The sequence below is a fragment of the Paenibacillus woosongensis genome, assembly GCF_030122845.1.
GTDB classification, from domain to species: Bacteria; Bacillota; Bacilli; order Paenibacillales; family Paenibacillaceae; genus Fontibacillus; species Fontibacillus woosongensis_A.
In genome coordinates this window covers 920,747-978,417 of the sequence record NZ_CP126084.1, presented here as the reverse complement: position 1 = coordinate 978,417, position 57,671 = coordinate 920,747, and the positions used below count along the sequence as shown (strand labels likewise).

The following is a 57,671-nucleotide window of genomic DNA, read 5'->3' as shown; positions in this document are numbered from 1 at the left end:
TTCTGCGTTATTCGTTTTTTCGTTCTACGTTATTCGTTTTTTCGTTCTACGTTTTTCTTTCTGCGTCCTTCGTTCCGCTTTCTACGTTCTACGTTTTTTTCTACGTCTTCATCTACATCTACATCTTCATCTTCGTTCTTCTGTAATTAACTTTCAGTTTACATTCAGTTTACATTAAGTGAGAAATCAGGAACGGCTGCTAGGCTTATTTTAAGCACCGCGAGTATGGACTGGCTATGAATGATATAGCAAATTCTTCAAGAAAAGAGGTGTACAAGCATTCATGAGCACGAAACTCAACTTTCGGCACGAACTCAAATTTTTAGTTAACCGGCAGCAGTATTTCCTAATGCGGCAGCGTCTGGTCAACCTGATGGATCATGATCAGCACACAGGCTCTAACGGGGAGTACCATATCCGCAGTCTCTATTTCGATGATATGGATAACACAGCTCTGCATGAGAAGCTGGGAGGAATCCGCCAGCGCTGCAAATACCGCATCCGCATCTACAATATGCAGGACGACGTGATCCACTTTGAGAAAAAAATCAAGCTGAACGATTACATCGCCAAGGTGAAAGAGCCAATTACCCGCGGTATGTACCATTCCATTCTTAACGGCGACTTCCAAGTCCTTCACGTACCGGAGAAGCCACTTCTAATGGAGCTCTACCAGCAGATGAACCATCGGCTGCTCAGACCGAAGGTTATCGTAGATTACGTGCGCGAGCCGTTCGTATTTGCAAATGGCAACGTCCGGATTACGTTTGACAAGGATTTAAGAACCGGGCTGCATGCGGTCGATATTTTCGATCACCAATTGCAGTCGGTATCCGCGATCGACGATAAGCTCATCATTCTGGAGGTCAAATACGATGAGTTCATCCCCGAGACAATCCGGGCCGCTATACAGCTTGAAGGGCTTAGCCGCCAATCTGCATCGAAATACGTCATCTGCTGCAAATATCTTAAAGAAAACTCATGGGAGGATTATTAATCACTATGGAAACGACCACAAATGCATCATCCACCACCTTTAGCGACATGATCAAGAAGTCGGTACTAAACAACTTTACATCCGATATCAGCCTGTCCAAAATTCTTATCACACTGGGCATCGCATTTATCATTGGCTTATTTATTTTTATTCTGTACAAAAGGGTATTCAGCGGCGTGCTGTACTCGAAAAGCTTCAACGTCTCCTTGATCGGCATGACCTTGGTAACAGCGATGGTCATCATCGCCATTAATTCCAACCTGATCCTGTCCCTCGGTATGGTCGGCGCTCTATCGATCGTCCGCTTCAGAACGCCAATCAAAGATCCTACCGATTTGATCTTCCTGTTCTGGGCTGCTGCCGCAGGCATCGTCACTGGAGCGGGCTTCTACACTCTGGCGGCCATCGGCTCCGTCATTATCGGGCTGGTACTGTTTCTGTTCATTAAGAACTCCACATTGGAGACGCCTTATCTGCTTGTCATCAACTGCAGCGGCGATGAAAGCGAGCAGGCGATTCACCGGGCCATTTCTGGACTCGTCAAACGTTATAATGTGAAGCAAAAAACCGTATCTCCCGGCAACATCGAGATAACGCTGGAGGTTCGCCTCCGCGACAGCGAAGGCGTGTTCGTCAACCGGATCTCCGAGCTGGACGGAGTGAGAAATGCGGTGCTGATCAGCTACAACGGGGATTATGTATCATGACCTTTAGGCTGAAGAGCGCTCTAAAGGGCCTGCCCCTTGGACTGATGTGCTTGGGGCTCGCCGCGTGCTCCGCTGCCCATGCGCCGGCCTCCTTGTCTTCCAGCAATCATGGCACGGCTGCCGCCAGCGCTTATAACCCTGCCTCCGGATCGGCTGCAAGCCAATTTCTCGACGAAATTGTTTTCCCCAAAGATAAAGTCGTCGACGTCAAAATTACGATTGATCCGGATGATTTTCAGGACATGCTGGACAATGCCAGCGCCGAGGAATATAAACCAGCCTCCGTGAATTACAACGGACAGCAGATCGACAATATCGGCATCCGCACGAAAGGCAACTTAACTCTGCGCAGCGTGGTGCAAATGAGCGATTCGGACAGGTACAGCTTCAAATTGTCTTTTAACGAATACGTCAATCAAACCTTGGGCGGACTGGAAAAAATCAATCTGAACAACAATTACAGCGATGCCTCTTATATGCGGGAATATCTCGCTTACGAGCTGGCGGAAACGATGGGGCTGCCGACGCCGAAATATTCATTCGTCAACATTTATATTAACGGCGAGCTATGGGGCTTCTACCTGGCCGTCGAGCAGATCGGGACCGCGTACTTGGAGCGCCATTTCGATCATGCTTATGGGGCCTTGTATAAAGGCGTAATGACAGGGAGCGGCAGCGATTTGATGTGGCTGGGCGATGATCCCGATTTATACACCGGTTTAGAATTGAAGTCCAAGTCCCATAATGGCAATGTGCTGACCGATATGCTGGACGAGCTCAATCATGGCACCGATTATGAAAGTGTGATCTTTGTCGAGGAGGCCTTGAAGTATATCGCCTTGAACGTGGTCACGAACAATACCGACAGCTACATCGGCGGAAATAAGCAGAATTACTATTTGTACGAGGAAGACGGCGTATTCTCGATTCTGCCTTGGGACTATAACATGGCCTTCGGCGGTATGGGCGGCGGCATGGGCATGGGACGCGGCGGTATGGCTGGAGGCCGTGGAGATACAGACGATGGCCGTGAAGGCTTGGCTGGAGGCGGCGGAGACACGGGTGAAGACCGTGGAGGCACGGCTGGAGCCTTCGCTGGGGGCATTGAACAGGGCAGCCAGTGGCGCAACCCTTCAGCGGAGAACGCTGCGGCCGATGCAAGTACTGATGTGAGCGATAGAACAGATGGCATTACGGGCAATGATGTAAACAACAAAACAGGCAACAGCACTGACAATAACCAAGACAAAAATACAGGCGAAAACCCCGCTGCTCCGCTGCGATTGCCAACCGGCGAGGCCGGAGAACCGTCTGCTATCAACGGGAATCCAGCGGCAAATGCATTGCCCGGACAATCCGGCACCGCGCTGCTGATCGACGAACCTACACAGGGGGCATTGGCCGAGCGGCCTCTCGTCGCCAAGCTTCTTGCTGTGGATGCTTATAAAGAGATGTACCACAACATTATAAAAGAGGCGATCGAAGGTTATTTGTCGGAAGACAGCTTCTCCGCTCGCGTGGAACAATTGAAGCAAATGATCTCCGAATACGTTGAGCGGGACCCGACTGCATTCTACACGTATGAGGAATATGAGCAAGGCGTGACGGAGTTATTAGCGACCAATGCGAAGCAGGTCGACAGCATTGCCCAGCAGCTCGCCGGAACGATCCCTTCCTCTGGGGACGGATCGGGCAACGGCGGCATGGGTGGCGGCATGGGCGGCAGATTCGGAGCTGGCGCAGTTCCTGGCATCCGCAATCATGTCGATGCTCCCGCTTCCGCAGGAGAACAAGGCGCTAACCCAGTACAGTCAGAGCAGGGTGCAGCAGCTCAGCAAGACGTTAGCCCAACACAATCGGAGCAGGAAGCACCGGCTCAACAAGGCTCAGACCCGCCCTTCGGCAATCCAGGAGCTGCTCCGGATGGGCAAGCGCCCCTGGAGAGGGACCAAGGCGGAAGGCGCGCCCAGGACGGCATGGGTCTTACTCCCCCTGAAGGCTTTGGCAATCGGGGCGAATTTTGGGGGGCTGACCAGCAAGGCCGCCAACAGCAGGACAATACGACAGAGGCCATCACGGCTGGGATATCGCTAACGGTCCTGCTCGCCGCCTGTGCATTCGTATTGTATTTCCGGCGAAAACGGCTATAGCATATTAGTAACTTCGCTCAACTCCATAGCTCCCATACAACAGAATGCCCCGGCATCATAAGATGCCCGGGGCATTCCTCTATTTTAATTTTCTATTAATAATTGCCTGCTTATTTAAGCTGCCTCCGCACCTTCCTGCGAAGCTTCTTCCGGTAAGGGCTCCTCCTCTGTCAATGAAGAATTCTCTGCCCCTGGCGCAAGATACATTACATTCGCAGACCTTGCAGCTGCCGGAGCCCCCGCTGTAATTTGTCCGTTTCCGCTATACGTCCACGTTCCCGCTGCAAAGAAATAGTTATTCATATTGTTGCTGTCCCAGCTGCCTTTGCCATCCGTGAAGCAGGCCTCAAGGCGGGATGCGGTTCCAATATCTACGGTGTATTTGCTATAGCCCGCCACCTCGGAGGCTTCCATCGCTAAGCCCGGAACTGCCGTCCAAGTTCCTCCTTCAGGGCGATAATGAATATACGGCGCGGTGAAGCCATGTTTATAGTAGATCGTGACCTTGTTTCCCCCCGTTCCCGGATTACCCGTCCCGTCCGGATTTGAGTCATGCCACTGCTGACCGTCATACCAGCCGTCTGAAGTGCGGATGAATCCCGGCTGGTTCTGGCCCGGGTTCTGTTTGCCCGAACTATCTTTGAAAATGACTGTTGCGCTATCCACGCCTGCGATTCTATAGGAATACCAATCACCCGAAACCCTTGTCATTGCCGGGGATGTAGCCCATGTCGGCTCGCTTGCCTTAGGCGACGTGTTATAGTAGTACAGGGAAGGCGCGCCCCAATCCGCCGGCTTCTTGAAATAAACCGTCAGTCCGGCGTCGGGATTTTTCTTCGTAAAGCTGTATTCCTGTACGGAAGACCCTTCCCCGTTCACGGCATACAGCCGCAATTTGACGGATTCGTCGAACTCCATACCGTTCCCGATTGTAATTACCGTACCATCTGTATATGGAATGCCCTGTGAAGGGTTACTGCCATCCAGCGTATATTTTCCGGACTCCGCTTTTTTGACATGGAGCGTAACCGTTAAGCTATCTGTTTTGAAGCTTCCTCCCGCAGGCGATGCGGACACCGCAGGCAGACCCGACTCCGCCGCCTGCTCAATCAGAATCAGGCCGCCTGCATGTGCAGTAAATGTAGCGAACCCGCCGGATACGACGGCTTCATTCCCCGTGTAGACATCCCGCACCGTGCTGCCGTCGGCGAACGCCGACGATACATTTACCTTCGTCGTTCCTGAAGCGCCCATCACGACAACGACTTGATCCTCGATGCCGTTCTTCGAATACGATCGTTTGAACGTATAGGGAGCATCTGCGATTTTGGCATGGCTGCCAGCTCCGATCGCAAGGTGGCGGTTTCGGAATTGCCCGACCTTCTGCCAATGCGACAGGACGTCCTGATTCAGGCTGTTCCAATTCATGGAGGAACGGGTTCCTTGCTGCGGGTCCGAACCGGTATCGCCAAACGCTCTGGCCGCCTCATCCCCGTAGAACGTTTGGACTCCGCCCGGCAGCAGCAGCAGAGCGCTGCCCGCCTGAATCAGCCTGCTGCGGTCATATAAACGGGTATCATGCGATGAAATGTAGCTCAGCACATTGAAATTCGGGTCGCTGTTGATCTTGGAGGCATATTCGGCATAAGTGCCCTCCAAGGCGCTCAGATTGCTGTCCTGGAAGCTGAAATTAATGACTGAATCGAAGCCGTAGCTAAAGTATTCACTTTTGCCGACGCCATGCCCCCATACCTCTCCAGTCATCCAGAAGCTGTCCTTCCAATCCGCTCCCGGCTTGTCCGGGTTGTTCAGCCTCCATCTCTGCAGCGCTGCGCTGCTCTCGTTCTTCAATTGCTGCCAGCGGCTGAGCTCCACATGCTTGGCCGTATCCGCCCGGAAGCCGTCAATCCCAAACTCCTCCACCCAGGCGGCAAGCATTTTCACGATATGATCGGCTGGTGCTATACCAAGATCCTTTCGCAAACCTGAGGCCGCCGGCACAATCCAAGCATCATGCCCGGTTGTTTCCTTGGCCCATTTCGTCCTCAAAATAGGAGCAAGCCCTACGCTGCTATTCACATTTGTTCGGAAATCAGGCAGGTTCCCTACGCACTGGGTTAAATCGCTGCCGCCGCAATTCTCATACCCTGCGATGCCGGCCCGGACCCAGCTGCCCCACCAGCCCGCCCAAGCGGAAGCGTTATTATAATCGATCTGATCATGAAAGCTATGCCAGGTTTGGCCGCTGCCTGGCGTCCAGCCGGCACCGATGCCGTTTCTTGCCCCGAAGCCGTATTCCTCCATATCCTTCAGAGTAGAATAACCAGGATGATTCAGAACGACGTCCAATACGACGCGAATGCCCTGCGAATGCGCCAAATCCACAAACTCCCGCATATCGCTGACCGTCCCCATATTGCGATCCATCATCGTATAATCAAGCGCATAGTAACCATGGTAGCCGTAATGGGCAAAATCCCCGCCGTTGCCTCCCCCGACCCATCCGTGCATTTGCTCATAAGGTGCAGAAATCCAAAGCACATTCGTGCCTAAATCGGTAAAATAGCCCTCCTGGAGCTTTTGGGTCAAGCCCTTCAAATCCCCTCCGTGAAACGTGCCGATATTTTTCCCGGTAGCGTCCCGCTGCGGACGTCCATAGGAATTATTATTGCTTGAATCCCCATCCAGGAACCGATCCGTCAGTACAAAGTAAACGTTTGCATTATCCCAGCTAAAACTCCCGCTCTGCAGCTCTGCAGCATCTGCCTTCGCGGCGGCGCTTGCAGCAGCCAGCGGCACGATCGATTCATTGGCAGCTTGGAGCTGCGGCAGCTCCGGGACATATTCGGCCTTTACCGCCGCTAAAGGATTCATAAAAAGCGAAGTTGCCACAAAAATAATGCTCAACCATAAGGCAATAAACTTTCGGGCTTGTCTATACACGACTTCTCCTCCTAATCTCATAAACTAAACTTTCAGCACCAGCCTGCAGTAGTTTCTTTCACCTTCTTTTCGTGCAAATGTTTGCACAAAAGACAAAACTTCCCCATTTCAACTCTGACAACCATTACTCTCGATCAGTGCAAACGTTTGTATTTTGCGCCAAAAAGCATTACCTCCTTTTGCCTAACATCAACTCCATTACAATCTTCATGATGTAAGTGCTTTCAATAAAAACAATGCTAGTTTTACTTGTTTTTGGTAGTTGTTGTGTTGGATTTTACCAGATCAGCTGCCTGTTTAACAACCCTTTTTAACAAAAAAATGAATATTTCAAAAATATCATTATAGGGCTACCCCAAATTCAAGCTAAAAAGAGTGTCATCATGTTTAAAATCGACGGAGGTGGTTAATAGTAGACAGACAAGCTAATCCAAACATAGAGGTGATAAGAATGGGTTTCTTATGGTCATTAATTATCGGTGGTGTGATTGGCTGGCTCGCAGGATTGATTATGGGGAGGGATGTCCCCGGGGGTGTGATCGGCAACATTATTGCCGGGTTTATCGGAGCATGGCTCGGCAGCCTGATTCTTGGCAACTGGGGGCCGGTGATTGGCAACTTCTACTTTGTCCCGGCGTTGACTGGAGCGATCCTCCTTGTTTTCATCGTCAGTCTGATTATGGGCTCCATGCAGCGGAATCGCTAGTGAAGCAGTTCTAAAAAAAGATAGCTCAATCCTACAAGGACGACCGGATTTTCCGGCCGTCCTTGTCTCAAAGCTCCCTAGTCTGCACTCATCTTAACTGGCCTCTTCCCGATATTCAGAAGGAGTTTTCCCCGTTATTTTCTTGAATACCTGGCTAAAATACCGGGGGTCCTGATAACCGACCAGCGGAGCTACTTGATATACCTTGACGTTTGTATTCTGCAAAATAAACTTAGCCTTATCGATGCGGCACTTCGTCAAATATTCCAGGAAGGTATACCCCGTCTCCTGCTTGAATAGCATGCAGAAATGACTAATGCTCAGCTCGGCCACTTCGCAGACCTCTTCAATGCTTAAATCTTTATGATAATTGTTAGTAATATACGAGGTCGCCTTGGCAATAACGGCCTGAACATCCCCACGCGAATCATTGTCCTTGCCGTGCAGGATCCACTCGCCGAAGCAGTTCTTCAAGACAGACATCATCTCGCTGAGCGTTGGTGCAGCGTGAATCTCCTGCAGCAACCCTTCCAACGACCACTCCAGCGTCAGGTTCATCGCTTCGAATTGCCGGTACAGCACGATCGTCAGCTCAACGATCATGCGCTCTGCCTGACCCTTCGTTAATGCCTGATCCTCGAATTCACCTTTCATCTCATCAAAGAGCTGCTGCATCCGCTGGCGGTCTAGCTTACGGACGCATTCCAGCAGCGATTCTTCAAGCTTCTTCGGATACTTTACTTCAGAAGCAATGGCTGTCTCGTCGCTGACCGAGTAGACGTATACCCCCTCTTCCCCGGAATAGAAGCGCTGGTACAAGGCCTTGGCCGCCATCTGGTAGGCTTCGTTCAAGTGATTAATGCCAATTAAGCTTGGACTGAAGCCCGTAGAACAGGACAGCTTCGTATTCACCTTGATTTGGCGGATCAAATCATGGCCTAAGCTTGTTTTTCGCTCACTGAGCTTGTTGGGGAATAAGATAACCCATTCGCCGCTATGAAAAGGAAATGCCGCGAGCCCTCCCTGATTCAGCGACCATTCGCTAACGATGTTGCGGATCGCGAACAGCCAAAGGGATTTCTCTTCGCTGCTCCACTGCTCATTAAGCTTCACATAATGATCCAACTGAACGACGGCCATGAAATATCCCTGTTCCAGCTCGCTGTTCTCCAGCCAGCGCATATGCTGCAGCGGACTTTGATTCCCTTCGATCAACTCGGCAAACAGCCTCTCCCTAGCAAGCAAAGATAACACCTGAACCGAATGGAGGAGCTTGTCGTTTTCCTGCTGCTTGTTAAGATGCTTCTTGGCCCGCGCAATCATTTCAATCAATTCATCATGATCGATCGGCTTCAGCAAGTAGTCAAAAGCCCCCTCGCGCAGCGCCTCTCTTGCATACTCAAATTCACCGTAACCGCTGATGAAGATGAACAATCTCTGCGGGTTCTCGGCCAATACCTCCTTCATCAGAGCGATTCCGTCTTTCCCGGGCATGCGGATGTCGCTAATAATCATATGCGGTGCTGTCTCGCGCACCAGTTGAAGAGCCTGCTCCCCGTTCCTTGCCTCCCCGGCAATTTCCAAGCGAAGTTCTTCCCAAGGTATGGCTGCCTTCAAACTGCGCAGAATAATAGGCTCATCATCAACCAGAATCACCCTGTACTTCTCTTCCGTCGACCCCATTCGTGGCACCTCCTGAATTCTTAAAGGGTAAAGAGCTTCTTCGCTGGTTCCAATAAAACGTAGAGCTATGCTGCAATTCCTCCAATGCTTCCTTCGCGTCCAACTGGCTGCCAATCATTTCCTTTACGCCCTTCAGGAAGGACCTTTTGACTTCTGGCGACAAAATATTATCATACGGTACGAAACTTTGCGTACTCTGCTCCATCAAGGTAATGACCTGTGCAAAAACCGGACCTGTCTTTTCGGGATCAAAGCTCAGCTTGATCGACGGCAGACGCAGCCCCTCATACACGATACGGCTCTGTATTTCCTTGGTATAGAAGCCCTCTAGCAAATCTAGCGCGGCCTCCTTCTTCGCATCGTCCAAATTGGACGACAGCCCGATGCCGATCGTATACCCGCCTGCGACCGATCTCATTGCTCCAAGCCGCATCCCTGGGAATGGGATGACGCCGACCTCCTCTTGAAAGCTTAATGCAGAATCGTCCATCACGCCGCTGCGGCGAAACAGATTGATATCCCAGTTCCCGTTCAAATACATGGCAGCCCGGCCTGTTGTAAACTGGGCGATCGCCTCTTCTGTGGTATAGCCGTTAGCCGAGGAAGTAAAAGCTCCTGCCTCGACCCAATCGGCCAGATGTTCATAGGCCTGCAAATATTTATCGTTCCGGAAATCATAGCCCTCTTCGCCCTGCGACAGCGCCTGAATCAGTTCAGGCCCTGCGTAGCGATCCATAAGGTAATGGGCGAATATCGCCGCTGGCCAGCGGTCTTCATTACCTAGCGCAAACGGAATATAACCGTTATCCCTCAGCACCTGGATGACATGGTCCAATTCGGCCAGCGTGCTTGGAGCCTCAAGATCAAGCGACTCGAATATTGTCTTATTATAATATAAAGGCTCCGCATTGCCTTCAATCGGCAGCCCGTAAACGCGGCCGTCGAAGGTCCACAACTGCAGGTCGCGAAACTGTCCCTGAAGTCCCCGTTCCTGTACAAACTGGCTCAAATCCATCAACCGGTTCGCCCGGACGTACGGTTCGATTTCAGCCCCTCCGAATAAGACGAACATATCCGGAGGCGTCCCCGTCACCATTTCGCTCTTCAACTGCTGTTCGCGATGCGTAGTCTGATCCATCCCTTCGAAATTCACCTTAACATTTGGGTGGTGCTTCTGATAGTCCGCCACTACGTCCTCAAAAATGCTCAGCATCGGCCGGTCATGCTCCTTCGTCCAGAAGTGGCGAAAGGTAAGCGTAATCTTATCGCTCTGATTCTCCTCAATCGGATCGCGATTGCCCGCCGTAATCAGGAGAACCGATACGCCGAGAACGAGAACATACAGCAGCATCCAGCCCCAATTTAACAGCCATTTCATCATGATCCCCCCTGTTTACCTATCATTATTTTATGAAACAATCTTAGGTATCCGGATTCGAATCGTAGATCCGAATCCCGAGGAAGAACATATCATGATGCCGTAATGTCCGCCAAACCGGATGCGCAGGCGTTCATGCACATTTTTAAGGCCTACACCGTTTTCCCGGTATTTTTTCAGCTTGCCCCAGTCCTTGCTCCACATCTTCTGCAGTGTATCCGGATTAAATCCAAGTCCGTTATCCATAACGTAGATGAAAATATCACTGCCCTGCTCCTCCGCCCGGATCGTGATCAATCCGCTGCCCTCCATCGGCTCGATTGCATGGTATAGCGCGTTTTCGACAATAGGCTGAACGATTAGCTTTTGTGTCTTATAGTATTTCAACTCATCCGATAGTTGCATGTCATAAGCAAACTTATCCTCAAAGCGGAATTTTTGAATATCCATATAATGCCGGACATGCTCCATTTCCATCTGCAGCGGAATCAGCTCCTGATTCTCGCTGATGCTGATCCGCAGCAGCTTGCCGAGAGAAACAACCATTTTGCTGATGCTTTTGTTCCCCTGCAGTACAGCCATGGAATTGATAGATTCCAGGGAGTTGTAAATGAAATGCGGGTTGATCTGCGCAACTAATGCCTGCAGCTCCGCTTCTTTCTTGCGGTTCTGCTCCGTACCGACCTGCTCGATTAACTCGTCAATTTGCGTGCTCATCCGATTAAAGCCATCCACCAGCAAATCACGCTCGTCATCCGCGGGAAGTCCAGCCGTAATCGGCACGAAAATCCCTTGCTGCACTCGCTTCATACCGTTTACGACGCTAATGATGCTGCTGACCAGCCTGCGCACAAAAAAACGGTCAAACAAAAACGCCGATACCAAAGATACCAGGACGAGAATCACGGCGATATTGCGGATCGACATAGACTCCGAGGCTATCAGTTTAAACGGTGTAATCGCTACCAAAACCCAGTCTTTATTATGAGAGGGCAGATAGGTAATCAGCGATTTCTCTCCAAGATACTTATCCACATAATAACCTTTGCTGTTAGAATAGCCATCCGAAAGGAAGGGAAATGAAGTCTGTTCCCCGATATGCTCACCAGACTTGTCAAATACGATATTCCCCTGCGTATTCACCAGCAGTATATCTCCTTGCTTCAGCGTTGCTGCTTCCCAGAACACCTGATCCAGAATGTCCGGTTTGATATATATCACGAGTGCCCCAATATCCTCTAGTGAATAATAATCTTTAATTAGCCTGGCCTGGATAAGTACCGGTTTCCCCGTTGGGACCGAACCGTTCTCCCCAGGTCCGATCCACACCGGTCTTCCTTCGGCCGATTTCATCTTCTCGTACCAGCTCTGTTGATCCAGCTCCTGAAATGCCATGGATTCATTAGAACTGTAGAGCAATTGATGTTCGGTATACAATGCGAACGAAGTAATCATCGGATGATTGAACAGTTTGCTTATCTCTTGCTTGTTCTCGTAGCTTACTCCTGTCTCCGGCACCTTCAGCGTTTGCTGAATCACATCCTGAGTAATAGCCGAATTCGAAATAGTCGTTATTTCATTCAGCGCAAATTTCAGCTTCCGGTCGCTCTCCAGCAAGGAAATCCAATAGAAATGACTGGACTTCTTCTCCATAGCGTTCGCGAAGCTGTAATACGACACACCGCCCATCAGTATAACCGGAATGAACACGAGAAGTATAATGGCCAGCAAGATTTTTCGACGGAGCTTCATGTACTTTGGTGGCCTCCTCCAACATCTTCTAACTGTATTATTCTTCATCGTATTCAATATTCCTTGCTAGCTTTTTGATCGCCTCTGAAGTAAGTCCCGCATTAACCCAACGAGTGAACAGCAAAATACGACGAGAAGCGGAAGCGGCTTCGTGGTAAAAGTCGCCGACATCATCATTCTGAAATCGACACCATACGTCCACCATTCCGAGTTGAAGGCCATGCACTTCAGCCCCATGCAGTTTAGCAGCCGTTTAACCTCCTTTGTTGTTGCCGAACATTGCGCTGAAGAAAAGCGCTACGGCGACATAGAAGTAATGACCCCTTTCTAAATGTATAGGCTTACATCGTAAGTCTATCGAATTCAGGAAACAATTTTGAGGTAGCAATATTGCGATTTATGGTTGATATTCTTCTGATTGCTTAGAATAAAGTTTCACATACTGCATACGATACACCCTGTTACAGCATTATTCAGGTAAAGACGGCGGTTAATCAAGTACAGGTTGTCTTTTTGCTGTCTCTAGTTCTGCTGATCTCTTACGGACCTTAGTTCCGCTATCTCGAATAAATGCTGCTTTTTCTGAACCTAACGGACACAAGGGAGCCTATTGATGTAAAATCCATGGCTTCGACGGCTATTTCCACTGAATAGCGCCTTCTGTGTCCGTTGGCTTGCCGATTTCACATAAAAACAGCAAATAGCGAATCTCTTGTCCGTAATTCAGGTAAAGACGGCGGTTAATCAAGTACAGGTTGTCTTTTTGCTGTCCCTAGTTCTGCTGATCTCTTACGGACCTTAGTTCCGCTATCTCGAATAAATGCTGCTTTTTCTGAACCTAACGGACACAAGGGATTCTATTGTTGTAAAATCCATGGCTTCGACGAATATTTCCACTGAATAGCGCCTTCTGTGTCCGTTGGCTTGCCGATTTCACATAAAAACAGCAAATAGCGGATCTCTTGTCCGTAATTCAGGTAAAGACGGCGGTTAATCAAGTACAGGTTGTCTTTTTGCTGTCTCTAGTTCTGCTGATCTCTTACGGACCTTAGTTCCGCTATCTCGAATAAATGCTGCTTTTTCTGAACCTAACGGACACAAGGGAGCCTATTGATGTAAAATCCATGGCTTCGACGGCTATTTCCACTGAATAGCGCCTTCTGAGTCCGTTGGCTTGCCGATTTCACATAAAAACAGCAAATAGCGGATCTCTTGTCCGTAAGAACGTGTTTTGATGCAATACAAACAGCACTTAGAAAAACAAAAAAGCACTGCTGATCTTTGGATCAACAGTGCTTTTTCAGTTGCTTGGCGACGTCCTACTCTCCCAGGACCCTGCGGTCCAAGTACCATCGGCGCTGGAGGGCTTAACGGTCGTGTTCGAGATGGGTACGTGTGGAACCCCTCCGCCATTGCCACCAAACGTGTTCAGATGACTTGATCACCTGAAAACTGGATACGAAACTTCATTTGCGTGTTAGCCCTTACTTGGTTCACCGGGGCCCCCGAAAAGTATTCGGTATACTCTTCGAAGCCTCCGCTTCACTTTTTGGGGTAAAGTTTGGATAAGCCCTCGACCGATTAGTACCTGTCAGCTCCATACATTGCTGCACTTCCACCTCAGGCCTATCAACCTCGTCGTCTTCAAGGGGTCTTACTAAATTGGGAAATCTCATCTTGAGGAGGGCTTCACGCTTAGATGCTTTCAGCGTTTATCCCATCCGCACGTAGCTACCCAGCTATGCTCCTGGCGGAACAACTGGTACACCAGCGGTGCGTCCATCCCGGTCCTCTCGTACTAAGGACAGCTCCTCTCAAATTTCCTACGCCCACGACAGATAGGGACCGAACTGTCTCACGACGTTCTGAACCCAGCTCGCGTACCGCTTTAATGGGCGAACAGCCCAACCCTTGGGACCTACTTCAGCCCCAGGATGCGATGAGCCGACATCGAGGTGCCAAACCTCCCCGTCGATGTGGACTCTTGGGGAGATAAGCCTGTTATCCCCAGGGTAGCTTTTATCCGTTGAGCGATGGCCCTTCCATGCGGTACCACCGGATCACTAAGCCCGACTTTCGTCCCTGCTCGACTTGTCAGTCTCGCAGTCAAGCTCCCTTTGCCTTTGCACTCTACGAATGATTTCCAACCATTCTGAGGGAACCTTGGGGCGCCTCCGTTACTCTTTAGGAGGCGACCGCCCCAGTCAAACTACCCACCTGACACTGTCCCCGAACCGGATCACGGTCCCAGGTTAGAACTTCGATACGATCAGGGTGGTATCCCAACGGCGCCTCCACCGAAGCTGGCGCTCCGGATTCCTAGGCTCCCACCTATCCTGTACAAATCGCATCAAAGTTCAATATCAAGCTGTAGTAAAGCTCCATGGGGTCTTTCCGTCTTGTCGCGGGTAACCTGCATCTTCACAGGTATTAAAATTTCACCGGATCTCTCGTTGAGACAGCGCCCAAGTCGTTACGCCATTCGTGCGGGTCAGAATTTACCTGACAAGGAATTTCGCTACCTTAGGACCGTTATAGTTACGGCCGCCGTTTACTGGGGCTTCGGTTCACAGCTTCGGGTTACCCCTAACCGCTCCCCTTAACCTTCCAGCACCGGGCAGGCGTCAGCCCGTATACTTCGCCTTACGGCTTCGCACAGACCTGTGTTTTTGCTAAACAGTCGCTTGGGCCTTTTCACTGCGGCCCCCTCGTGCTATTCACACTACCGGGGCACCCCTTCTCCCAAAGTTACGGGGTCATTTTGCCGAGTTCCTTAACGAGAGTTCTTCCGCGCGCCTTAGAATTCTCTTCTCGCCTACCTGTGTCGGTTTGCGGTACGGGCACCTTCTCCTGGCTAGAGGCTTTTCTTGGCAGTGTGAGATCATGACCTTCGGTACTGTAAATTTTCCCTCCCCATCACAGCCCAGCCTTAACGATGTGCGGATTTGCCTACACATCAGCCTCACTGCTTGGACGAGCATCCATCAGCTCGCGTCACTACCCTACTGCGTCACCCCATCGCTCATAACGGATTACGGTGGTACAGGAATTTCAACCTGTTGTCCTTCGACTACGCCTTTCGGCCTCGCCTTAGGTCCCGACTTACCCTGAGCGGACGAACCTTCCTCAGGAAACCTTGGGCTTTCGGCGGATCAGATTCTCACTGATCTTTTCGTTACTCATACCGGCATTCTCACTTGTATGCAGTCCACCAGTCCTTCCGGTCCAACTTCAATCCGCATACAACGCTCCCCTACCCCTGAATCGACTTCACTCCAGCTTCGAAGTGATGGGTTTAACCCCTGGAGCATTTGGCCGAAACCCATGAATGATTTCAAAGGTTGCTTTCGGCAAAAATGTCTCAGGCAACACCGCTTCAAAGAAGCAGTGAAGTCGATTCAAGCCATAGCTTCGGTGGTGTGTTTAGCCCCGTTACATTTTCGGCGCAGAGTCACTCGACCAGTGAGCTATTACGCACTCTTTAAATGGTGGCTGCTTCTAAGCCAACATCCTGGTTGTCTGTGCAACTCCACATCCTTTCCCACTTAACACACACTTGGGGACCTTAGCTGATGGTCTGGGCTGTTTCCCTCTTGACAATGGATCTTAGCACTCACTGTCTGACTCCCGGTTATAAGTCTATGGCATTCGGAGTTTGACTGAGCTTGGTAACCCTTGGCGGGCCCCGCACCCAATCAGTGCTCTACCTCCACGACTCTATTCACCGAGGCTAGCCCTAAAGCTATTTCGGGGAGAACCAGCTATCTCCGAGTTCGATTGGAATTTCTCCGCTACCCCCACCTCATCCCCGCATTTTTCAACATACGTGGGTTCGGGCCTCCAGTGCGTGTTACCGCACCTTCACCCTGGACAGGGGTAGATCACCCGGTTTCGGGTCTACGTCCACGTACTCAATCGCCCTATTCAGACTCGCTTTCGCTGCGGCTTCGGCTCTTCACCTTAACCTTGCACGGGAACGTAACTCGCCGGTTCATTCTACAAAAGGCACGCCATCACCCATAAATAGGGCTCTGACTTCTTGTAAGCACACGGTTTCAGGTTCTTTTTCACTCCCTCCCGGGGTGCTTTTCACCTTTCCCTCACGGTACTGCTTCACTATCGGTCGCTAGGGAGTATTTAGCCTTACCAGATGGTCCTGGCAGATTCATACGGGGTTTCACGTGCCCCGCACTACTCGGGATCCGTCTCGGAGGGAACAGACTTTCGATTACAGGGCTTTTACCTTCTATGGCCGGCCTTTCCAGACCTGTTCGTCTAATCGGTTCCTTTGTAACTCCATGTGAGACGTCCCACAACCCCAGAGAGCAAGCTCCCTGGTTTAGGCTAATCCGCGTTCGCTCGCCGCTACTGACGGAATCACTTTTGTTTTCTCTTCCTCAGGGTACTTAGATGTTTCAGTTCCCCTGGTATGCCTCTTCACACCCTATGTATTCAGATGTGAGTGACTGCGTATGAACACAGCCGGGTTTCCCCATTCGGACACCCCCGGATCAAAGCTTGCTTACAGCTCCCCGAGGCAGTTTCGTTGTTCGCCACGTCCTTCTTCGGCTCCTAGCGCCTAGGCATCCTCCGTGTGCTCTTAGTAGCTTAACCATAATGCTTCGGTTTTGCGCCTGGCGCTCTGTTGTTCGCCGATTTCTTGATCAAGTAAATTCATACAAGGGAGAAATCGTCTCACAAAGGATCTCCAGTCTCAAAACCTACGCTAGCCACTTTTAATTCAAAACTTGTTAGACACAAGTTTCAGCTAAAAGGAATTTTCTAAAACGCAAATTTCGTTTCGTTATCCAGTTTTCAAGGATCAAGTTTCTTTCGCCATTTGACTGGCGGAAGAATATCTTATCATCTTTCAGCTTTCCGTTTCAACGGTAAGTGTTGGAAGATAAGCTTGAGAGTTGAACTCTCAAAACTGACCAACGAGTGAGCATCCGGCGACTTTCGTCGTCCGTAATATTTGAATGTCTTCGTTACAGAAGACGATTCTCCATAGAAAGGAGGTGATCCAGCCGCACCTTCCGATACGGCTACCTTGTTACGACTTCACCCCAATCATCTACCCCACCTTCGGCGGCTGGCCCCTTGCGGTTACCTCACCGACTTCGGGTGTTGTAAACTCTCGTGGTGTGACGGGCGGTGTGTACAAGACCCGGGAACGTATTCACCGCGGCATGCTGATCCGCGATTACTAGCAATTCCGACTTCATGCAGGCGAGTTGCAGCCTGCAATCCGAACTGAGACCAGCTTTGATAGGATTCGCTCCACCTCGCGGTTTCGCTTCCCGTTGTACTGGCCATTGTAGTACGTGTGTAGCCCAGGTCATAAGGGGCATGATGATTTGACGTCATCCCCACCTTCCTCCGGTTTGTCACCGGCAGTCGATCTAGAGTGCCCACCTTCATGTGCTGGCAACTAAACCTAAGGGTTGCGCTCGTTGCGGGACTTAACCCAACATCTCACGACACGAGCTGACGACAACCATGCACCACCTGTCTCCTCTGTCCCGAAGGAAAGGCACATCTCTGCGCCGGTCAGAGGGATGTCAAGACCTGGTAAGGTTCTTCGCGTTGCTTCGAATTAAACCACATACTCCACTGCTTGTGCGGGTCCCCGTCAATTCCTTTGAGTTTCAGTCTTGCGACCGTACTCCCCAGGCGGAATGCTTAATGTGTTAACTTCGGCACCAAGGGTATCGAAACCCCTAACACCTAGCATTCATCGTTTACGGCGTGGACTACCAGGGTATCTAATCCTGTTTGCTACCCACGCTTTCGCGCCTCAGCGTCAGTTACAGCCCAGAGAGTCGCCTTCGCCACTGGTGTTCCTCCACATCTCTACGCATTTCACCGCTACACGTGGAATTCCACTCTCCTCTTCTGCACTCAAGTCACCCAGTTTCCAGTGCGACTCGGAGTTGAGCCCCGAGTTTATACACCAGACTTAAATGACCGCCTGCGCGCGCTTTACGCCCAATAATTCCGGACAACGCTTGCCCCCTACGTATTACCGCGGCTGCTGGCACGTAGTTAGCCGGGGCTTTCTTCTCAGGTACCGTCACTCTCAGAGCAGTTACTCTCCAAGACATTCTTCCCTGGCAACAGAGCTTTACGATCCGAAAACCTTCATCACTCACGCGGCGTTGCTCCGTCAGACTTTCGTCCATTGCGGAAGATTCCCTACTGCTGCCTCCCGTAGGAGTCTGGGCCGTGTCTCAGTCCCAGTGTGGCCGTTCACCCTCTCAGGCCGGCTACGCATCGTCGCCTTGGTAGGCCATTACCCCACCAACTAGCTAATGCGCCGTAGGCCCATCTGTAAGTGACAGATTGCTCCGTCTTTCAGCACTCCACCATGCGGTGAAATGATTTATCCGGTATTAGCTACCGTTTCCGGCAGTTATCCCAGTCTTACAGGCAGGTTGCCTACGTATTACTCACCCGTCCGCCGCTAAGTTATTTCGGAAGCAAGCTTCCAAAATAACTCCGCTCGACTTGCATGTATTAGGCACGCCGCCAGCGTTCGTCCTGAGCCAGGATCAAACTCTCCAATAAAGGTGTTAAAGTTTGACTTGCTCATTTTGAATCTGACGAGATCAGATTTGCATCTGACTCTATTATTTAGATTTCACTTCCGTGAAACCCGCTCACTCGTTGTTCAGTTTTCAAAGATCAACCTTGTTTTGCGTGTCGCCGTTGTTTCAGCGGCAACTTTTATAATATATCACGTTTCTTTTTAAATAGCAAGCACTTTTTTCGAAAAAGTATATGTTTTAAATCGATAGTGCTCCGTGAAACGGTAGTTATTAATATATCAGAATTCCTCCACAAAAACAATTAGAAAATTGTGGTCTTCCCTAAAGTATAGTTTCCTTTAGTTGTGCCCTAACAATTAGCCGATGCGTAGGATTAACTAATGGATCGCATGTTATTAATGTAAGTACCGCTTTATTGTCAGGATCTCTTTTTAGAACAGAAACATCTGTAGGCTTTACGATCGAGATCTTGTCGGTTTCATACACGTAACCCTTACTTCCAACCTCGACAACAATTTCGTCCCCAACCTCTATTTCATTAAGACGATTAAACAGTCTACCCTTAGTTCTGGCCCGATGGGCCGCAATTGCCGCATTACCACTCTCTCCTATTGGATCCGTCTCTTTTAAATGAGCGGCCGCGTATTTCATATTGGTCTGGGTAGCCCCTCTAAGACGGGAAGATTTAATTTTATTTTAGCAATTTTAATAACCGCGATCGCTTTCTTACTATTTGTTTCACTGCTTGAAGCAGCTTTTTTATGCTCGCTGTGAGATATTTGTTCATTTACATTATCCCCGGTATCTTCTAAATACGGCATTTCCTCCAGTGTTCGAGAAACATCCTTATATTCTGATAAAAGCCTCGAATCAATCTCTGTATCACTATATCCTGATTTTGCACTACTATTTATCGCTTGTAAAAGTTCTTGTGTTTGAGCATTCTCGTAATATTCGTTTGCTTTCGGATACAGCATAACAAGCAGGCCGAGGACAATGAGTGCATAGGGAATCACTTTCTTCATAATACTCTCCTTCATCGCAAAGAGGCGTTTATTCATATTTCTACTTCAAAATAAAGAAGTAAAGAGGATAACCTCCTTACTTCTTCAGAAATCGGTTAACTGGATTTTTTGCTTTTTCTTCTTAAAAAGAATCCAACAATGACCGAACCAAGACCAGCGATATAATATGGCAAGGAGCTTGCTTCCCCGGTTTTTGGTAGCGTGGATACGGAAACATCGTCAATTTTTTCTGTTTTTTCTGGCTTACTAGAAGGCGGTTGATCTTCCGGCTCGGCTTCCGGTAGCAAGATATCCTGAACTGGCGCTGTTGTTGGAACCGGGGTTGGGCTAACGCTTGCGGTCGGCGTTGGACTAGGGCTTGGCGATGGTGTCGGTGATGGCGTTGGGCTAGGAGTCAGTATATAGACATACCCTCTGGAGCCCGATGACGGAGTAGATGTAGATCTCGGCGTTGGTTCTGGTGTCGATGTTGGTGTTGGCGTCGGTTCTGGCGTTGGTTCTGGTGTCGATGTTGGGGTCGGCGTCGGTTCTGGCGTTGGTTCTGGTGTCGATGTTGGTGTCGGCGTCGGTTCTGGCGTTGGTTCTGGTGTCGATGTTGGGGTCGGCGTCGGTTCTGGCGTTGGTTCTGGTGTCGATGTTGGGGTCGGCGTCGGTTCTGGCGTTGGTTCTGGTGTCGATGTTGGGGTCGGCGTCGGTTCTGGCGTTGGTTCTGGTGTCGATGTTGGGGTCGGCGTCGGTTCCGGCGTCGGTTCTGGTGTCGATGTTGGTGTCGGCGTCGGTTCCGGCGTTGGTTCTGGTGTCGATGTTGGTGTTGGCGTCGGTTCCGGCGTTGGTTCTGGTGTCGGCGTTGGTGTTGGCGTCGGTTCCGGCGTTGGTTCTGGTGTCGATGTTGGTGTTGGCGTCGGTTCCGGCGTTGGTTCTGGTGTCGGCGTTGGTGTTGGCGTCGGCGTTGGTGTTGGGGTCGGCGTCGGCTTCGGGGTCTTCGTTGGTGTTGGGGTCGGCGTCGGCTTCGGGGTCGGCGTTGGTGTTGGGGTCGGCGTCGGCTTCGGTGTCTTCGTTGGTGTTGGGGTCGGCGTTGGCTTCGGTGTCTTCGTTGGTGTTGGGGTCGGCGTCGGCTTCGGGGTCGGCGTTGGTGTTGGGGTCGGCGTTGGCTTCGGGGTCGGCGTTGGTGTTGGGGTCGGCGTCGGCTTCGGGGTCGGCGTTGGTGTTGGGGTCGGCGTCGGCTTCGGTGTCGGCGTTGGTGTTGGGGTCGGCGTCGGCTTCGGGGTCGGCGTTGGTGTTGGGGTCGGCGTCGGCTTCGGTGTCGGCGTTGGTGTTGGGGTCGGCTTCGGCTTCGGGGTCGGCGTTGGTGTTGGGGTCGGCGTTGGCTTCGGCGTCTTCGTTGGTGTTGGGGTCGGCGTTGGCTTCGGCGTCTTCGTTGGTGTTGGGGTCGGCGTCGGCTTCGGGGTCGGCGTTGGTGTTGGGGTCGGCGTTGGCTTCGGCGTCTTCGTCGGTGTTGGGGTCGGCGTCGGCTTCGGCGTCTTCGTTGGTGTTGGGGTCGGCGTCGGCTTCGGTGTCGGCGTTGGTGTTGGGGTCGGCGTTGGCTTCGGGGTCGGCGTTGGCTTCGGGGTCGGCGTTGGCTTCGGCGTTGGCGTCGGGGTTGGACACCATTCGTACGTTTCGGACTCAGGTGTAATCAAATTTTCCTGCAGTCCGTCTACCGTTGCAAAAGCCGTGTTCGCCGTGCCCATCGTCAAACCTGCAGCAAGCGTAGCAGCAATTACTGTTCTGGCTTTGCTCCTCATTAGTCCCACTCCAATACGATAGTTAATTCACTTTTCCTCAATCCATCTTTATTGAACTTCTGCTGCACTTATGCCTGTCTTCTTCATCAAATCCAAAATTATATTCAAAGAAAACAGTCTCCGTTAGCGATATTTCATCCTTCCATTCTGTCGTGCCCATAAGTTTGTTTGGCAAATACCCATTTCCGGCTTCCCAAAAAATTCAAGCCTACAGTGACTGCCGTGACCAGCACTTTAGATGTCAGCGGATGCAATCCGGCCAGTGAGATTAATACAAAAAGCATCATTAATGATAGAGCAAGAACTGCTGCGTTCAATGCGGCAAACCGAGCAAACTGTCCAATAACAAACATGCTCCGCCCCCCCCAGCCGCCTTCCTGATCGGCGAACGTAATTTTTTTATTCAATATATAACTGTTCAGCGTTCCCGCAGCGTATGATATGACCTGCGCCCCGAGACTGCCCATCCCGAAAAACAGCAGTAGAGTAAAAAACGAAAAATCGATCGCCGTATTGATCAGCCCGACAGCATTGAATTTCAGAAACTGTATAGCAACACGTCCTCCTCCGTTATCCCGCATACTCCTCCACCTGCGCATTCACTCCCTCCGGTACATACGATGGCCGGGCAGGCGGATTTGCATCCTCTCGCTGAAAGCCTGTAGTCTCCCGCACGATATAAAGCGGCCTATCCTTGGACTCATCGTAAATCCGCCCGATGTACTCCCCCATCACACCCAGCAGCATGAGCACAATGCCGTTGAAGAACAGATTAATCGCCACGATCGAAGCCCACCCAGGGACCGTCCCCAGCTCAAACCATTTTTGAAACAATACGACGAACAGGTAGATGAAGCTGGAAAGCGACAGAATAACTCCAATATATGAAGCCATCTTTAACGGTTTATGCGAAAAAGAGGTGATGCCATCCAGAGCAAACGAAATCATTTTCCGCAATGGATATTTCGTGACACCTGCAAAACGCTCATCGCGCACATACTCTACACTCGTTTGCCGAAAGCCCGCCCAGCCTACCAATCCGCGAACAAAGCGGTTTTTCTCCTTTAAGCTTTTCAGCACATCGCACACTTTCCGGTCGATTAGGCGAAAATCCCCGGTATCGAGCGGAATGTCTACCTTCGTCATTCTCCCGAGCAGCCGATAAAACAGCAGCGCGGTCGTTTTCTTGAATACACTCTCGCCTTTGCGCTTGATACGCTTGCCGTACACCACTTCGTAACCCTCTCTCCATTTACTGAGCATTTCCAGAATAAGTTCGGGCGGATCCTGCAAATCGGCATCGATAATAACGACGCAGCGGCCAGAGGCATAGTCCATTCCAGCGCTGATCGCTACCTGATGTCCAAAATTCCTGGAGAACTGGATTAACTTCACATTCGGGTCTTTATGGCAAATTGCTTCAACCATTTGGGCAGTTCTGTCCCGGCTTCCGTCGTTTACAAAAATAATCTCATAACCTTCCTCTACACAATCCATGACCTGCTTCAGGCGATGATACGTATGCTCAATCACTTCCTCTTCATTAAACATCGGTACGATAACGCTGCAGCCTATTTCCATAACTGCCCCTCCTTCACCTGATAACTTACATCCTGGCCATCTCTGCTTTCCCAGCCAAAAAAACCACACCTGAGAACTAAAATATCCAGGTCGGGAACCATCTCAGCACATGCTCAACGTATCCCGAATTCACCGCCATCCCTGACAGAACGGGATAGAACATCGCAAACAGCAGCACCGCAGCGCATATAAACGCATATCTAACGTACTTGAAGCGGGCCCATTTTTGCTCGGCAAGACTAGTGATATACACGATAGCCACAATCACAAAAGGCACCATCGCGAAATAGTGGTAGAGGAATGTCTCCCGCGTAACAAGCATCCAAGGAATATATTGGGCCAGAAAAGAAATCCAAATGACATACTTCCCGAATTCTCGCCGCTTCACGGTTAGCCATAGCGCCGCAGCCATAGCGACGATTCCAGTCCACCAAATCAGCGGGCTGCCTATCGTCACGATGCTGGACACCATCCCCCTAGCCAGACCGCCGGCTTCGCCCTGCGCACTGTAGAACCAGACAGGCCTCTTCATCAGGGGCCATTCCCACCAAGATGAAGCAAACGGATGACTCCCTACAAGTCTGCTGTGATAGTCGAACATATCTTTTTGCGCCTGAATTAAATTGCTTAAATTGAAACCGCCCTCTGTAGCAGCAAGAGCAGGTATATAGCTTAAGCTGTAGATCACGGCAGGGATTGCCACGAAAAAGATACAGCAGCAACCTAAAGTAATCAGCGTCTTTCGCCAGAAGCCTTCTTGAATACGGTGATATAGCTCCTGCTGCTCCGGTTCTTCATTCCCTCCACGGGCTTTAACTCTGCGTTTGACGGCAGCATATTCCTTATAGCGGCTTAGTAAAGACAGAAGCAGCATCATCGCCAGCCCTGCGCCGCCATACAACACAATCCATTTAGTCGAAATTCCGATGCCGAAAAATAATCCCGTCCAGGCCAGGGGAACCAGCGTTTTACCCAGGGGCTGCTTATGAAAGTTCATGTGCAGATAACGATTCATGCCATAAAACATCAGCAGGATAAAAAACACGGCGTAAACGTCAATCGTCGCGATACGCGTCTGCGCAAAATGCATAAACTCAGCTGCAAGGAGCACCATAGACATGACTGCATATTTTCGCTGCCCGAAGAGCTGCAGAGCAAACCGGTAAATTAACGGCAGCATCGCCGCTCCAAACCATGTTCCTGCGATACGCCAGCCTAATGGGCTGAAGCCGAACAGCTGCATGCCCAGTCCGATCAGCAGCTTGCCGAGCGGCGGATGCGTCGTTTCATACGGAGGCAAATGATGCCAATATTCATATGCAGTTCTGGCATGATATATTTCATCGAAATAAGTGCCGTTAATAAAACCTGGATAAACTACTGAGGTCGATGCCTCATCAAATAACAAAGCGCTCCGGTCGCTCCCTTTTGCCCCTTCCGTTTCATCATATATACCAGCAATAGGGACAGGCTTGTCGTGCCCCGCTTCATAAAATGCCATTTCATGCAGCGAAATGCCGACATGCTCTACCGTAATCCGGGCGTACCTGGCTTCTATGCCGACCGCCTCGCTTTTCCAGGCGAAGACCGCACCTATATCATCGGAAAGTTCAACCGTTTTTTCCCAGGATGCAGGATCATTCCCGAAGTCCAATTTGAACGCTCCCGTTGAAGCTCCACCGAAAAAATGAACACGATCCACAGTCTTAGCCTCGCCGAAATCTACATAAAAGCTGACCGGCTTTGTCGGCCTCCATTCGGTAACCGGTGCCTTTGTCGATCCTAATTGGTACAAGGCTAGCGCTGCATACAGTAAAGTGACCAGGCCAACCCAGAGCCAATCCCTGCTTTGGAATCGGATTTTGTACAAGCTCCGCCGCCCTTTGAAAGCTAGCTCTTCCAGCAGCAAAGCGTCGTTAGCTTCTCGTTCCTTTTCGGCCTGACGTTTGGTCGGCTGGCGTTTTTTTTGCACATACATGCGATATCCCGTAATCAGCGTACATACCAGCAGCACTACGTTGGCGAGCGAGCAGAGCAGTACGATCCCATCATTGCCCGGACTCATGCCTAGGTTCAGATGCCCTAGAACATAAGCGACGTTGACATACTGCGTCAGACTGAAGCCGAGGTACAGATAGAGCAGACGGCGATCCCGGGATTGGATGAAGCTAAACAAACATAACAGCAGCGCCGGGAACATATAACGTTCATGCATTTTTGTTCCCGCTACAAACACAATGACGATGAGCGCCAGGGCAATGAAGAAAGTCTTGGTCAAGTCACGTCCGCGTCTGCGGAGGGAAATATAGACGGCATAAGCTACCGCTGCCAGGATGAACAGCATCCCCCATGTCCGGAAAGGAAGCAGCAGCCACCTCTGATCAAGAGGAGCCCAGTTATGGCCGAAAAGCGCATATAAATTGAACGCATTAACCGTGGCGTAGGGGTAGGAGGCTAGCGTTGTTTTGTATAAATCGATGAGAGCAGGCAGCCCTCCCTGATTCCAGAAAAAAGGAAGAGCCAGCAAGGCGAATACCGCAGCTCCAAGCAGAACACTGACGGAAATGCGTTTCCAGGAACGGTAGTACAGAAGGGCCAGCAGCCATACCGGTGTAAAAATAAACGTCTGCGGCTTAATAATCGCGGCAATTGCAAACCACACTGCCGATTTCTCTAAACGCCGCTCGCTAAGAGCCGTAAGCGAACTGATCAGGAACAAGGCATAGAACGCATCCGCTTGTCCCCAGCCCGCAGAATTGATGAGCACGGCCGGATTGAACAAATACACGGTCGCCAGAGCCCAGCCGAGCCTGCCCCCAAACTTGCGGCATCCCACGCGATACAGTAAATATCCTGCAGCCAAATCCGCCAGTATCGAAGGGAGCTTGAAGAGCAGCAGCGCTCCTGCCGAACCATAACCTAAACCAAGCCATTTTTGCGTCAAGCCTAAGACGTACAAAACATAGATGTAGCCCGGCGGATAGTCAGCAAAAACCCCTTCGCTATAAAAACCTCCGAGGCCTTTATCTACCGCATGATGGGCCCAGCCCATGAAAGTGTTCAGATCGGTCTCAAATCCGCGAACCGTATACCCGATCCAAATCCGAAGCAGCAGCCCGGCAATCATCACAAGCCACATCCAGCCCTGGTAAGAAGCACTGCGATCCAGGGGATGACTCTCCGTGATCATGCGCCGATACATCCAGGTAAACAAAATAACGAATAGCGCTGACCACAGCATAATCGGCAATACCGGGACATGGGAGGTCGCCGCTGAGCTTGCCGCGCCAATTCCAAGTCCAGTCTCACCGTCAGGATGATCCACCCCGCCGCCTATATTTCCGGATATATCTGTGCTCAGCGGCAAAGCGGTTATTCCGGCCGGCAGCGACTCCACCTTTTCGACGCGAATATCGTCAAACAGAGCTTTGCCTGTATTGAGCCTTCCATAGCCGCCTAGGGCGGCGGCGATTTTCAGCTCCCTCTGCTCCGGGCCCGACTCCCCATAGAACTGGATCTGCTGCCACTCTCCAGAAGGCTCGATAACATGGGGATAAGCTCCTCCTACGCCAAGCGGAAAAATATTCGCGCCAATCTCCCCGCCTCCGATGCTCAGCACTTTGATCCAGGCGGAAATCAAATACTTAGAGCCGGGCTCCACCGTAACCCGCTGCACCCATTTGGCGTGATCCGGCTCCACATTTTCGATCCAAGCCGACTGATCTCCGCTGTGCGCATCCCCCTGGATTAACCCGAATTGGCTGGCTCCTTCCTCTCTGGACCAACGATCCGTCTCCCAAGCTTCAGGAGCTTCCGAATCTCCCAGCTCAAATCCGGGATTCTGCACCAGGTTATGTTCCAGTGCACGAACCGTTCCTGGCTCAAATGGCGTAAATAACGCAAAAATACCGATGGCCAGCAGCATCGCTGCCCGCTTCACAAAACTTGGCATGTCCAATTCCACCCCATACGAGTATTGATTGACATTTTATGCTTGTACCAATATACGTAGGGATTCAGAGATTATGCCTACAAATTCATAGATTCGAAATATAAAAAAAGACCGGCCGCATAAGCGGCCAGTCTTGGAAATATCGAAACCTACTATATGAAATTATTATTGAGACTGCGCTAAATTACTCGGCGCCCAGGAAGATATAGCGGCAAAGCACAAGAACAGCCAGCACCCACATTAACCAGTGAACTTTAACCTTCTTGTTCGTAAAGATATTGCTGCAAACGCCAAGAAGCACGTAAGAGATAATACCTGCCGAAATCCCGTTGGCAATACCGCCAGTAAACGGCATAAGCACAATCGTCAGGAACGCAGGGAATGCATGAAGGAAATCATCCCACTCAATATTGCGGACTTGTCCCATCATCAGCACGCCTACGATGATCAGCGCTGGCGCTGTTGCTGCGGAAGGTACCACGCCTGCAAGAGGAGCGATGAACAATGCAAGCAAGAACAGAACGCCTGTTGTTACTGCAGTCAGTCCCGTACGTCCGCCTTCGGCAACACCAGCTGTACTCTCAACATAAGAAGTGATCGTGCTCGTACCGAGAACCGCACCAGCGCTAACGCCAGCCGCGTCAACCAGCATTGCTTTACCGATCTTCTTCTCGCCTTCTTCTTTATTCTTCATCAGTCCGGCACGCGTTGCCGTACCTACCAAAGTTCCAAACGTGTCGAACAATTCAACGAAGGTGAACACCAATACGATTTCAAACAATCCCAGCTTGAGCGCACCCATAATATCGAGCTTGCCGACAGCCAGCTCATTTACGTTCGGGAACCAGCTTGCGCCGGACAATCCGCTGACATCGGTTACGCCCATCGGGATACCGATCAACGTCGTTGCCACGATACCGATCAGCAATGCGCCCTTGACGCGAAGCGCCATAAGAATAGCGATTAGAATCAGACCGATGAGTGTTAATTGTACACCGGAATCGTGTACGAAATCACCGAGACCCAGGTTGAAGAAGCTGCCTGGCACCTGCTGAGTAAAGTCTTCAACCGGTCCGTTCAAATTAATGCCGATCAGGTTGCTCATTTTGAAGCCGATAATAGCTACGAAAAGACCGATACCGACTGTAATGGCAGACTTAATGCTTTCTGGCACTGCCACAAGGAGCATTTGACGAATTTTCGTCACCGTAAGGATCAGGAAGATAATACCTGAGATGAAGACAGCACCCAGAGCCGCTTGCCATGTAATTGCTCCGTTAGAGCTGAGAACGACGGTCATGAAGTACGCATTCAGACCCATACCTGGGGCGAGCGCAATGGGGATGTTAACGAACAGTCCCATGAGAATCGTAATCAGACCCGCACCAACCGCAGTAGCAAAGAATACACCGTCTGAAGGGATACCCGCACCACCCGGGCCCAAGAACAGATTGTTCACGAACAGGATGTAAGCCATCGTCATGAACGTTGTAACACCTGCAATAATTTCCGTTCTTACATTTGTGCCGTGTTCCTTAAGTTTAAAGAACCGATCCATGGTTAATGATTCCTCCTTAGAATGAGTCGGGAACGACAAAAAGCCCGGAGTGACAATACATCCCCGGGTCCCGTGCTGAGCAGAAGATACCGTAGCCATGTCTGGACTGGAATGAGCAGCAGTAGTTAAAACGTCCGTCCATTAACATTCTATAGCGTTAACTGGCGAGATCGCTAACCTTCCACAATCGTCTCCATCGCAGACATGTTCCGATGTCTTCTTTTCGTAGCCAGATCATTACGGTGACCTCGTAGAGACTTCCGGGCCAATTCCCGGAATTATACGAAAAGCATCTATTTGAATTTGTCGAATTTTCCCGTACAAGTCTTGTTTCAAAGACTTATTACATGACTTATTCTAGGCTTGAAGACTCAGCTTGTCAACAGAAAAAGCGAATGTTTTTTTAACCAATTGATGCAATTGTTCGTGATTTGTTAAAAATAGTGATTCGACATTGTTTTTCACAGTTCGACAAAACCAACCTCTGCTAAGTGTACACAGTAAAAAGGCGGCTTCAAAATGGAAGTCGCCTTTTTATACTTCATTTTTTATGTTTTTATCCCTACTCAGTCGTCGCCGGAGGCTTAGACGTGATGTCATCACAACACGGTTGACGTTCTCCACCTCGTTGACGATGTGGACGGAAATCTTCTCCAGCTCATCCGACGGAATACGCAGCGCTCACTTCTCTTAATCCCATAACAGCATGAAATTGAAAGAAGATTTGATGCTAAAATTAGCAAGAATAAACAAGAGAGCCTGTATATAAGCTCTCTCATATGAAACATTTAAACTATCTGACCCAGTTTGTCCACCAATGAGTAGCTGTAGACAAGCTTTCATCAACGCTATGAAAATAATACGTGTAGCCATTGTATTGAATACTGGTTCCAATAAAATCACTTTTGTTAGGGTAATCTTTTTTGGGGTAACGAAGACCAACAGCAGTACATGTAGGACAATAACCACCTGCCTGCACTACTCCTTTGTTACTATGATGTTGCGTGATTGCTTGGTCAGCAGACACAGGGATGACTAACAGAGAAGCAACGAGAACAGATACGGAAAAAGACGAGAAGATTTTTTTCATAGAATTATCTCCTTATAATAATATTTAAGGATAATATTACCATAGAATCAATATATAGTAAATAATAGTTTTATTTGTTCCATAACAATAAAAGCAGGATTTCATATATCCGCACTGCAGAAATCTCCCCGGTAACACCTAACTCTTTAACCGTAAACCGTTCCCACCTATGTAATCGAAACAAGTTTGAAATCCTCGATCAATTCATTAACTTTGGTCATAAAAAAATACTCCCTTCTATTTGCTAAATAACGCAGATAAAAGGGAGTAATTTTTGCACTCTATTGTTGCAGGTGTACGCAGAATTTCAATTCCACCAACGCTGGAAGCCCTTGTGTATCAAGGTTTCTCAGCAATTGACGGCGTTGAATCCACTCAGCCTATTCCCACTCAATCGTCGCCGGCGGCTTCGATGTAATGTCATACACCACACGGTTAACGTTCTCTACCTCGTTGACGATGCGCACCGAAATCTTCTCCAGCACATCCCACGGAATACGCGCCCAGTCGGCGGTCATGCCGTCGATGGAAGTGACCGCGCGGATGCCGACGGTGTAGGAGTATGTCCGGGCATCGCCCATAACCCCAACGCTCTTCATGTTCGGCAGGGCCGTAAAGTACTGCCAAATTTCGCGGTCAAGACCTGCTTTAGCGATCTCTTCGCGCAGAATGTAGTCGGAATCGCGGACAATTTTGAGTTTGTCCTCCGTGACTTCGCCCAATACGCGGATGGCCAGGCCCGGTCCAGGGAACGGCTGTCTCCATACGATTTCCGATGGCAGACCGCATTCCTCGCCCACTTTGCGAACCTCGTCCTTGAACAAGGCCTTCAGAGGCTCAACGAGCTCAAACTTCATATCCTCCGGCAGTCCGCCGACGTTATGGTGAGACTTGATCGTCTGGGCCGTAGCCGTGCCGCTCTCCACGATATCGGTGTAAAGCGTACCTTGCGCTAAAAATGCGAAATCGTCAAACTGCTTGGATTCTTCCTCGAACACGTAAATAAACTCATTACCGATGATTTTCCGCTTTTGCTCTGGATCATCGACGCCTGCCAGCTTGGACAGGAAACGTTCGCGCGCATCAATCTTGACAACCTTCATGTCGAATTTGCCGACAAACGTCTCCATTACGCTCTCGGCCTCGCCTTTGCGCAGCAATCCGTGATCGATGAACATACAGGTCAACTGATCGCCTACCGCTTTGTGGATAAGCATGGCGACTACAGAGGAATCAACGCCGCCGCTCAGCGCACAGAGTACCTTCTTATCGCCGACCTGCGTACGGATATCCTGAATCGCATCCTCGATGAACGTCTCCATGCTCCAGTTGCCTTCGCATCCGCAAACTTCATACAGGAAATTGCGGATCATTTCATTTCCATGCACGGAGTGGCGTACCTCCGGATGGAACTGGACGCCGTACAACCGGCGCTCTTTGTTCGCAAAGCCAGCGATTGGAGCGTGCTCCGTCGATGCATCGACGACGAAGCCTTTCGGCAGTTCCACGACATGGTCGCCATGGCTCATCCATACCGTCTGCTTCGATTCCAGGCCTTTCGTGAGCGCCGAATGCTCGGCGAAATTCACGTCTGCCTTCCCGTATTCACGCTTAGCCGCACGTTCTACCTTTCCGCCGAGCTGATGCGCCATCAATTGCATTCCGTAACAAATCCCGAAAATCGGCACACCGATGTCATACACAGCAGGATCAATTTGCGGTGCATTTTCTGCATACACACTGGAAGGACCGCCAGAGAGAACGATGCCCTTAGGGGCCATTTCCCGCAGCCGCTCTACCGAAGTATTGTATGGCAACAATTCGCTGTATACACCCAAATCGCGAATTCTTCTTGCTATCAGCTGATTGTACTGTCCTCCAAAATCAAGAACGACAATCAATTCATTTGGCTTATTCATTACCGAGCCTCCCTCAATTCATGAACCTAATTATACGAAACGACAAAAGTAGTCGTCAAGAACGTTCGGAAGACATCTTATCCACGGCGCAGAGCCAAATTTCGGCATAACTCCAGAAAATTTCGGCTATTCATCCGGTCGGGTCTGAATCCTCCATAATAGAGTAATTCCCATTCCCGGACAAACTCCTCTAATTTGCCAAGATTAGCCGTTTCTTGAGCACCTAGAAAATCCACGTATTCTCTGGCGGTCATGCCTTCCGGTTTATTTCCATACATGCGGTAAATCTGCTGCCAGACCCGGTCGGCGATATGCAGCAGCAGCTTCTGGTCAGGAAAACGGCTGCGCGGCCGGGCAATGATCCGCTGAAGCGTTAATAAATCGCGCCAGACCGTACTGTTTCTCCCCATCCACATGATCAACCAAATCATAGGCCACACGCCAAGTAATCCGGCAGTCCAAATCAACGGCGCTTTTACTAATGATTTCCATAAGATGAGCATTCCATGATCCAGCATAGATTTTATAGCTGCAGGCAGGACCGATGCACTGTTCGCGAATTCCCGAATCCATGCAGGCAGAAACTGACCGCTTATCCGGGGCGAAGCCGACAAGATGGAATCGTAGCCCGGGGTCGGGTCGAACGGAACCCAGCCCTCCCCAGGAAAATACACCTCCACCCACGCATGGGCATCCGCATACGATATCGTGTACAAGTCAGGCTCTTCCTTGCTTCGCTCTCCAGGCGTGAAGCCTTTGACCCAGCGGGCTGGAATGTCGCCGCTGCGCAGCAGCACGACCATAGCTGTAGAGAAATGGTCGCAATAACCCTGGCGGTCAACAAACAGGAACCGGTCGACAAAATCTTCATCCGCTGGCGGGATCGCCGAATTCAAATTGTAGGAGTAATGCTGCTTCAAATATTTAGCTATGGCCATCGCCGCATCATAGCGATTGCCGGTGTCCTGCACGAGCGATTTACCCAGCTCGCGAACCCGCTCCGGCAAGCTATCCGGCAGCTGCAGATACCGCTCGCTAATCGATGCCGGTTCTCCATCTTCCAGCTGCCTGAGATACCCTCCGGCTGTCGGCTGCCGAATGACCGTCAGCTCGTAGCCCTGGATCCCCTCCATTGAAGAAGTCTGCTGAGCTTGTCCGGCTCTGTCCAAATACATGGCTCCGGCAGCTTGGTCAAACCTGGCGGCAAACGGAACGCTCCTGCCCTCCCCGACAAATACGTGGTCGACTTGGACCGGAATGCCTCCGCTCAGCAGCGGCAGCTGCCCTGTAACTGGCTTCTGAAACGTGATCGTTTGCCGGATCTTGCTGCCGCCCGCGATAACATCTTCCTGCGGCAGCAAGCCAGTTCCCTCCCCGCTAGCAAGCACTTGCACTTCCTCTCCCGTCGCAGGTTGCAGCCAGCCGCGGCCAGTGTACACGCTTTTACTCTCCCCCCGCCAATAAACAGAAACCGGAGATTTCGCCGTAAAATACGTATCCCACCGGAGCTGGAGCGGCGCACCGAGCTCACCGTCATCCCGCCCGTAGCCCGATACGCTCGAGCTCGTCACGCTTGCTTCGGCCCAGCCCTCCTTTTGATACCAGCCCTGAAGGCTTTTGATCAATGCCTGTAAAGGCTGCTGCTGAACCGGCTGGGCCGGCAGCAGAAGACTCATTGCCGCGGCGCAACCGACAAGTCCCGCAACCGTGAGGGGAGCCATGATTTTGTAAGCATGCTCCTTGTGTGATTTTCCATTTTTAAATGAAGGTTTCTGCTTGATATACCCCTGTTCCCTCATCTGCATGGCAAACGCATAGCACTGGATCGCAAGGCCAATTCCCGCTGCCCGCGCCAGGTTATAAAATATCGGGGCATCGAAGATCAGCTCGATTGTCAGCAAATAAACGATGACGACCGCCAGGAACAGCAAAATCGTCTGCCTGCCGATGGCCAGCATCTGAACAGATACGACCAGCAAGCTCCACCCGATCAGCAAGAGCAGCATTCGCAACTCCGGACTCGCTTCGTTCAGCCGCCCCGTTTGAAATACCGCAGCGATATCCTGAGCCACAACAGTTCCATACCCGCTAATCCACGACATGCCTTCCTGCAACCCGAACATATAGAACAATGTCCCGCCAATAAGCATCAAGTACAACACCGCCTGCACCCATGTGGCCAGTCGCAGAGAACCGGCCAGTAGAAGAGCTGCCGTCAGGTAAAGAAAGACGGTAACCACCCTTCTCTCATGCTCAACCACAATGGCGTAAAGAGGGTACAAGCATTCCGCAAAAAGGGCGTACAGCAGCAGTGAAACTGCTATTCTGTGCAGCCACGGCCGGAAAGCTTCCTGCTTGCCGGAACGAATGGGATACTCCCGAGCCTGCTGCTGCAAGCTAGGCAATGCCATGATCTCTTCCTCCCCTGCCCGGCTTCATCTGTACGGAGGCCGAGTCGTATAGAAGCGGAACCATCCGGATTCCATGCGAGCTCAATTGAGCAGACCAATGCCCGGCAGACTTCTCCCAATGCTCAGCACCGCCGTTCCCTATGCCAGCCTCTTCTACATCCGAGCCGTGTACAGCTTCATCACTGGATTCGCCAGAGCACCATACATCCAGCACCGCTCCAGCGTCGGCCATTTGCAGCAGTCTGGCGACAAGCGAAGAAGTCAAGCATCCGGTGATTATCGTGATCCGCTGCCCAGGTACAACCAAGTGATTCCATGATCTGGCTCCATTCAATGACGCGAACCGCTCGCTGTCAAGCTGAACCTGCGCTAACACCTCAAGCCCTTCATACAATCCTTCTCTTCCAATTAGCTGCAGCGTATTGTTGCCCAGCCCCGGGCGAAAATAATACGCGTCCGTCCCCTCGCTCTGCCGCTGCAGCCATGCCGCCGCTGCAGATACGGCTATCTCAAAAATTTCTCCCCGTTCCGGAACGAAATAAGATGCCGGTTCCGTATCCAGAATCAGACAGGCTGGCCATGCGTAAACTTCCTCTGGAGCACGGGTAATCAGCTCGCCGCGGCGAGCGCTTATTTTCCAGTGGATCGATTTCACCGGATCGCCCGGCTCGTAGGCCCTTAAGCGGCTGCCCCATAGCGGGGCATATTTCAGCGACATATCAGCGCGTCCGCCGTCTCCGTCGTTTCCTCCCAGCATCTCGTCCCATGCCGCGATATAAAGCGGAAGCGGCTGAACAAGCAGCTTATCCCTTCCCTGCAGGCGGCGGACCCGTTTGAACCAGCCGAACACGTCGCCCCATGCGACCGTCGTGCTTCCTTCGGTATACAGCCCGCGGGCCACTCCGCTCAAACGGTATGTACCACTGTAGTTACGTTTAAACCCTGAAAACAGCAGCCTTCCTCTTTCTTGCTCAAGTCCCGCCAAATCATCTTCGACCTGAACCCAGAGCGGAGGGATTCCGCCTTCCAGGCTAATCTGGAGTGTCACCTCGATTTCTTCCCCTTCGTAGGGGGCCGAAGGCGCCCAAGTGCGGCGGACAGTAACCCTTGTTGGCCCGCACAACTGGCTAGCGGCACCTACAGCTCCAATAAGCAGCGCCAGCAGGAGAAGAAATAACGAAGCTCCTCCTCCTTTCCAGGCATAGAGCGCCCCTAGAACTCCTATGACTGGTACGCCTGCCATCCATGCTCCAACCCCGCTGCCCATCATGATGACGCACCCCGCTGCTGCTGAAATACGGGTACCTTCCCCTGGGACAATAAATCCTCCACAATGTCTTCTCCGTGCAGCCCCGCCAGTTTCGCCTCGGGCTTCAGCATAAGCCGGTGGGCCAACACCGCGGTCGCTACCGCCTTGGCGTCATCAGGAATTACATAGGACCGCCCTTTATAATAGGCCATCGCTTGCGCGGCCCCCATCCAGGCCAGTGTACCGCGAGGACTGATTCCGAGCGCAAGCTGGGGATGGTGGCGGGAGGCATGGGCAATTCCCACTAAATATTGCTTGATCCGCTCATCGACAAGCACCTTTCTGACCTGGCGCTGTATCTGCCCCATCTCCTCAAGCAGCAGCACGGGGCGGATATCTTCAACAGGAGTTCCCTCCTGCATCCGGCCAAGCATCTCCACCTCCTGCTCAGGCTGCGGATAACCTAGGGAAATACGCATCAAAAACCGGTCAAGCTGGGCTTCCGGCAAACGGTAAGTCCCTTCGTAATCCAATGGGTTCTGTGTCGCCAGCAGCAAAAAAGGCTTCGGCAGCGGATGGGTAACCCCGTCCACCGTCACTTTGCGCTCTTCCATCGCCTCCAGTAAGGCCGACTGGGTGCGCGGAGCCGCGCGGTTAATTTCATCAGCCAGCACGATATGCGCCATGACCGGTCCTGGCCGGAATTCAAATTGTCCCGTTTGCGCCCGGTACACCGACACCCCGGTTACGTCAGAGGGCATCAGATCCGAGGTGAACTGGATTCTTCCAAACGTGCCGCCAAGACAGGCGGCAAGCGTACGCACCAGCAGCGTCTTGCCAACCCCGGGCACATCCTCGAGCAGAATATGTCCGCCCTGCAGCATGCAGACGACGGCTAGCTCGATTTCCTTTCTTTTTCCTATTATTATACTGTCTACCCGGTTGACCAGCTTCCCGAGCAAATCCGCTGAATAATGATCTATCATAACCTGGCTACCTCCATTTTCGGCCGCTATTCTACCAACCATTGTCGCCAGAAACTACCTAAAATAGACGTATGTAAGAGAAACAGTCTTCCATCAGGACGCCCGTACCCGCCGCTCCTCTGTATTGGCCGTAACCGACATAATGTCATGCCCGGTTACCTCCAGCAGCGTACGCAGCGGCAGCCATAGGAGCCCGTTTCTCCATTCCAGGCTTGCTGTAAATCTCTTTTCGCTTTCCCCGGGGGCTTCAACGACGATGGTGTCATCCGCCGAGCTGACAATGATTCTTGTATCTCCCCAGGTTGCAATCGCGCTTTTCTCCAGACCGTTCCAGCTGACCTCGGCCCCGAGCCGTTCCATGACTGCCCGCAGCGGTACTCTGAATTGTCCATCCCGGAGTTCGTATTCGCCAGCCGCAAGCTTCGTCTCCAAACCTCCTGCCTCAACATAAAGCGGCTCGCCAGGACCGAATAGTTCGGCGTTAGGAACGATATGGGCCTGGATCCAACCGCTTGAAGGCTGCGGTCGCTTGCTGTTCTTCATTTTAGGAGATACGGCAAACTGAACAGGCAGAACCTCGGGAGTTATCGCGCGGAATTCATACCCAAGCGACTTATAGTAGTCAATGATTTTGGGCAAAGCTTTCACAGTCTCCTCATGTCCGGCACCGTCATGCATTAACAATGTGACGGAGTCTCCTGGCTTGGCGGGAGTTGCATTTTGTATGATTTCCGAGGCGGGAACCCCTTTGCGCTTGGAGTCGCCGCTGTCCAGATTCCAGTCGAAAACTTTATAGCCGCCTTGCTCCAGCAGCTGAAAATAAGCTGTATCGAAATGCCCGTACGTTCCGCCGGGCGCTCTGACCAGCGGAGTACGCTTTCCCGTAATATTGCGGAGCACTTCCTCCGTCTCCTTAATCTGGGACCAGAAAACGCCGAAGCTGGCATACAATTCATCATATTTATGATTGTAAGTATGGTTGCCGATCGCGTGTCCAGCCTCATTGATCCGGCTAATGATCTCCGGAAACCGCTTGGCTTGCTCGCCAAGCACGAAAAATGTGGCCGGCACGTCGGCTTTTTTCAATATGGCTAATACGTCATCCGTCCATTTGCTAGGGCCGTCATCAAAGGTAAGATAGATTACTTTGTTTGCTTCTTTTGGTTTGGATTGAGGCTGGGAAGCGGGTGTTACAGAAGATTGTTTCGAAGAGGATATTCTGGCAAAAGAAGCCGCCGATTCAGCGGGTTTGACCGCGCCAGCGGGCACCTTGAAGACGGCCGCCGCATCCTCAGGGGATTGGGCGGCTGCTTCAGGCATGATGCTCTGGCTCTCGGAATGGGGAATGAAGGATACGATAAGAACAATAGCAATTACTAAGCTAATCAGGCGAAACACCGGGAATCCGGCCAGCCATTGTGTATTCATATAAAATCTACCTCCGCGATTATATCAATTCATTGGGTTTCTGGTAGATTATATGAACGCCCTGCTCAAATTAGACTACGGCAAAATATCTTATTTTGCTATGTTAGTCCGCGATGTTACTTCGCCCCCTGGTCATCCCGCAGAGCTTCCAGCACCTTCTCCACATGTCCGGCTACCCGGATGCCGCGCCACTCCTTCTGCAGTCTGCCCTCCTCGTCGATCAGGAAGGTCGAGCGCACAATTCCTTCATATTCCCTGCCGTACAGTTTCTTCAGCTGCCATACGCCGAACATCCGGCTGACGCGGTGATCCTCATCGGCAAGCAGCGGAAAAGTCAGCCCATGCTTCGCTTTGAATTTATCATGCGATTTCACGGAGTCCCCGCTGATCCCGAGAACTACGGCTCCCTGCTCCCGCAGCACTTCGCTTTGATCGCGAAAATCGCAGGCCTGCTGCGTGCACGCCGGCGTCATATCCCTCGGATAAAAATATAGAACGACCTTGCGGCCGCGGAATTCGCTTAATGCGATCTCTTCTCCCCCATCCGCGGGAAGTTGGAAATCGGGAACCATTTCTCCTACTTGAACTTGCATATCAACCATGCAGCCTTAACCCCTTTCTAACTTCACAAATACGAAAATTGATTGTACCTACAAAAGAAATTATAATGGATGGGTATGCAATACATCCAATTTATGACGGTTCTCATCGTTATCCACCGAAAGGAACGAACAATATGACGAAACGCACGAAACGGGCGATCATCTGGTCCATCACTGGAATTCTGGTCGCCATCGCAGCCGTTGCGGCTTACTATTTTATCGCCATTTACAATCAAGTTGATAAATTCCAGAAGAAAGGCGAGGACTCCCCCTTCTACAATGTTCAGCCGGTCGAGACCAAGAAGGAAGCCGAGCCGCCAAAATGGGAGGGCACCGAGCAGGTCAATATCCTGCTGATGGGCGTGGACGCCCGCGGCCTGAAGAAGGGAGAGGTCCCCCGGTCCGACACGATGTTGGTCGCCTCCATCGATCCCGTGAAGAAGAAAGCCTACCTGTTCTCCATTATGCGTGATACCTATATTAAAATACCAGGCTACGGGTCGGACCGTATCAACGCTGCCATCACCCACGGCCCAAACAAAGCGATGGAGACAGTCTCTGAGCTGCTCGGCATACCAATTCAATATTACGTCTATACGGACTTCCAGGGCTTTATCGAGCTCGTGGATGCCATCGGGGGCGTGGACTTCTACGTAGAGAAGGATATGCGCTACACAAGCAAGGCCGACAACCATGAATACGATATCGATTTGAAAAAAGGCCAGCAGCACCTCGACGGCAATTCAGCCCTGCAGTACGTCCGATTCCGCCATGACGCTCTTTCCGACTATTCGCGGACAGAGCGCCAGCGCAATTTCCTCAAAGCGGTAGCCGACAAAATGATATCGACGACCTCGATTATGAAGCTTCCGTCAATTCTGGAGAAAGTGAATCCGTATATCGATACGAACCTGACGGTCAACGATATGTGGAAGCTGGCCACCGTTGCCTATGACAGCAAAATGGCGGGCAGCGAGCAAATTCCTCCGATGAAGCTGGTCGTAGAGAAGAAAATTAACGGCTCTGATGTTATAGCTGTCCGAAGCGAGGATGAGTTAAAGCAATTCGTTCAGGATGTATTTAACGCGCCGGATGAACCAGAACAGGACACAGACAGCGATAACAGCCCGGCAGGAGCGGCGGATACAGACAAGAGTACGAGTACTGGCGCAGGCGCCGGAACTGGAACCAGCAGAAGCACGGGCGCAGGTTCCGGATCTCCCCCTGTTGCGGATACCTTCCGGAATTGATCATTGATCCGCCTAACACCTACTTGAAAGGAAGATGTACCTCATGAACCGGATTCAATCCGAACGATTATACGAAGAAGCTCTCCAGCATATTGTCGGCGGCGTCAACAGCCCCTCCCGCTCTTTCAAAGCGGTTGGGGGCGGGGCGCCCGTTTTTATGAATAAAGCGGCTGGCTCCCATTTCTGGGACGTAGACGGCAACCGCTATGTCGACTATCTCGGAGCATACGGCCCGATCATTACCGGCCATGCTCACCCGCATGTGACCCGCGCCATTCAGGAAGCAGCGGCTAACGGCACCTTGTACGGTACGCCAACCGAGCTGGAGATTACCCTGGCTAAAATGTTAAAGAGCGCAATCCCTTCCATGGACAAGGTCCGCTTTGTCAATTCCGGGACAGAGGCCGTCATGACGACCATCCGCGTAGCACGTGCGTATACCAAGCGCAATAAGATCATCAAGTTTGCCGGCTGCTATCATGGCCATTCCGACCTCGTGCTGGTAGCCGCAGGCTCCGGGCCTTCCACGCTCGGCATTCCCGACAGCGCCGGCATCCCGACCAGCATCGCCCATGAAGTGATTACCGTACCGTTTAACGATGCTGGAGCACTCCAGGCCGCCCTGAACAAATGGGGCGACGACGTAGCTGCGGTGATGGTCGAGCCGATCGTCGGCAATTTCGGCATGGTCATGCCGAAGGAAGGCTTCCTTGAGGATCTCTGCAGACTTGCCCGGCAATATGGCGCACTCGTCATCTATGACGAAGTGATTACCGCCTTCCGCTTCCATTACGGCTCTGCCCAGACATTTAGCGGACTCGCCAATCACGAAGCGATCCGGCCGGATTTGACTGCGCTCGGCAAAATCATCGGAGGCGGACTGCCGATCGGCGCATATGGCGGCAGCAAGGAAATCATGGAGCAGGTCGCTCCGCTCGGCCCGGCATACCAGGCCGGAACGATGGCCGGCAACCCGGCTTCCATCTCGGCGGGAATTGCCTGCCTGGAAGTATTGCGGGAAGAAGGCGTCTATCCGGAGATGGAACGGCTGGCCGTCAAGCTGACAAACGGGCTGGCGGATTCGGCGAGCCGTTACGGCATTCCGCTGACGATTAATCGGATTGCCGCAGCATTCTCGACGCATTTCTGCGACCATCCGGTTACCAACTATGAGGAAGCGCAGGATACGGACAGCGAACTGTTCGCCGCCTTCTTCCGGGCTATGCTGAATCGGGGCGTCAACCTCGCGCCTTCCAAATACGAGGCCTGGTTCCTGACGACGGCCCATACAGACGAGGATATTGATTTTACGCTGGAAGCGGCAGAAGCTTCCTTCCGTGAGATCAGCGGCAAATAAATATTGCAAACACAAGAAGGGCGTCCCACGCGAACATGCGGGGCGCCCTTCTCTTTATTGATGACAGCCGAAGCCGTAAGATTATAAATTGATAAATACCGTTTTGCTCTTCTCGGAATACTGTATATCGAGCCCCAGGCCTTGGGCAAGCACAGCTAAAGGAACGTAGGTTTTGGCTTCCTGGCCGATTTTATACAGAAAAGCCGGGTTATGCGTAGCGAGCAACTCGCCATTCGCAATCACTTTGCTCGAGCCAATTGGGATGACAATCGTCCGCCCGCTGTACGTCACTGTAGCCGTGCTGCTGCGGCTGTCCCATCTCGCGGAAGCTCCGATTGCCTCCGTAATATCCTTGAGCGCCAGAAAGGTCTGATTATGAAGGAGCACCGGAGTATATGGTGTTTGCAGCTTCTCGCCCTTCACCACGATATGAAGCGGTACGCCCTCCTTCAATTTCCCGTTCTCCCGGTAGCTTCCCCATGCCTCTTCGGCTACGACTTTGGCAATCGCTTCATACCCTGCCTGGCTAGGATGAATATCTCCGCCCGGCAAAATATGCGTCAGCGCAATTTCCCGCCCCTTGAACGCCTGCGCCACATGCGCCGCCTTCACAAGCTTGCCCTGGCTGGCATATTCGCCGGCAATCCCTTCAACCGCCACCGTAAACGTATCTGCGGCGTTTTCCAAATCGGTATACGCAGAGCCGGCGATCCTTTTAGGTACAGGCTGGTATTGATCCATCAGGATAATTTGGGCCCGAGGATTGATTGCCGTCAAATCATCGAGGATCTCCCGTACGTTGAGCGTGTATGCAGCCAGAAGCTCCCGCCCCTTGGCTTCGATTTCAGCCGGGCTGTAGTACGCAATATCCGTAAGCAAACTATATAGGTCATTGCCGCCGATCGTAATGGTGATCAGATCCGCTTGCTCCAGCGCCGCCCGGGTATCGGCGATTCCCGCGCAAAGGCGGCAATGCGCGGATCGGGCAAGCCGCGCTGAATTGCTTCGGGTCGTATCGCCTCGCCACTTTGAATTGCGGATATATAATTTTTAAGCCCGCTGCTGGTCAGGCCTAGAATCCCAAAATTATGAACCTTCGTCCGGCCATAATACAGTCCCTGCTCCCTGAGCCGTTCCACATAGCCGTAAGGGACGCTCTTTTCATCCATGCCTGGTTCATAGCCTGCACTGATCGAGTCGCCCAGCGCAACGATATGATAGGCCTTCTCCTCCATCTGAACCGCTATAGCCCGCTCAAGGGCCTGATCTCCGGTCAAGGAACGCGATTCCACAGTCAGGAAGGTTACCGGAAAACAAAGCAGGGCCGCAAGCATAAGCAGGCTGGCTGCCGAACATCGTATCCCCATTTTTCTAACAAACAATGACCTCCACTCCTCATCATGCGCAGCCTGACAAGTATAAGGTCGATCAGTCTATCCTATCAATCAGACGCTTCAGCGATAGTATGTGATTCTGTGAAAATAAAAGCCCCGAATTATTCAGGGCTTTTGATGTCACGCGCAGTCTTCTTCAAATACTCATCATACCGTCCATCGATTTCCTTAGCCATGCTGCGGTATTTCAGCGTTTCCTCCACAATCGGGTCAAGCTCTGTTTGAATGCGGATTTCGTACTTATGAGGCAGGCTCTTACGCGTCTCCTCCTGCCGTTCCTCCTCCGTACGCTCCTCGGCATCGCCCAGCAATTCGCTTAGCTCTTTCTCCAATTTCTCGCGATCTTCGCTCATCCTGATACACTCCTTCATCCTAAAATGATTTAAGGAATTACAGAATAGAAAAAAATCCTCTTACTGCATGCCTGTTGCACCAGCGTCCTTCAGGGATTGCAGCAGCTCGCCGTGAATTTTGCCGTTCGTCGCCACCAGGTGACGCACGCCGAGATCATAAGGATTCCCTGACGTGTCTGTTACGATTCCTCCGGATTCCTTCACAAGGAGGGCGCCCGCTGCAACATCCCAGGCATTCAGCCCTACCTCATAATACCCGCTCAAGCGGCCTGCTGCCACATAAGCAAGATGGAGCGCAGCGGAGCCTCCCGCTCGAATGCTGCGCGTCTGCAGAGCTAAGGCGTTAATCCCTTTCATATTCGTCGGAAGCGCAAACTGACGATCCGGATTGAAGCCTACGGCCACAACGCTGCCGGACAGCTCCGCATCCTCTGACACCCTCGTAGGATTGCCATGCACGTAAGCGCCCTTGCCTTTCTCGGCTACGAATAGTTCATCCCGCAGCGGGTCATAAATTACGCCAACGATAACTTCTCCGCGATGAGCCAACGCGATCGACACGCAAAAAAATGGAAATCCGTGAACGAAATTCGTCGTGCCGTCCACCGGATCGACAATCCATAAATATTCCGAGGATCTCGCTTTGGCCAGAGCCGCTTCTGAAGCAGCAGCACCCGGCGGTACGCCTTCCTCGCCCAAAATATCATGATCCGGGAAATGAGTAAGGATCAGCTTACGAATCATCAGCTCCGCGCCTTTATCTACATCCGTCACCAAATCCTGTGGGGATAGCTTTGTATCTAGTTGTTTGTGCATGCCAAGCCTGCTCTTAATCCATTCCCCCGCTTTGGATGCGGAGTTGATCGCCACAGCTGTCGGACTTTTACTGCCCACCACGTTGTCGATTGGTTCCAATAGATTTCACTCTACTTTCTATCTTAATCTTGTAAATCTCTTCTCGTTAAACTATACGTCTTGAACCCTCTAAAGTTGCATCCATCTACCCCGTCCCGGCCTGATTCGGGCGGCTTGACCCGCTTTCCCTTTCCTTATGGAAAAAGCCCGTAACCAAAGCGCTGCATCTGCTTCGGAAACGAACTTTCCCCATCAATCATTTTACTTATGCACCAACGATATTATAACCGCCGTCGACAAATATAACTTCTCCCGTAATGCCGCGGGAAAGATGGCTTATCAGGAACATCGCCGTGTCGCCCACTTCCGCAGTTTCAGTCGTTCTGCGCAGAGGCGCCTTCTCCTCTACCTGCTTCAGGATCGAGTTGAAATCGCTGATGCCCTTGGCCGCGAGCGTACGGATCGGTCCTGCAGAGATTGCGTTCACGCGAATATTCTTCGGTCCGAGATCGTTTGCCAAATAACGAACGGATGCTTCCAATGCCGCCTTGGCAACGCCCATCACGTTGTAGTTGCGCATGACGCGCTCGGAGCCCATGTACGTCATCGTCATGATACTGCCGCCTTCCGTCATCAGCGGAGCTAGGCGTTTCGATACGGCTACAAGCGAATATGCGCTGATATCATGCGCCAGTGCGAAGCCTTCGCGGGACGTATCCGCGAATTCGCCGGCGAGGTCTTCCGCCTTAGCAAAGGCTATGCTGTGCACAACGCCATGCAGTACGCCGAGTTCGCTCTTCAATGTTTCCGCCAGGCGATCGATTTCTTCATCGACCGTCACGTTGCAAGGAAGAATGAGCGAATTGGGAATCGTCTCGGCCAGCTTGCGCACCCGGCCTTCCACCCGCTCGCTCTCATATGTAAATGCCAAACGCGCTCCTTGAGCGGCCAAGCTCTGAGCAATAGCCCAGGCAATACTGCGATCGTTAGCAACACCCATTACGATAATGTTTTTTCCTGCGAGTAAATCTCCCATATTAGAACATACCTCCAACTGAACACTGTATTTTAGTGCAGATTTTGTTTGGTTTATTTTAACTTATTTTTGTTCAACTTACCTTATTTTGCTGTCCTTTTCAAGCCAAAGCATGCCTTTAAGGCTGAATTCGTACGCTGGCCTCGCTCAGAAACTGCACGCCATCCCCCTCATATTGGCGCAAATCCTCCATAAGCATGAACAGGGCTCCGTCCTTCTGCTTCGCTTCCAGCATGACATCGACCCGCTTGGTCGCAGGCGCGATGGCCCGAAGAAAATCCAGCAGCGGCTGAGCGAGAACATGATCGGCATGACCTCTGGGGTCGCTCGCGCTTTTCGGGCTTGAGGCGTGGATTTTAGGCGGCAGCGGATCGGAACTCGGTGAATCCGCCTGGGCATGCGGCGATTGCCATGTGCGCTGTATACGGGGCCATAAATCCACGGGCTGCTCTCCTTCATTATTCACCCATTGATGATGAATATCGAGCACCATCGGAATGCCTAGCGCCTCGCACAGCTCCAGCGTCTCGAGGGCGTTGAACGTCTTGTCGTCATTCTCGAACGTCAGCCGGTTCTTGATGCTGTCCGGCAGCGCAGTGACATTTTCCCGGAACCGCTCGGCAGCCGACAGCTTGTCTCCGTAGGCGCCACCGACATGGATATTGTTCTTCGCCCGTCCATCCAGCCCCATGGCCTCAAGCATCGCAACATGGTGGCGCAGATCGCGCAGCGAGCTGTGCAGCACCTCGGGACGCGGCGTGCTTAGTACCATGAAATGATCCGGATGGAACGAGACGCGCATGCCGTGTTGTTTGACGAAATCCCCTACCTCCTGGAATTGGTCTTTCAGCGCCGCATAAGGATTCCAGTCGTACAGGGCGTCATGTGTCGCCAAGGGCAGCAGCTTGGACGAGAAGCGATATACCTTGATATCGTTCGCTTCGTTATGCCGAAGGAGCCGCAGTGTGTTGTGTAAATTGTCCGCCCCGATCAATTCCAGGCGGCGCACCGCTGCCTCCCGGTCGCTTAGACTGCTGAACGTCTTGTAAGTCATCGTCTTGGATGGAGATGCATTCTTCACGACCGTCGACATGGCTACGTAACCGAAGCGGACAATCAAGCGTTCTCCACATCCCCGAAGAACATTTCATGCGCAAGCGCCGTCTGCACCGCCGCTTCCTGCTCTGTCAACTGACGCACCAGCTGAAGCTCGACGGATGTAACTTCTTCCCCGTTAAAATTAATCTCGGATACACAGGCCGTAATTTTCACGATGGCCACGGCTTTATTGTCCGGCGAATAAGCAATAACCTTCTGACCCGTCGGATAGACACGCAGGCCTTCCTTCAGCATTTTTCCGCGCCCGTATTCCAGCAGTTCGTACAGCTCTTGCTCTTTTTTGAATTTGCATACTGAGTTGAATTCGGTTTGAAAGCCCATCATCGATCTTCCTTTCCATCTTCGTTCCCATTAATCCTAGCGAATCATGAGTTGATTGAATTACTGCAGACCGTTCTCAAAATTCAGATTCTGTCTGGCCTCATAGCGTTCTAAAGCGAGTTCAATCAGCCGATCGAGCAGCGCCTCATAAGAAACCCCCGTTTCACGCCACAGCAGCGGATACATGCTGTACGGCGTGAATCCCGGCATCGTGTTCACTTCATTAATCCAGACGGTTTGATCCGACTTCTTCACGAAGAAGTCCGCCCGGCACAGTCCGTTTCCTGATATCGCCTTAAACGCCCGTACCGCCAAATCGCGAATTTCTTCCGCAAGCTCCGTATCAAGCTCGGCAGGAATTAGCATTTGCGATTTGCCATCCAAATATTTGGCTTGGTAGTCATAGTATTCACTGGAAGAGACGATTTCCCCCGGAACGGATGCCAGCGGCTCGTCGTTGCCAAGCACACCGACCTCGATCTCGCGCGCGTCCACGAATTCCTCTACGATAACTTTCATGTCGAAGCGCAGCGCGGTAGCGACGGACGCCAGCAATTCCTCGCGGGATCTTGCCTTGGATATGCCGACGCTGGAGCCTAAATTGGCCGGTTTTACGAAGCAGGGATAACCCAGCTTCTCTTCAATTCCCTGAACGATGGCATGGCTGCCCCGGCTCCATTCGGATGCCGTGAAGTAGCAGTACTCGCACTGCGCCAGCCCCGCTTCGGCGAACAGCTTCTTCATGGCGACTTTGTCCATCCCGGCTGCCGAGGCCAGCACGCCCGCGCCGACATACGGCAGATCCGCCATTTCGAACAAGCCCTGGATCGTGCCATCTTCGCCGTACGTGCCATGCAGCAGCGGAAATGCGACGTCAATCGACCCTGTGCCCGCCGAAAGCTTCTCGAACAGCATATTGATCGCCGCGGACGTATTTTGCGCTCCGCTCTCCAGCTTAAGTTCATCCAAAGCGGCAAACGGGCCGGACAGCTTGTTTCCAACCCGCCATTCCCCGCGCTTCGTAATATAGAAAGGCAGCAGCTCGTATTTGTCATAGTTAAACGCCTGCGAAACCGCGAGGGCCGTTTGCAGCGATACTTCGTGCTCTCCCGATTTACCGCCGTAAATAAGTCCAACGGTGAGTTTGTCTTGTCCCATGAGTAACCTCTTTCTTTGATCGTCGTAATAGTTATCGTGCAGAATGATTTTCCACATAGCCCAGCTTCAACTCATCAAAAATGATCCACAATCCGAAAAAAGCGATACACGGTATTCTCGCTCCAAGCGTATGAATTCCGGTAATCCCAATATCGGTGCTTGCTCGGAGTAGTATGGGCATTCACCAGCGGCATTCCGCCGGCATCGAATGCGGTCACGATCGTGCTATGCTGATAGCTTCCGTCACCGTCCCAATCATAGATGATGACGTCTCCCATTTGGAGCTGCTCCGGGTTATCTACGGCTTCGGCTCGAAGCCCAGAATTACTGTGGGCCAATAGGCGCTCAAGAGCGTTAGCGACAGACCAGCTGTAGCTCCATGCCTCCCGGCCCTTGATATACCCTTTATACCACCAGCCCGATTCTCTTTTTCCAGTATAGTTTATTGGAGCCCCTCCTGCAAAGAGACACTGGGATATATAATTGGTACAATCCACTTCAAATTCGGCAAATTCGGGATTAAACCCATCCCACCAGCGATCGGCGTAAAGAACCGCATCCTCGCGCCGGTAAGGCGTGCTGCGCGAGGTTCGCGGGCCGAGCACTTGCGCATTAAGGTAAGGACCCGGCAGCTTGCCTAAGGCTCCCCCTTCTCCGCTGCCTCTATCCAGGGGCAGCTTGAACGGAGCATGGCGCTCGTCTGCAGGCTGTTCGATTCGCGTTATAATCCAGCCTCCGCCTTCCCGCTCCAGCGTCAGCCGCTGCCGGTCGATAACCTCCTCTTGATGGCGGGCTCCCCCTTTTTCATAATATGTCCTGCGGGCCATTTGGAGCTCAACCTCGATCTCGCCGGCCCGATTCTCGATTTCACGGAGCAGCTTGGCGCGGGTTTCGCAGCGAAGCGGGGTTGCCCGCCGTTCCTTGTACCATTCCTGAAGCCGGCGTTTGCGTTCACCGCGGCGCATTAAGTATTCCAAATCAGCCACAACGGCCTCGGCCTCAGCAGCCTTGGGGCGATAATCTACTTCGTCCTGATTATGCTGATTCACATATAGGGATAACGTTCTTCTCCATTCATCGCTCACTTTGAAATCCCCTCCTCATCACTCCCATTTATATGAAAGAACAGGATTGAGTATGTGCTGGAAAAATTACGCCGGGCAAGCGTGCAATACCGCAAAGAACAGGCCGTTTGCCAGCAAAAAGTACTTTACTCACAACAAGGAGAACGCTATACTTAGTGTAGTGATAATTTTGAAATAGCGTTTCATCTAGTGAAACAAGGAGGTACATTCATGTCAACGAAGGATTTTTTCTCTGTTTCCCGCACCTTGGAAGCCGGCGGGAAGAAGTACCGTTACTTTGATCTGCAACTGTTGGAAGAGAAAGGACTAGGCCCTGTTTCCAAGCTGCCATTCTCCATTAAGGTACTTCTGGAAGCAGCCGTTCGGCAATTTGACGGCAGAGCCATCACCGAAGAGCATGTGAAGCAAATCGCCGGCTGGAGCCAAGGCCGCGATGAGAATAAAGAGATTCCGTTTATTCCGGCCCGCATCGTTCTTCAGGACTTCACGGGCGTTCCCGTCGTCGTTGACCTTGCTGCGATGCGCGACACCGTCAAGAAAGCTGGCGGCGATCCGAAGCAAATCAATCCGCTTGTCCCGGTTGATCTCGTTATTGACCACTCTGTCATGGTCGACGCCTTCGGTACGCCAGAAGCGCTGGAATACAATATGAAGGTCGAATTCGAGCGCAATGAGGAGCGCTACCGCTTCCTGCGCTGGGCGCAAACTGCCTTCAATAACTTCCGCGCCGTTCCGCCGGCTACGGGTATCGTTCACCAAGTCAACCTGGAGTATTTGGCATCTGTAGCCGCTACTAAAACCGTTGACGGCGAAACTGTCGTATTCCCGGATTCCCTCGTTGGAACCGACTCCCATACGACGATGATTAACGGTCTTGGTGTAGTGGGCTGGGGCGTCGGCGGCATCGAGGCTGAAGCAGGCATGCTCGGGCAACCGCTCTATTTTGTTGCACCTGAGGTGATCGGCTTCAAGCTCGTCGGCAGCCTGACGGAAGGCGCTACAGCGACCGACCTCGCCCTCACCGTAACGCAAATGCTGCGTAAAAAGGGCGTTGTCGGCAAATTCGTCGAGTTCTACGGCCCGGGTCTTGCCAACATCAGCCTTGCCGACCGTGCAACAGTTGCCAACATGGCGCCGGAGTACGGCGCAACGATCGGCTACTTCCCGGTAGACGACGAGACGCTGGCATATCTGCGCAGCACAGGCCGTTCCGAGGAGCAAATTGCTCTCGTTGAAGCTTACTACAAAGCACAAGGCATGTTCCGCACAAGCAGCACCGTAGATCCTGAGTTTACGGATCTGATCGAGCTGGATCTTGCTTCTGTCGTACCTAGCCTTGCAGGACCTAAGCGTCCGCAGGACCGCATCGAGCTGACGGATATGAAGGAGAACTTCAACGACATCATCCGGACTCCGATCGATAAAGGCGGTTACGGGCTCAGCGATGAGAAGATCAACCAGAAGGTAACGATCAAGCACCCTGACGGCAGCACAAGCGAGCTCGGAACAGGTGCGGTCGTTATCGCTGCAATCACGAGCTGCACGAATACTTCGAACCCAAGCGTGATGATCGGCGCCGGATTGCTGGCGAAGAAAGCGGTCGAGCGCGGCCTGAAGAAACCAGGCTACGTGAAGAGCAGCTTGACGCCAGGTTCCCTTGTCGTTTCAGAATACCTGGAGAAAGCCGGACTCATGGATTCCTTTGAAACGCTCGGCTTCCACGTTGCTGGTTACGGCTGCGCAACTTGTATCGGCAACTCCGGTCCGCTTCCAGATGAGGTCAGCGCAGCAATCGCCGACAACGACCTTACCGTAGCTGCTGTTCTGTCCGGTAACCGGAACTTCGAGGGCCGCGTGCATGCTCAGGTTAAAGCCAACTACCTGGCTTCTCCGCCGCTTGTCGTCGCTTACGCGCTGGCTGGAACGGTAAATATCGATCTGCAGAACGATCCGATCGGCTACGACCAGAACGATCAACCGGTCTATCTGAAAGACATCTGGCCGACTTCCGCGGAGATCAAAGAAGCAATCGGTCTCTCCGTGAAGCCGGAAATGTTCCGCAGCAAATACGAGAACGTATTTACTCAGAACGAGCGCTGGAATGCGATTCCGGTTCCAGAAGGCGAATTGTACGAGTGGGACGAGAAGTCCACTTACATCCAGAACCCGCCGTTCTTCGAGAAAATCGGCGAAGGTCTTCAGGACATCGCCGACGTTCGCGGAGCACGCGTACTCGCCTTGCTCGGGGATTCGGTCACTACCGACCATATCTCGCCAGCCGGCAACATTTCGCCAACAAGCCCGGCGGGCATCTACTTGAACGATCACGGCGTTGCCCGCAAGGACTTCAACTCCTACGGCTCCCGCCGCGGTAACCATGAAGTCATGATGCGCGGTACGTTTGCCAACATCCGCATCCGCAACCAGGTTGCTCCTGGCACGGAAGGCGGCGTAACGAAATACCTGCCTACGGATGAGCTGATGTCCATCTACGACGCTTCGATGAACTATCAAGCCAATGGACAGAACCTCGTCGTCATCGCCGGTAAAGAATACGGTACGGGAAGCTCCCGCGACTGGGCGGCCAAAGGAACTTATCTGCTTGGCGTTAAAGCAGTCATCGCCGAAAGCTTCGAGCGGATTCACCGCAGCAACCTGGTCGGCATGGGCGTTCTTCCGCTCCAGTTCCAAGAGGGACATGGCTGGAAGACGCTAGGCATTGACGGCACCGAGACGTTCGATATCCTCGGACTGAGCAATGACGTCAAGCCTGGCCAAGAGCTGACCGTTGTAGCGACCCGCCAAGACGGCACGCAGTTCGAATTTACGGTCATCGCCCGCCTCGACAGCATGGTTGATGTCGACTACTACCATAACGGCGGCATTCTGCAAACCGTTCTGCGCCAGATGATCCAAGCTGGCAAGTAATTATATATAACCTGTTCATCAGGAATGTCCTGCCCGGTTTTCGGGTGGGACATTCTTTTTTTGGCGACAAATTGGGATCAGCGGTATCGGACATTGGAAGTATATAGAAATTGGAAATTCGCCTAAGGGGAGTACAGGTGCGGGTGCGGGAAAGACTCAAAACTGAATGTGGACTTAGCAGACCCCGTCCGGCTGACATAGACAAGACAGGCTGAAGGCCGTTTGAAGTCGGTGAAGGACTGGCTGACTATAAATCGGTCAGATGAAAGTTAAGGCCAATTCGACGGGTTTGGTTGGTTCGGTTTGGTTGGCCTGACTGCTTGATTGGCTTGATTGGCTTGATTGGCTTGATTCGCTCGGTTGGTTCGTTTAGCTCAAGATTTCTAGATTCGCTGGATTGACTCAGTAGTTCGTTTGGATCGGTGAGTTTGGTAGTTATGTTCGGTTGGTTCGTGGCTCGGTTAGTTCGGTTAGTTTCGCTTGGCTTCAGTGGTTCAGTTGGCTCGGTAACTTTTGATAGGCTCGTAAGTTCGGTAGCATTGGTAAGGTCGGCAGGCTAAGGACAAAGCAGCACGCGAACGGACCCTGAATCCGTTATTTGGCCAATATCGGTCCAAAATGAAGACTTACGGACTCAGATGCACCTATTTGCCTAAAACGACCCCTAATCAAGCCGTAGATTGCTAAATAGGGTCTTCTGTGTCCGTAACGTGGGGATTTACTCGAAATAAGGGCAAATAACGCCCTCTGTGTCCGTTAGGACTGTTCGGCACGTCGGTGATCGGTACGCTCAGTGATCGGTACGCTCAGTGATCCGGCACGAGATCAGGCACGTCAGTGATCGGTACGCTCAGTGATCCGGCACGAGATCAGGCACGTCGGTGATCGGTATGCTCAGTGATCCGGCACGAGATCAGGCACGTCAGTGATCGGTACGCTCAGTGATCCAGTACGCTCGGTGATCCGGGTACCTGATCGGTTGATCAGCTTCTTGAGACTCCTGGCACCGAAGCGCAGGGAGCCTGCGCGCGGCACCTCAGTGATCCGGCATGCCAGGGGATCCGCTATCGTCGTCGCTAGTTGTACTACATTCGAGCAGTAGTGCCACTACAGTTTATGAGAACGCCAGAATATTAAAGAACCATCCAGTCCGACCGTCTATTTTTCTATAACTATTGTGTATATTCATTTTAGCTGTTATATTATATATATAACACCCATCAGATGGAGGTGCCATTTTGATTATAGAGCTGGATATGCAGTCGGATGTTCCTATTTACACACAGCTGGTCAATCAGATTATCGAAGGGATTGCCAGCGGACGATTGAAGCTCGGAGAGCCGCTCCCCTCGGTTCGGAGCTTGGCCTCGGATATTGGCATCAATCTTCATACCGTAAACAAGGCGTACACCCTGCTGAAGCAGGACGGATACATTCAGGTGCATCGGCAGCGCGGGGTCGTCGTTGATCCAGATGGCATGCCTCCAGTCACAGAGGAATTCATGGCCAAGCAGCGCAGCCAACTGAAGCCGATCGTCGCCGAAGCGATATGCCGGGGAATGGATAAACAGCAGTTAATGGATTTGGTAGAGCGAATCCATCAGGAAATCACCGAAACCGACAACGAAAAGGAGAATGCATAATGCCTATTTTATTTACGCTTATGCTTGTATTAATGTTTATTCCCATCGTAGCCTCTCTTGCTTTCATGCCCTATCTGACACGTGAGACGGTAAGCTTTGGCATTTCGGTCAGCGAGGAAACCTTCCGCAGCGAGCAGCTTCGCCGGATGCGCAAGCAATATGCGACAATCAGCCTGGTTATTTATATTCCGCTGCTTTTTGCCGGACTTTATGCTTCCATGCAAAGCAATACGACGCTACAAGGAACCCTGCTCGGCGTTGTCATCAGTTTAATCGCAGTGATATCGATCGCGCTTAATATACTCTTTCATTTCAAAATGAAGAAAATCAAGGCTTCCCTTCCCGCAGCGGCTAAAGGAAAAACGGTGCTTGCCGTCGATACCTCCTTCCACCGCCAGAAGCTGATTCTTTCGAATAAATGGTTCTTTATCCATGTAGGCCTGACATTGGCCAGCACGGCGGCAGCGCTCTTCAATTACGATCGGATCCCCGAGCAGATTGCCCTAAAATTCGATATGCAGGGCAACGTAATCAACAGCGCGGCCAAATCGTATACTACCGTGTTGCTTCCTAACATCATGCAATTGTTAATCATCGCCATCTTTATTTTTGTGAATTGGAGTATCCTGCGGAGCAAGCAGCAGCTTAGCGCCGGAGATCCGGAGCGTTCGGTCCGGCAAAATGCGGTCTTCCGCCGCCGCTGGTCGATGTTCACCCTATTGTCCGGCCTAGCTATGGTCAGCCTGTTCTCATTCATCCAGCTGAATATGATATACCAGCTTGAGAGCAGCATCATCTTGCTTGTCAGCCTGCTCATCCCGATCTTTGTCGTGTTATTCGCTGTCGCTCTTTCCTTTACAACGGGACAGGGAGGCAGCCGGGTCGCACGCTCAGAGACCGGATCTCCGGTACAACCAGTCAACGACGATGCTTTCTGGAAGCTCGGGTTTATTTACTATAATCCAAACGACCCGTCGATTTTTGTGGAAAAAAGATTCGGCATCGGCTGGACGCTCAATTTCGCTCACCCGATGGTCTGGCTCATACTTCCAGGCATCATCATCGCCATCGCCCTTCCTGCCTTCCTTGGCCAGTAGGTGATATACTAGGTGAAGCAAGCAAATGAATAGGGCATGGGAGAACGGCACTGGAAGAAGATGTCCCTATACACACACTAGTTATGACTCGAAACTATGAACGCACTGCTACAGACTACTGACTCCCCCGCATACACAAGAAAGGAGAGGCCTTAGGGCCTCTCCTTTCTTATACACTTTCTAGTACTGCTGCATTGCACTCCATAACGGCAACAGTTTCGACTTACGCGGCTCAACATCCATCAGCTATAGCATTTCTAGGCATGAATCATCATGCCCATATCCCGCGCCGCTTCGATCAGCACAGGGCCAAATTCGATCAGCGTGTCCGGCGACAGCCGACTGACCGGACCCGAGACGGATAAGGCTGCCGCCACCTTGCCGTTTCGATCGAAGATCGGCGCCGACACCGCTGCAGCTCCGGGCTCCCGCTCCTCGTAGCTCGTCGCAAAACCAAGCTGGCGAATCTCCTGAAGCTGAGCCACGTATTGGCCTTTATCCACGGCTGCGGGCCAATCAGGGCTGTCCAGCACGGCTTGCAGCACCGATTCATCAGCGTAGGCGACCAACACCTTGCTCGACGCCCCGACATACAGCGGCAGTCTCGCACCGACCGCTGCGACCCTGCGGATCGCCTGGTTGCTCTGAACAGCCTGGATTCTCAGCCGGTCCGTACCATCCCGCAAATACAGGCTGACCGTCTCTCCGAGCCGGTCGCGAAGCTGTTCCATTTGCGGAAGCAGTAGAACAGCCGGATCATCATTATGCGATAAATGCGCGGACAGCTCCCATATTTTTAGGCCAAGCCGATATTTTTCCGTAGCATTGTCCCGAATGACGAACCCCTTCTCCTCCAACGTTGTCATCAGCCGGTGAACCGTACTTTTATGCAGACCGATGCTGCTGGCGATTTCCGTTAAGCTAAACTCATTCCCCTTCGTAAAGCACATTAATATATCAAGCGCCCGCTCTACCGCGCGCACGGTTAGTTTACGGTCTTCCATACGACCTCACCTCTCCATAAGTTTCACTACGTGAAACGTGGTTACATAAATTATATGTAATCCATTCCCGCTCGTCAATGCACCGAGTCATGCTTTATCAGGCTATTATTGACTTTACCGAACCTGTTGCCTTACGATTATTCTATATGATTCGTCCACATTCGACAGAAACCGCGAAGTCACTCTAGTCTTTGATCTCGGAGCCATACCGAGCATATATTGTATGAATACGACTAGGAGGGGAAGAACATGAGTCCATCAACCCGGAGTGATCTTCCCTTAAATACAGGGTTAAAGACGGACACTCCAACACCATCGATCGATGTACTGACTGCACGTCATGTCAGCCTCAAACATATTCTAGTGGCACTGTTATTATCCGCGTTATTTTTTCTGCTGTTCTGTTTTATTGTGCTGCATGGCTATATTGCCTGGGTATTGTCCAACCCGAATGTGGCTCCGCTCTATTCCAATCCAAAGCTGTCCAAGAACCTGGCTTATGAGGATGTCCTCTTCCAGGCAGCCGACGGCAGCCGCATGATGCAGGGCTGGTACATTCCTGCAGAGAATTCCCGCAAAACTATCGTCTTCAGCCATGGATACGGTGCAAATCGTGAGGAGCCCTGGGTTCCCATGTATGATCTTGCGCATTATGCCAATCGGCTGAACTACAACGTCCTGATGTTTGATTACGGGTTCGCTTCCCAGAAGAGCAAAGAGGTCGCCACCGGTGGCAAAAAAGAAGCCGAGCAATTGCTTGGGGCCATCAACCTGGCCAAACAGCGAGGCGCTGATGAAATCGTCGTATGGGGATTTTCGATGGGCGCAGGTACGGCTTTACAAGCCGCATTGACGAGCAAAGACATCGACGGGATGATTCTCGATAGTACCTTCCTGCTGGAACCGGATACGATGTATCATAATATCCGTCAGCATATTGACCTGCCGCGGCGTCCCTCGCTGGAAATCATCGGCATGCTGCTCCCGGTGCTCAACGGCACTAGCATGCGCCAGATTCCGTATACGGAGGTCAAATCAATGGATTACCCCTTCCCGACTCTGTTCATTCATGGAACCGAAGACGAGAAGGCGCCTTATCCAATAGCTGAAAAACTGGCCGAAAATCAAACAAACGAGGCATCTGAGGTATGGATTGTCGAAGGCTCCCATCATGAAATGATTTTTCGGGAGCACCCCAAAGATTATTTGCGCAAAGTGTCCTCATTCCTTAGCCGGATAGAATCCGCCAAGTAACTTAAACCGACCAGGCTCGCTTAACCAGCAAGCATAAGCCAAGCCTTCATTCACATAAACTGTTAATGGCGATTAAACGTGAAGGAGGCTAACCTGATGCTATTGGTTTACGGGCCTTATTTGCCTGTCCGCATCCTTGAGGAAATCCGCTTCTGGAAGCAGCAGGAAAGCGAGCATACGGACGTAATCAAAGCGATCGTTCCCGGACTGGAGCCGGGCTACGTCCAGTTATTGGATGATTGGAAAATAGTACTGGAAGAAACAACGCACGTGGCCAATCAATTGCTCAAGTACGCCCTGTCCTCCCCAGAGGCCGCTTGCGATCCGAAATTGGTCCAGCAGACGGAACTTTTATTGGATACAGCGTTCCGGCAGTCCCGGGAATTCATAAGACAGCTTTATTACATTTTGGAATACAGCACTGCGGTCAAATCCGTTCCGTTAGCGAAAACGGTGCTGCTCCACATTATCCGCGAGTCCGAATACTTCCTGGGAGTGCTCGAGACACTAAATTCTCCCGGGGCTATAAAGCGGAACATGGAAGAGCTGCCCGCCATAACCGACCTGCAAGAGACTTCCGCTTTACCATACCAGCCGTTTAGTGTCGAAGAACCGTTCTCGAATGATTCGGCCGCTCCCTCATCAGACGAATTCGATTCCACAGTCCAGAACAGTGTATTCCTCAGCCCCATCCCTGACCAATCCCGCAAATCCGGCGACGGTCCGGTACCGATCGGCGGACATACTCTCCCTCCCCTGCCCTACGCCTACAACGCTTTAGAGCCGCATATCGATGAGAAAACCGTACGAATCCATCACGACATCCACCATAAGAGCTATGTTGATAATTTGAACAAGGCCGAGAAGAAACTCCAGGAAGCCCGCAAGTCGGGCAACTTCGACCTCGTCAAGCACTGGGAGCGGGAGCTGGCCTTTAACGGGGCAGGCCATTATCTCCATACCATTTACTGGGATACGATGAACCCTCAAGGAGGCGGCAAGCCCGAGGGCGACCTGGCCGAGCAAATCCGCAGGGATTTCGGCAGCTATGACGCCTTCAAAAATCAGTTCACCAATGCCGCCGATAAAGTAGAAGGCGGTGGCTGGGCCATTCTCGTCTGGAGTCCGCGTGCTCACCGGCTGGAAATTCTAATGGCCGAGAAGCATCAGAATTTATCACAATGGGATGTCGTCCCCCTGCTGCCGATTGACGTCTGGGAGCATTCCTATTACCTGAAGCACCAGAATGAACGGGCCAAATACATCGCCGACTGGTGGCAGGTCGTCTACTGGCCGGAGGTCGCCGAACGCTTCGAAAAGGCGAGGAAGCTGAAGTGGCAGCCGTTTTAAGTGGATATTCAATAACAA

At 51.7% G+C, this 57,671-nt stretch carries 40 protein-coding genes, 3 rRNA genes, 1 pseudogene and 1 riboswitch; of the genes and pseudogenes, 11 read left to right on the top strand and 33 right to left on the bottom strand.

Annotation, left to right across the window (positions count from 1 at the left end; genetic code table 11):
• Nucleotides 1-283 precede the first annotated feature (283 nt).
• The 3 genes from QNH46_RS04295 to QNH46_RS04285 are packed head-to-tail and all read left to right on the top strand — an operon-like array spanning nucleotide 284 to nucleotide 3,854.
• Complete coding sequence (locus QNH46_RS04295) at nucleotides 284-997, top strand: polyphosphate polymerase domain-containing protein (protein WP_283927069.1); 714 nt, start codon at nucleotides 284-286, stop codon at nucleotides 995-997.
• Nucleotides 998-1,002: 5 nt separating this feature from the next.
• Nucleotides 1,003-1,704, top strand: coding sequence for a DUF4956 domain-containing protein (locus QNH46_RS04290; RefSeq protein WP_283927068.1), 702 nt, complete (start codon nucleotides 1,003-1,005; stop codon nucleotides 1,702-1,704).
• A complete protein-coding gene (locus QNH46_RS04285) occupies nucleotides 1,701-3,854 on the top strand; it encodes a CotH kinase family protein (protein ID WP_283927067.1) in 2,154 nt (717 codons plus the stop codon). The genes QNH46_RS04290 and QNH46_RS04285 overlap by 4 nt, the downstream gene beginning before the upstream one ends.
• A 114-nt stretch (nucleotides 3,855-3,968) precedes the next feature.
• On the opposite strand, the gene QNH46_RS04280 is transcribed toward QNH46_RS04285, so the two are convergent.
• On the bottom strand, nucleotides 3,969-6,797 hold the full coding sequence (locus tag QNH46_RS04280; protein ID WP_283927066.1) for an alpha-amylase family glycosyl hydrolase: 2,829 nt from the start codon (nucleotides 6,795-6,797) through the stop codon (nucleotides 3,969-3,971).
• A gap of 451 nt (nucleotides 6,798-7,248) precedes the next feature.
• Between QNH46_RS04280 and QNH46_RS04275 the strand changes: the two genes are divergently transcribed.
• Nucleotides 7,249-7,503: a GlsB/YeaQ/YmgE family stress response membrane protein gene (locus QNH46_RS04275; protein WP_283927065.1), complete on the top strand. Its 255-nt coding sequence runs from the start codon at nucleotides 7,249-7,251 to the stop codon at nucleotides 7,501-7,503.
• A gap of 93 nt (nucleotides 7,504-7,596) precedes the next feature.
• Here QNH46_RS04275 and QNH46_RS04270 read toward each other — a convergent pair whose 3' ends face one another.
• The 23 genes and pseudogenes from QNH46_RS04270 to bcp all read right to left on the bottom strand — a co-directional run bounded on the left by QNH46_RS04270 (nucleotide 7,597) and on the right by bcp (nucleotide 38,449).
• Nucleotides 7,597-9,186, bottom strand: a complete 1,590-nt coding sequence (locus tag QNH46_RS04270) for a response regulator transcription factor (protein WP_283927064.1) — start codon at nucleotides 9,184-9,186, stop codon at nucleotides 7,597-7,599.
• Nucleotides 9,146-10,564 carry an ABC transporter substrate-binding protein gene (locus QNH46_RS04265; RefSeq protein ID WP_283927063.1) on the bottom strand — a complete coding sequence of 473 codons (1,419 nt, stop codon included), beginning with the start codon at nucleotides 10,562-10,564 and terminating at the stop codon, nucleotides 9,146-9,148. The genes QNH46_RS04270 and QNH46_RS04265 overlap by 41 nt, the downstream gene beginning before the upstream one ends.
• Before the next feature lie 30 nt (nucleotides 10,565-10,594).
• Entirely contained in the window at nucleotides 10,595-12,316 is a 1,722-nt protein-coding gene (locus QNH46_RS04260; protein WP_283927062.1) for a cache domain-containing sensor histidine kinase, read from the bottom strand.
• A gap of 37 nt (nucleotides 12,317-12,353) precedes the next feature.
• Nucleotides 12,354-12,521 carry a hypothetical protein gene (locus QNH46_RS04255; RefSeq protein WP_283927061.1) on the bottom strand — a complete coding sequence of 56 codons (168 nt, stop codon included), beginning with the start codon at nucleotides 12,519-12,521 and terminating at the stop codon, nucleotides 12,354-12,356.
• Between the two features lie 1,101 nt (nucleotides 12,522-13,622).
• A 5S ribosomal RNA gene (rrf, locus tag QNH46_RS04250) occupies nucleotides 13,623-13,739 on the bottom strand.
• A 138-nt stretch (nucleotides 13,740-13,877) separates the two neighbouring features.
• Nucleotides 13,878-16,930: ribosomal RNA gene (locus QNH46_RS04245) — 23S ribosomal RNA — on the bottom strand.
• 397 nt (nucleotides 16,931-17,327) lie between these two features.
• A 16S ribosomal RNA gene (locus QNH46_RS04240) occupies nucleotides 17,328-18,883 on the bottom strand.
• The 16S, 23S and 5S rRNA genes sit together here, the layout of an rRNA operon.
• A gap of 302 nt (nucleotides 18,884-19,185) precedes the next feature.
• Nucleotides 19,186-19,515 (bottom strand): class D sortase, encoded by a 330-nt coding sequence (locus tag QNH46_RS04235; RefSeq protein WP_283927060.1) that lies wholly within the window; start codon nucleotides 19,513-19,515, stop codon nucleotides 19,186-19,188.
• Complete coding sequence (locus QNH46_RS04230) at nucleotides 19,512-19,889, bottom strand: hypothetical protein (RefSeq protein ID WP_283927059.1); 378 nt, start codon at nucleotides 19,887-19,889, stop codon at nucleotides 19,512-19,514. The genes QNH46_RS04235 and QNH46_RS04230 overlap by 4 nt, the downstream gene beginning before the upstream one ends.
• A 95-nt stretch (nucleotides 19,890-19,984) precedes the next feature.
• Nucleotides 19,985-20,176, bottom strand: a complete 192-nt coding sequence (locus tag QNH46_RS04225; RefSeq protein WP_213595081.1) for an LPXTG cell wall anchor domain-containing protein — start codon at nucleotides 20,174-20,176, stop codon at nucleotides 19,985-19,987.
• A gap of 100 nt (nucleotides 20,177-20,276) precedes the next feature.
• On the bottom strand, nucleotides 20,277-21,539 hold the full coding sequence (locus QNH46_RS04220) for a hypothetical protein (protein ID WP_283927058.1): 1,263 nt from the start codon (nucleotides 21,537-21,539) through the stop codon (nucleotides 20,277-20,279).
• Between the two features lie 268 nt (nucleotides 21,540-21,807).
• Entirely contained in the window at nucleotides 21,808-22,254 is a 447-nt protein-coding gene (locus QNH46_RS04215) for a GtrA family protein (protein WP_283927057.1), read from the bottom strand.
• On the bottom strand, nucleotides 22,244-23,254 hold the full coding sequence (locus tag QNH46_RS04210; RefSeq protein ID WP_283927056.1) for a glycosyltransferase family 2 protein: 1,011 nt from the start codon (nucleotides 23,252-23,254) through the stop codon (nucleotides 22,244-22,246). The genes QNH46_RS04215 and QNH46_RS04210 overlap by 11 nt, the downstream gene beginning before the upstream one ends.
• 76 nt (nucleotides 23,255-23,330) lie before the next feature.
• Entirely contained in the window at nucleotides 23,331-27,206 is a 3,876-nt protein-coding gene (locus QNH46_RS04205; RefSeq protein ID WP_283927055.1) for a phospholipid carrier-dependent glycosyltransferase, read from the bottom strand.
• Between the two features lie 184 nt (nucleotides 27,207-27,390).
• A complete protein-coding gene (locus QNH46_RS04200) occupies nucleotides 27,391-28,764 on the bottom strand; it encodes an NCS2 family permease (RefSeq protein ID WP_155611940.1) in 1,374 nt (457 codons plus the stop codon).
• 206 nt (nucleotides 28,765-28,970) lie between these two features.
• Nucleotides 28,971-29,070: riboswitch (purine riboswitch) on the bottom strand.
• Between the two features lie 256 nt (nucleotides 29,071-29,326).
• Nucleotides 29,327-29,439: pseudogene (locus tag QNH46_RS24680) on the bottom strand (GMP synthase (glutamine-hydrolyzing)); the annotation flags it as partial.
• 118 nt (nucleotides 29,440-29,557) lie between these two features.
• Nucleotides 29,558-29,854, bottom strand: a complete 297-nt coding sequence (locus QNH46_RS04190) for a hypothetical protein (RefSeq protein ID WP_283927054.1) — start codon at nucleotides 29,852-29,854, stop codon at nucleotides 29,558-29,560.
• Nucleotides 29,855-30,234: 380 nt separating this feature from the next.
• On the bottom strand, nucleotides 30,235-31,773 hold the full coding sequence (guaA, locus tag QNH46_RS04185) for a glutamine-hydrolyzing GMP synthase (protein WP_283927053.1): 1,539 nt from the start codon (nucleotides 31,771-31,773) through the stop codon (nucleotides 30,235-30,237).
• Nucleotides 31,774-31,850: 77 nt separating this feature from the next.
• Nucleotides 31,851-34,184 carry a transglutaminase-like domain-containing protein gene (locus QNH46_RS04180; RefSeq protein WP_283927052.1) on the bottom strand — a complete coding sequence of 778 codons (2,334 nt, stop codon included), beginning with the start codon at nucleotides 34,182-34,184 and terminating at the stop codon, nucleotides 31,851-31,853.
• Nucleotides 34,171-35,454 carry a DUF58 domain-containing protein gene (locus tag QNH46_RS04175; RefSeq protein ID WP_283927051.1) on the bottom strand — a complete coding sequence of 428 codons (1,284 nt, stop codon included), beginning with the start codon at nucleotides 35,452-35,454 and terminating at the stop codon, nucleotides 34,171-34,173. Before QNH46_RS04175 ends, QNH46_RS04180 begins: the two co-directional genes overlap by 14 nt.
• Nucleotides 35,451-36,419, bottom strand: a complete 969-nt coding sequence (locus QNH46_RS04170) for an AAA family ATPase (protein WP_283927050.1) — start codon at nucleotides 36,417-36,419, stop codon at nucleotides 35,451-35,453. The genes QNH46_RS04175 and QNH46_RS04170 overlap by 4 nt, the downstream gene beginning before the upstream one ends.
• A gap of 93 nt (nucleotides 36,420-36,512) precedes the next feature.
• Nucleotides 36,513-37,847 carry a polysaccharide deacetylase family protein gene (locus QNH46_RS04165; RefSeq protein WP_283927049.1) on the bottom strand — a complete coding sequence of 445 codons (1,335 nt, stop codon included), beginning with the start codon at nucleotides 37,845-37,847 and terminating at the stop codon, nucleotides 36,513-36,515.
• Nucleotides 37,848-37,963: 116 nt separating this feature from the next.
• A complete protein-coding gene (gene bcp / locus QNH46_RS04160; protein WP_283927048.1) occupies nucleotides 37,964-38,449 on the bottom strand; it encodes a thioredoxin-dependent thiol peroxidase in 486 nt (161 codons plus the stop codon).
• A 134-nt stretch (nucleotides 38,450-38,583) separates the two neighbouring features.
• Here bcp and QNH46_RS04155 point away from each other — a divergent pair, with 134 nt between their 5' ends.
• Together QNH46_RS04155 and QNH46_RS04150 are read left to right on the top strand one after the other, a co-directional pair.
• Nucleotides 38,584-39,699 carry an LCP family protein gene (locus QNH46_RS04155; protein ID WP_283927047.1) on the top strand — a complete coding sequence of 372 codons (1,116 nt, stop codon included), beginning with the start codon at nucleotides 38,584-38,586 and terminating at the stop codon, nucleotides 39,697-39,699.
• A gap of 43 nt (nucleotides 39,700-39,742) precedes the next feature.
• Entirely contained in the window at nucleotides 39,743-41,056 is a 1,314-nt protein-coding gene (locus QNH46_RS04150) for a glutamate-1-semialdehyde 2,1-aminomutase (protein WP_283927046.1), read from the top strand.
• A gap of 81 nt (nucleotides 41,057-41,137) precedes the next feature.
• On the opposite strand, the gene QNH46_RS04145 is transcribed toward QNH46_RS04150, so the two are convergent.
• From QNH46_RS04145 to QNH46_RS04110, 8 genes are all read right to left on the bottom strand, one after another.
• Nucleotides 41,138-42,097, bottom strand: coding sequence for a stalk domain-containing protein (locus QNH46_RS04145; RefSeq protein WP_283928346.1), 960 nt, complete (start codon nucleotides 42,095-42,097; stop codon nucleotides 41,138-41,140).
• 454 nt (nucleotides 42,098-42,551) lie between these two features.
• A complete protein-coding gene (locus QNH46_RS04140) occupies nucleotides 42,552-42,803 on the bottom strand; it encodes a hypothetical protein (protein WP_155611929.1) in 252 nt (83 codons plus the stop codon).
• A 60-nt stretch (nucleotides 42,804-42,863) separates the two neighbouring features.
• Complete coding sequence (locus QNH46_RS04135) at nucleotides 42,864-43,700, bottom strand: inositol monophosphatase family protein (protein ID WP_430691918.1); 837 nt, start codon at nucleotides 43,698-43,700, stop codon at nucleotides 42,864-42,866.
• Nucleotides 43,701-43,923: 223 nt separating this feature from the next.
• The gene (fabI, locus tag QNH46_RS04130; protein ID WP_283927044.1) at nucleotides 43,924-44,694 is read right to left on the bottom strand and encodes an enoyl-ACP reductase FabI; all 771 of its coding nucleotides are present in this window, start codon (nucleotides 44,692-44,694) and stop codon (nucleotides 43,924-43,926) included.
• A 118-nt stretch (nucleotides 44,695-44,812) separates the two neighbouring features.
• On the bottom strand, nucleotides 44,813-45,814 hold the full coding sequence (gene uvsE / locus QNH46_RS04125; RefSeq protein ID WP_283927043.1) for a UV DNA damage repair endonuclease UvsE: 1,002 nt from the start codon (nucleotides 45,812-45,814) through the stop codon (nucleotides 44,813-44,815).
• Nucleotides 45,811-46,134 (bottom strand): hypothetical protein, encoded by a 324-nt coding sequence (locus tag QNH46_RS04120; protein ID WP_055106514.1) that lies wholly within the window; start codon nucleotides 46,132-46,134, stop codon nucleotides 45,811-45,813. Before QNH46_RS04120 ends, uvsE begins: the two co-directional genes overlap by 4 nt.
• 60 nt (nucleotides 46,135-46,194) lie before the next feature.
• Nucleotides 46,195-47,292, bottom strand: coding sequence for a D-alanine--D-alanine ligase (locus QNH46_RS04115; RefSeq protein ID WP_283927042.1), 1,098 nt, complete (start codon nucleotides 47,290-47,292; stop codon nucleotides 46,195-46,197).
• A 74-nt stretch (nucleotides 47,293-47,366) separates the two neighbouring features.
• Nucleotides 47,367-48,377, bottom strand: coding sequence for an amidase domain-containing protein (locus QNH46_RS04110; RefSeq protein ID WP_283927041.1), 1,011 nt, complete (start codon nucleotides 48,375-48,377; stop codon nucleotides 47,367-47,369).
• 210 nt (nucleotides 48,378-48,587) lie between these two features.
• Between QNH46_RS04110 and acnA the strand changes: the two genes are divergently transcribed.
• The 3 genes from acnA to QNH46_RS04095 all read left to right on the top strand — a co-directional run bounded on the left by acnA (nucleotide 48,588) and on the right by QNH46_RS04095 (nucleotide 54,045).
• Nucleotides 48,588-51,305, top strand: coding sequence for an aconitate hydratase AcnA (gene acnA, locus QNH46_RS04105; protein ID WP_283927040.1), 2,718 nt, complete (start codon nucleotides 48,588-48,590; stop codon nucleotides 51,303-51,305).
• A gap of 1,238 nt (nucleotides 51,306-52,543) precedes the next feature.
• On the top strand, nucleotides 52,544-52,948 hold the full coding sequence (locus tag QNH46_RS04100; protein WP_283927039.1) for a GntR family transcriptional regulator: 405 nt from the start codon (nucleotides 52,544-52,546) through the stop codon (nucleotides 52,946-52,948).
• Complete coding sequence (locus QNH46_RS04095; RefSeq protein ID WP_283927038.1) at nucleotides 52,948-54,045, top strand: DUF1648 domain-containing protein; 1,098 nt, start codon at nucleotides 52,948-52,950, stop codon at nucleotides 54,043-54,045. Before QNH46_RS04100 ends, QNH46_RS04095 begins: the two co-directional genes overlap by 1 nt.
• 257 nt (nucleotides 54,046-54,302) lie before the next feature.
• On the opposite strand, the gene QNH46_RS04090 is transcribed toward QNH46_RS04095, so the two are convergent.
• Nucleotides 54,303-55,049: an IclR family transcriptional regulator gene (locus tag QNH46_RS04090; protein ID WP_283927037.1), complete on the bottom strand. Its 747-nt coding sequence runs from the start codon at nucleotides 55,047-55,049 to the stop codon at nucleotides 54,303-54,305.
• 249 nt (nucleotides 55,050-55,298) lie between these two features.
• On the opposite strand from QNH46_RS04090, the gene QNH46_RS04085 reads away from it, so the two are divergent.
• A complete protein-coding gene (locus QNH46_RS04085) occupies nucleotides 55,299-56,303 on the top strand; it encodes an alpha/beta hydrolase (protein WP_213595026.1) in 1,005 nt (334 codons plus the stop codon).
• A gap of 96 nt (nucleotides 56,304-56,399) precedes the next feature.
• Nucleotides 56,400-57,653: a Fe-Mn family superoxide dismutase gene (locus QNH46_RS04080; protein WP_283927036.1), complete on the top strand. Its 1,254-nt coding sequence runs from the start codon at nucleotides 56,400-56,402 to the stop codon at nucleotides 57,651-57,653.
• Nucleotides 57,654-57,671 lie beyond the last annotated feature (18 nt).

What these genes read in the sequence shown, in the direction of transcription:
- QNH46_RS04210 (WP_283927056.1), bottom strand. Translation starts at nt 23,254, where the DNA reads ATGGAAATAGGCTGCAGCGTTATCGTACCGATGTTTAATGAAGAGGAA.
- fabI (WP_283927044.1), bottom strand. Translation starts at nt 44,694, where the DNA reads ATGGGAGATTTACTCGCAGGAAAAAACATTATCGTAATGGGTGTTGCT.
- QNH46_RS04120 (WP_055106514.1), bottom strand. Translation starts at nt 46,134, where the DNA reads ATGGGCTTTCAAACCGAATTCAACTCAGTATGCAAATTCAAAAAAGAG.
- QNH46_RS04295 (WP_283927069.1), top strand. Translation starts at nt 284, where the DNA reads ATGAGCACGAAACTCAACTTTCGGCACGAACTCAAATTTTTAGTTAAC.
- QNH46_RS04205 (WP_283927055.1), bottom strand. Translation starts at nt 27,206, where the DNA reads ATGCCAAGTTTTGTGAAGCGGGCAGCGATGCTGCTGGCCATCGGTATT.
- QNH46_RS04115 (WP_283927042.1), bottom strand. Translation starts at nt 47,292, where the DNA reads ATGGGACAAGACAAACTCACCGTTGGACTTATTTACGGCGGTAAATCG.
- QNH46_RS04220 (WP_283927058.1), bottom strand. Translation starts at nt 21,539, where the DNA reads ATGGTGTCCAACCCCGACGCCAACGCCGAAGCCAACGCCGACCCCGAA.
- QNH46_RS04095 (WP_283927038.1), top strand. Translation starts at nt 52,948, where the DNA reads ATGCCTATTTTATTTACGCTTATGCTTGTATTAATGTTTATTCCCATC.
- QNH46_RS04155 (WP_283927047.1), top strand. Translation starts at nt 38,584, where the DNA reads ATGACGAAACGCACGAAACGGGCGATCATCTGGTCCATCACTGGAATT.
- QNH46_RS04190 (WP_283927054.1), bottom strand. Translation starts at nt 29,854, where the DNA reads ATGAAAAAAATCTTCTCGTCTTTTTCCGTATCTGTTCTCGTTGCTTCT.
- QNH46_RS04215 (WP_283927057.1), bottom strand. Translation starts at nt 22,254, where the DNA reads ATGCGGGATAACGGAGGAGGACGTGTTGCTATACAGTTTCTGAAATTC.
- QNH46_RS04265 (WP_283927063.1), bottom strand. Translation starts at nt 10,564, where the DNA reads ATGAAATGGCTGTTAAATTGGGGCTGGATGCTGCTGTATGTTCTCGTT.
- bcp (WP_283927048.1), bottom strand. Translation starts at nt 38,449, where the DNA reads ATGGTTGATATGCAAGTTCAAGTAGGAGAAATGGTTCCCGATTTCCAA.
- guaA (WP_283927053.1), bottom strand. Translation starts at nt 31,773, where the DNA reads ATGAATAAGCCAAATGAATTGATTGTCGTTCTTGATTTTGGAGGACAG.
- QNH46_RS04080 (WP_283927036.1), top strand. Translation starts at nt 56,400, where the DNA reads ATGCTATTGGTTTACGGGCCTTATTTGCCTGTCCGCATCCTTGAGGAA.
- QNH46_RS04165 (WP_283927049.1), bottom strand. Translation starts at nt 37,847, where the DNA reads ATGAATACACAATGGCTGGCCGGATTCCCGGTGTTTCGCCTGATTAGC.
- QNH46_RS04085 (WP_213595026.1), top strand. Translation starts at nt 55,299, where the DNA reads ATGAGTCCATCAACCCGGAGTGATCTTCCCTTAAATACAGGGTTAAAG.
- QNH46_RS04270 (WP_283927064.1), bottom strand. Translation starts at nt 9,186, where the DNA reads ATGGGGTCGACGGAAGAGAAGTACAGGGTGATTCTGGTTGATGATGAG.
- QNH46_RS04175 (WP_283927051.1), bottom strand. Translation starts at nt 35,454, where the DNA reads ATGATGGGCAGCGGGGTTGGAGCATGGATGGCAGGCGTACCAGTCATA.
- QNH46_RS04275 (WP_283927065.1), top strand. Translation starts at nt 7,249, where the DNA reads ATGGGTTTCTTATGGTCATTAATTATCGGTGGTGTGATTGGCTGGCTC.
- QNH46_RS04170 (WP_283927050.1), bottom strand. Translation starts at nt 36,419, where the DNA reads ATGATAGATCATTATTCAGCGGATTTGCTCGGGAAGCTGGTCAACCGG.
- QNH46_RS04230 (WP_283927059.1), bottom strand. Translation starts at nt 19,889, where the DNA reads ATGAAGAAAGTGATTCCCTATGCACTCATTGTCCTCGGCCTGCTTGTT.
- QNH46_RS04260 (WP_283927062.1), bottom strand. Translation starts at nt 12,316, where the DNA reads ATGAAGCTCCGTCGAAAAATCTTGCTGGCCATTATACTTCTCGTGTTC.
- QNH46_RS04140 (WP_155611929.1), bottom strand. Translation starts at nt 42,803, where the DNA reads ATGAGCGAAGATCGCGAGAAATTGGAGAAAGAGCTAAGCGAATTGCTG.
- acnA (WP_283927040.1), top strand. Translation starts at nt 48,588, where the DNA reads ATGTCAACGAAGGATTTTTTCTCTGTTTCCCGCACCTTGGAAGCCGGC.
- QNH46_RS04290 (WP_283927068.1), top strand. Translation starts at nt 1,003, where the DNA reads ATGGAAACGACCACAAATGCATCATCCACCACCTTTAGCGACATGATC.
- QNH46_RS04180 (WP_283927052.1), bottom strand. Translation starts at nt 34,184, where the DNA reads ATGGCATTGCCTAGCTTGCAGCAGCAGGCTCGGGAGTATCCCATTCGT.
- QNH46_RS04255 (WP_283927061.1), bottom strand. Translation starts at nt 12,521, where the DNA reads ATGGTGGACGTATGGTGTCGATTTCAGAATGATGATGTCGGCGACTTT.
- QNH46_RS04200 (WP_155611940.1), bottom strand. Translation starts at nt 28,764, where the DNA reads ATGGATCGGTTCTTTAAACTTAAGGAACACGGCACAAATGTAAGAACG.
- QNH46_RS04150 (WP_283927046.1), top strand. Translation starts at nt 39,743, where the DNA reads ATGAACCGGATTCAATCCGAACGATTATACGAAGAAGCTCTCCAGCAT.
- QNH46_RS04090 (WP_283927037.1), bottom strand. Translation starts at nt 55,049, where the DNA reads ATGGAAGACCGTAAACTAACCGTGCGCGCGGTAGAGCGGGCGCTTGAT.
- QNH46_RS04285 (WP_283927067.1), top strand. Translation starts at nt 1,701, where the DNA reads ATGACCTTTAGGCTGAAGAGCGCTCTAAAGGGCCTGCCCCTTGGACTG.
- QNH46_RS04235 (WP_283927060.1), bottom strand. Translation starts at nt 19,515, where the DNA reads ATGAAATACGCGGCCGCTCATTTAAAAGAGACGGATCCAATAGGAGAG.